Annotated in this window: 44 protein-coding genes (2 of these 44 only partly in view); 18 read left to right on the top strand and 26 right to left on the bottom strand. The window is 57.4% G+C overall.

Features of this window, described 5'->3' with window-relative positions:
* Window positions 1-1235 carry the 3' portion of an MFS transporter gene (locus Poly51_RS10595; RefSeq protein WP_146457013.1) on the top strand. The gene continues 130 nt to the left of window position 1, outside the view, so only the last 1235 of its 1365 coding nucleotides appear in the window; the start codon falls outside the window, past its left edge; the stop codon is at window positions 1233-1235.
* A 39-nt stretch (window positions 1236-1274) separates the two neighbouring features.
* Here the strand turns inward: Poly51_RS10595 and thiC are convergent, their stop codons facing one another.
* Complete coding sequence (gene thiC / locus Poly51_RS10590; protein WP_146457011.1) at window positions 1275-2633, bottom strand: phosphomethylpyrimidine synthase ThiC; 1359 nt, start codon at window positions 2631-2633, stop codon at window positions 1275-1277.
* A 145-nt stretch (window positions 2634-2778) separates the two neighbouring features.
* Between thiC and Poly51_RS10585 the strand changes: the two genes are divergently transcribed.
* A complete protein-coding gene (locus tag Poly51_RS10585; RefSeq protein ID WP_146457009.1) occupies window positions 2779-4191 on the top strand; it encodes a DUF4832 domain-containing protein in 1413 nt (470 codons plus the stop codon).
* A 70-nt stretch (window positions 4192-4261) separates the two neighbouring features.
* Here the strand turns inward: Poly51_RS10585 and Poly51_RS10580 are convergent, their stop codons facing one another.
* The 3 genes from Poly51_RS10580 to Poly51_RS10570 form a co-directional block, all read right to left on the bottom strand.
* On the bottom strand, window positions 4262-5590 hold the full coding sequence (locus Poly51_RS10580; protein ID WP_246114422.1) for a c-type cytochrome: 1329 nt from the start codon (window positions 5588-5590) through the stop codon (window positions 4262-4264).
* A 97-nt stretch (window positions 5591-5687) separates the two neighbouring features.
* Window positions 5688-7184: a hypothetical protein gene (locus Poly51_RS10575; protein WP_146457005.1), complete on the bottom strand. Its 1497-nt coding sequence runs from the start codon at window positions 7182-7184 to the stop codon at window positions 5688-5690.
* Entirely contained in the window at window positions 7184-8221 is a 1038-nt protein-coding gene (locus Poly51_RS10570; RefSeq protein ID WP_146457003.1) for a threonine aldolase family protein, read from the bottom strand. The genes Poly51_RS10575 and Poly51_RS10570 overlap by 1 nt, the downstream gene beginning before the upstream one ends.
* 126 nt (window positions 8222-8347) lie before the next feature.
* Between Poly51_RS10570 and hisD the strand changes: the two genes are divergently transcribed.
* The 3 genes from hisD (at window position 8348) to hisB (ending at window position 11417) form a co-directional block, all read left to right on the top strand.
* Window positions 8348-9694 carry a histidinol dehydrogenase gene (gene hisD, locus Poly51_RS10565; protein ID WP_146457001.1) on the top strand — a complete coding sequence of 449 codons (1347 nt, stop codon included), beginning with the start codon at window positions 8348-8350 and terminating at the stop codon, window positions 9692-9694.
* A gap of 71 nt (window positions 9695-9765) precedes the next feature.
* The gene (hisC, locus tag Poly51_RS10560; protein WP_146456999.1) at window positions 9766-10830 is read left to right on the top strand and encodes a histidinol-phosphate transaminase; all 1065 of its coding nucleotides are present in this window, start codon (window positions 9766-9768) and stop codon (window positions 10828-10830) included.
* Window positions 10827-11417, top strand: a complete 591-nt coding sequence (hisB, locus tag Poly51_RS10555) for an imidazoleglycerol-phosphate dehydratase HisB (protein ID WP_146456997.1) — start codon at window positions 10827-10829, stop codon at window positions 11415-11417. Before hisC ends, hisB begins: the two co-directional genes overlap by 4 nt.
* 186 nt (window positions 11418-11603) lie before the next feature.
* Here hisB and Poly51_RS10550 read toward each other — a convergent pair whose 3' ends face one another.
* From Poly51_RS10550 to Poly51_RS10530, 5 genes are all read right to left on the bottom strand, one after another.
* Window positions 11604-12419: a hypothetical protein gene (locus Poly51_RS10550; RefSeq protein WP_146456994.1), complete on the bottom strand. Its 816-nt coding sequence runs from the start codon at window positions 12417-12419 to the stop codon at window positions 11604-11606.
* On the bottom strand, window positions 12416-12919 hold the full coding sequence (locus tag Poly51_RS10545; protein WP_146456992.1) for a hypothetical protein: 504 nt from the start codon (window positions 12917-12919) through the stop codon (window positions 12416-12418). The genes Poly51_RS10550 and Poly51_RS10545 overlap by 4 nt, the downstream gene beginning before the upstream one ends.
* A gap of 1 nt (window position 12920) precedes the next feature.
* Window positions 12921-14399: an Asp-tRNA(Asn)/Glu-tRNA(Gln) amidotransferase subunit GatB gene (gene gatB / locus Poly51_RS10540; protein ID WP_146456990.1), complete on the bottom strand. Its 1479-nt coding sequence runs from the start codon at window positions 14397-14399 to the stop codon at window positions 12921-12923.
* 45 nt (window positions 14400-14444) lie between these two features.
* Entirely contained in the window at window positions 14445-15917 is a 1473-nt protein-coding gene (gene gatA, locus Poly51_RS10535) for an Asp-tRNA(Asn)/Glu-tRNA(Gln) amidotransferase subunit GatA (RefSeq protein ID WP_146456988.1), read from the bottom strand.
* A gap of 102 nt (window positions 15918-16019) precedes the next feature.
* Complete coding sequence (locus tag Poly51_RS10530) at window positions 16020-17822, bottom strand: hypothetical protein (RefSeq protein ID WP_146456986.1); 1803 nt, start codon at window positions 17820-17822, stop codon at window positions 16020-16022.
* A gap of 170 nt (window positions 17823-17992) precedes the next feature.
* Here Poly51_RS10530 and Poly51_RS10525 point away from each other — a divergent pair, with 170 nt between their 5' ends.
* On the top strand, window positions 17993-18814 hold the full coding sequence (locus Poly51_RS10525) for a dienelactone hydrolase family protein (protein WP_315853662.1): 822 nt from the start codon (window positions 17993-17995) through the stop codon (window positions 18812-18814).
* A gap of 25 nt (window positions 18815-18839) precedes the next feature.
* Window positions 18840-19403 carry a hypothetical protein gene (locus tag Poly51_RS10520; RefSeq protein WP_146456984.1) on the top strand — a complete coding sequence of 188 codons (564 nt, stop codon included), beginning with the start codon at window positions 18840-18842 and terminating at the stop codon, window positions 19401-19403.
* Window position 19404: 1 nt separating this feature from the next.
* Here Poly51_RS10520 and Poly51_RS10515 read toward each other — a convergent pair whose 3' ends face one another.
* The 4 genes from Poly51_RS10515 to mnmG form a co-directional block, all read right to left on the bottom strand.
* A complete protein-coding gene (locus Poly51_RS10515; protein WP_146456982.1) occupies window positions 19405-20094 on the bottom strand; it encodes a zinc metallopeptidase in 690 nt (229 codons plus the stop codon).
* A gap of 550 nt (window positions 20095-20644) precedes the next feature.
* A complete protein-coding gene (locus Poly51_RS10510) occupies window positions 20645-21826 on the bottom strand; it encodes a sensor histidine kinase (protein WP_146456980.1) in 1182 nt (393 codons plus the stop codon).
* 124 nt (window positions 21827-21950) lie between these two features.
* Window positions 21951-22538: a response regulator gene (locus tag Poly51_RS10505; protein WP_186775463.1), complete on the bottom strand. Its 588-nt coding sequence runs from the start codon at window positions 22536-22538 to the stop codon at window positions 21951-21953.
* Window positions 22539-23394: 856 nt separating this feature from the next.
* Window positions 23395-25212: a tRNA uridine-5-carboxymethylaminomethyl(34) synthesis enzyme MnmG gene (mnmG, locus tag Poly51_RS10500; RefSeq protein ID WP_146456976.1), complete on the bottom strand. Its 1818-nt coding sequence runs from the start codon at window positions 25210-25212 to the stop codon at window positions 23395-23397.
* A 164-nt stretch (window positions 25213-25376) separates the two neighbouring features.
* On the opposite strand from mnmG, the gene Poly51_RS10495 reads away from it, so the two are divergent.
* On the top strand, window positions 25377-27638 hold the full coding sequence (locus tag Poly51_RS10495) for a hypothetical protein (protein ID WP_146456974.1): 2262 nt from the start codon (window positions 25377-25379) through the stop codon (window positions 27636-27638).
* 12 nt (window positions 27639-27650) lie between these two features.
* On the opposite strand, the gene Poly51_RS10490 is transcribed toward Poly51_RS10495, so the two are convergent.
* Window positions 27651-28664 carry a peroxiredoxin family protein gene (locus Poly51_RS10490; RefSeq protein ID WP_146456972.1) on the bottom strand — a complete coding sequence of 338 codons (1014 nt, stop codon included), beginning with the start codon at window positions 28662-28664 and terminating at the stop codon, window positions 27651-27653.
* Window positions 28665-28790: 126 nt separating this feature from the next.
* Here Poly51_RS10490 and holA point away from each other — a divergent pair, with 126 nt between their 5' ends.
* Window positions 28791-29834, top strand: a complete 1044-nt coding sequence (gene holA, locus Poly51_RS10485; RefSeq protein ID WP_146456970.1) for a DNA polymerase III subunit delta — start codon at window positions 28791-28793, stop codon at window positions 29832-29834.
* 45 nt (window positions 29835-29879) lie between these two features.
* On the opposite strand, the gene Poly51_RS10480 is transcribed toward holA, so the two are convergent.
* The 5 genes from Poly51_RS10480 to Poly51_RS10460 all read right to left on the bottom strand — a co-directional run bounded on the left by Poly51_RS10480 (window position 29880) and on the right by Poly51_RS10460 (window position 35843).
* Complete coding sequence (locus tag Poly51_RS10480; RefSeq protein WP_146456968.1) at window positions 29880-31235, bottom strand: suppressor of fused domain protein; 1356 nt, start codon at window positions 31233-31235, stop codon at window positions 29880-29882.
* 66 nt (window positions 31236-31301) lie between these two features.
* On the bottom strand, window positions 31302-32045 hold the full coding sequence (locus tag Poly51_RS10475; protein ID WP_146456966.1) for a PEP-CTERM sorting domain-containing protein: 744 nt from the start codon (window positions 32043-32045) through the stop codon (window positions 31302-31304).
* 135 nt (window positions 32046-32180) lie between these two features.
* On the bottom strand, window positions 32181-33119 hold the full coding sequence (locus Poly51_RS10470) for an ABC transporter ATP-binding protein (RefSeq protein WP_146456964.1): 939 nt from the start codon (window positions 33117-33119) through the stop codon (window positions 32181-32183).
* Between the two features lie 40 nt (window positions 33120-33159).
* A complete protein-coding gene (locus Poly51_RS10465) occupies window positions 33160-35508 on the bottom strand; it encodes a hypothetical protein (RefSeq protein ID WP_146456962.1) in 2349 nt (782 codons plus the stop codon).
* Window positions 35509-35513: 5 nt separating this feature from the next.
* On the bottom strand, window positions 35514-35843 hold the full coding sequence (locus Poly51_RS10460; RefSeq protein WP_146456960.1) for a MazG nucleotide pyrophosphohydrolase domain-containing protein: 330 nt from the start codon (window positions 35841-35843) through the stop codon (window positions 35514-35516).
* A 172-nt stretch (window positions 35844-36015) separates the two neighbouring features.
* Here Poly51_RS10460 and Poly51_RS10455 point away from each other — a divergent pair, with 172 nt between their 5' ends.
* The 6 genes from Poly51_RS10455 (at window position 36016) to Poly51_RS10430 (ending at window position 42464) form a co-directional block, all read left to right on the top strand.
* Window positions 36016-37182: a sulfotransferase family protein gene (locus Poly51_RS10455; RefSeq protein WP_146456958.1), complete on the top strand. Its 1167-nt coding sequence runs from the start codon at window positions 36016-36018 to the stop codon at window positions 37180-37182.
* A 148-nt stretch (window positions 37183-37330) separates the two neighbouring features.
* Window positions 37331-38605: a 3-keto-disaccharide hydrolase gene (locus Poly51_RS10450; RefSeq protein ID WP_146456956.1), complete on the top strand. Its 1275-nt coding sequence runs from the start codon at window positions 37331-37333 to the stop codon at window positions 38603-38605.
* A 22-nt stretch (window positions 38606-38627) separates the two neighbouring features.
* Window positions 38628-39620, top strand: coding sequence for a DUF1559 family PulG-like putative transporter (locus Poly51_RS10445; RefSeq protein ID WP_146456954.1), 993 nt, complete (start codon window positions 38628-38630; stop codon window positions 39618-39620).
* A 251-nt stretch (window positions 39621-39871) separates the two neighbouring features.
* Window positions 39872-40309 (top strand): hypothetical protein, encoded by a 438-nt coding sequence (locus Poly51_RS10440; protein WP_146456952.1) that lies wholly within the window; start codon window positions 39872-39874, stop codon window positions 40307-40309.
* 157 nt (window positions 40310-40466) lie between these two features.
* Window positions 40467-41414 (top strand): riboflavin biosynthesis protein RibF, encoded by a 948-nt coding sequence (gene ribF / locus Poly51_RS10435; RefSeq protein ID WP_186775461.1) that lies wholly within the window; start codon window positions 40467-40469, stop codon window positions 41412-41414.
* Window positions 41415-41474: 60 nt separating this feature from the next.
* Window positions 41475-42464 (top strand): DHH family phosphoesterase, encoded by a 990-nt coding sequence (locus Poly51_RS10430; RefSeq protein WP_146456948.1) that lies wholly within the window; start codon window positions 41475-41477, stop codon window positions 42462-42464.
* A 49-nt stretch (window positions 42465-42513) separates the two neighbouring features.
* Here Poly51_RS10430 and Poly51_RS10425 read toward each other — a convergent pair whose 3' ends face one another.
* The 3 genes from Poly51_RS10425 to Poly51_RS10415 form a co-directional block, all read right to left on the bottom strand.
* Window positions 42514-43251, bottom strand: coding sequence for a choice-of-anchor M domain-containing protein (locus Poly51_RS10425; RefSeq protein WP_186775460.1), 738 nt, complete (start codon window positions 43249-43251; stop codon window positions 42514-42516).
* A 97-nt stretch (window positions 43252-43348) separates the two neighbouring features.
* Window positions 43349-44488, bottom strand: a complete 1140-nt coding sequence (locus Poly51_RS10420; protein WP_449314216.1) for a DUF1559 family PulG-like putative transporter — start codon at window positions 44486-44488, stop codon at window positions 43349-43351.
* 1018 nt (window positions 44489-45506) lie between these two features.
* Window positions 45507-47507, bottom strand: a complete 2001-nt coding sequence (locus Poly51_RS10415) for a membrane or secreted protein (protein WP_146456942.1) — start codon at window positions 47505-47507, stop codon at window positions 45507-45509.
* 364 nt (window positions 47508-47871) lie between these two features.
* On the opposite strand from Poly51_RS10415, the gene purB reads away from it, so the two are divergent.
* Window positions 47872-49299, top strand: coding sequence for an adenylosuccinate lyase (purB, locus tag Poly51_RS10410; protein ID WP_186775459.1), 1428 nt, complete (start codon window positions 47872-47874; stop codon window positions 49297-49299).
* Between the two features lie 116 nt (window positions 49300-49415).
* Here the strand turns inward: purB and ppk1 are convergent, their stop codons facing one another.
* The 4 genes from ppk1 to Poly51_RS10390 form a co-directional block, all read right to left on the bottom strand.
* Window positions 49416-51638: a polyphosphate kinase 1 gene (ppk1, locus tag Poly51_RS10405; protein WP_390621765.1), complete on the bottom strand. Its 2223-nt coding sequence runs from the start codon at window positions 51636-51638 to the stop codon at window positions 49416-49418.
* Between the two features lie 54 nt (window positions 51639-51692).
* Window positions 51693-52781, bottom strand: coding sequence for a c-type cytochrome domain-containing protein (locus Poly51_RS10400; RefSeq protein WP_146456936.1), 1089 nt, complete (start codon window positions 52779-52781; stop codon window positions 51693-51695).
* A 211-nt stretch (window positions 52782-52992) separates the two neighbouring features.
* On the bottom strand, window positions 52993-53685 hold the full coding sequence (locus Poly51_RS10395; protein ID WP_146456934.1) for a hypothetical protein: 693 nt from the start codon (window positions 53683-53685) through the stop codon (window positions 52993-52995).
* Window positions 53686-53746: 61 nt separating this feature from the next.
* A complete protein-coding gene (locus Poly51_RS10390) occupies window positions 53747-55885 on the bottom strand; it encodes a serine/threonine-protein kinase (RefSeq protein WP_146456932.1) in 2139 nt (712 codons plus the stop codon).
* 247 nt (window positions 55886-56132) lie between these two features.
* Here Poly51_RS10390 and Poly51_RS10385 point away from each other — a divergent pair, with 247 nt between their 5' ends.
* Both Poly51_RS10385 and queC read left to right on the top strand, forming a co-directional pair.
* Window positions 56133-57089 carry a 3'-5' exoribonuclease YhaM family protein gene (locus Poly51_RS10385; RefSeq protein ID WP_186775458.1) on the top strand — a complete coding sequence of 319 codons (957 nt, stop codon included), beginning with the start codon at window positions 56133-56135 and terminating at the stop codon, window positions 57087-57089.
* Window positions 57086-57671, top strand: the 5' portion of a protein-coding gene (gene queC, locus Poly51_RS10380) for a 7-cyano-7-deazaguanine synthase QueC (protein WP_146457371.1). Its footprint extends 116 nt past the window's final position; 586 of the gene's 702 nt are visible here — the first part of the coding sequence; it begins with the start codon at window positions 57086-57088; its stop codon lies off the right edge, out of view. The genes Poly51_RS10385 and queC overlap by 4 nt, the downstream gene beginning before the upstream one ends.

The following is a 57671-nucleotide window of genomic DNA, read 5'->3' as shown; positions in this document are numbered from 1 at the left end:
TTGGTGCCGGTGGTCAGGGCATCGTTGGGGTTTGTTTCACGGTCCCGTTCATCCTGCTTTCTGGATACGGCGGCCAGCTTGCCGATCGTTACTCTAAGCGCGACGTCACGTTGTGGGTGAAGATCGCCGAGATCCCGATCGCGATCATCGCGGCCGTGGGTTTCTTCACGGGCAACTTGTGGATCACTTTGTTGTCGTTGATCGCTCTGACATGCCAGAGTTCTTTTTTTGGGCCCGCCAAGTACGGCATGATTCCAGAATTGGTGAATGACGGCGACCTTAGCCGTGCCAACGGCACGATCAACATGATGACCAATGTTGCCGTCATTGTCGGCACGTTGGCCGCTGGTGCCGTTAGCGATCGATACTCGCCCCAAGCCGGTGCCCCGGGCATCGCTTGGTTGCCCGGCGCCGCGTTGACAGCGATCGCGATCGGCGGATGGATCGCGGCCGTGTTCATGCCTCGGTTGCCGGTCGGCGATCGGAAAATGTCGTGGAACTGGAATCCGATTTCAACCTACACGATGACGATTCGCGAAATGTCGCGGTCGCGTTTGTTAATGGTGATGATGGCGTGGGGATACTTTTACTTGCTTGCGGGTTTAGCGTTATTCATTGTGCCCGAGTACACGGTGGTGTTGGGTATCAATCGGGCGGAAGCCAGCGCGTTGATGGGCGTTTTGGGCATCGCGATCGGCGTCGGGTGCGCGGTAGCCGGTTTGATTTCCGGTCACAAGATCCAGCCGCGTTTGATTCCCATCGGCGCGGGCGGTTTGATCGTTTTCTTTACGCTTCTAGGCATCATTCCGACAGGCAAGATGCCCGGTGCGAGCATGATTCAGGTCGCCACAAGCTTGACTTCGTTTCTGATTTTCGGAGCCGGGTTTTTTGCCGGTTTCTACATCGTGCCGTTGCAAGCGCTCTTGCAATACTTGTCGCCAAGTGATGAGCGCGGTCGCTTCTTGGGAACGGCCAATGCGGTTTCATTCACGTTCATGACCGTGGCGGCGCTGATGTACTGGGCCATCCGCCCTGGCTTCGGCAATCGGCCGCAACACATCTTTTTGATTTGTGCCGCATTGATGGCCGTCGGGGCAGCCTACTTTTTGTGGAAGCTGCGCGGCACCGGGTTGGTCATCGGAGGTGACGGCCTTGATCCAAGTGCGATCGAAGAGGCAACTCACGGGACGACTGAGGAAACGGGCAATCCGTATCAGTCGCCACGAGTCGAATAGGCAAACCCGCGGCGTGCCGATCAATCGAAATCGACGAAGTTAATTGGCCTCGACAACTGGCATTCCTACCAGTTTCTTGTCTTTGGCCATTTGCCGAATTTCTTCGGTGATCTTCATCGAGCAGTACTTCGGTCCGCACATGCTGCAGAAGTGAGCGCTCTTGAAAGTATCTTGCGGAAGCGTTTCATCGTGATAACGACGGGCCGTTTCTGGGTCGAGCGACAAACGGAACTGTTCGTTCCAATCGAACGCGAAGCGTGCCTTCGATAGTGCATCATCGCGATCCTGGGCACCCTTTCGACCACGAGCAACGTCGGCGGCGTGGGCAGCGATCTTGTAAGCAATCACGCCCTGCTTGACGTCTTCTTCGTTCGGCAGACCCAGGTGTTCCTTCGGCGTGACGTAGCACAGCATCGCCGCGCCGTGCATGCCCGCGTTGGCGGCACCGATACAGCTTGTGATGTGGTCGTAACCCGGCGCGATGTCGGTGACCAAAGGGCCCAAGACATAAAACGGCGCACCGTCGCAAATTTCAATTTGCTTTTCAATGTTCATTTGGATCTGGTTCAGCGGGATGTGTCCCGGGCCTTCGACCATCACCTGTGTACCGTTGGCTTGGCCACGCTTGGTCAGTTCGCCAAGCACATCGAGTTCCGCGAATTGGGCCGCGTCGGACGCGTCGGCGATCGAACCGGGGCGCAGTCCGTCACCGAGCGACCAAGTCACATCGTATTGGCGGAAGATATCGCACAGATCATCGAAGGCTGTGTAAAGCGGGTTCTGTTTGTTGTGCGCCATCATCCATTTCGAGATCAGCGAACCACCGCGGCTGACGATGCCCGTGATGCGATTGATGCTCAGGTGCAAGTGTTCGAGTTTGACACCGGCGTGGACCGTCATGTAGTCGACGCCCTGCTTGGCTTGATGTTCGCACATGTCCAAGAAATGCTGGGCCGTCATGTCCTCGATGTTGCCACCGAGTTCTTCTAGCATTTGATAAATCGGCACGGTACCGATCGGGACGGGGCTCTTTTCAATGATCTGGCGACGGATGTTGTCGATGTCTTTGCCGGTCGACAAGTCCATGACGGTGTCGGCGCCGAAGTGGACGGCCGTGTGCAGCTTTTCCAATTCTTCGCCGGCATTGCTGGTCACGGCGCTGTTGCCAATGTTGGCGTTGATCTTGCACTTGGCCGCGATCCCGATTGCCATCGGTTCCAGCGATCCGGCCGCGTGAACCTTGTTGGCGGGAATGACCATGCGACCGGCCGCCACTTCATCACGGATCAGCTCGACAGAGAGGTCTTCACGCTTGGCCACGTACTCCATTTCGGGAGTGATGTTTCCAGCGCGGGCGGCGAGTAGTTGGGTCTCATTCATCTTATTGGAAAGCTCCATCGGCATTGAAATCGGTAGCTCAGTAACACTGAACACTCTTTTATACGTCGGTACGGCCACCTAGAGTAGGTGCAGAAACGCCGGCCGCATTGTCGCATGACGAGAGGCTGGATCCTTGCAATGCGTTCTTCACCGGAATTTAGCTTTGAATAGAAGAAGATGGGTCAGCCTGCTAGCCACACTGGGGTGCCTCTTGATGCTGGTTAGAACCGGCACGACGGTGGAGGCGCAACCGTCCACATCGGCTCGCTTCACGCCTGCGGAGTTCGTGTATGAAGCTGGGCCTGCCGACAATCCGCTGAAGGGGCTGGTGCCCTACCAGGGCCCCCATCCGGATCGATTCCCCTACAGCATGGAATTCAACTATTTGCCGCTTTCGGCGATCGTGAAAGGACCTGGCCAATACGAATGGAGGGCGTTTGAGCAGATTTTGAACGACGTCGCGTCGCGGGGGCACCAGACGGTGACGCGAATTTTTCTTGAGTATCCGGGCAAAGAAGGTGTCATCCCCACGTTCTTGGTCGAGGGCGGATTGAAGGTTCACCGCTACCTGAACACCAACACGGCACCGTTTCCGCCGGCCGCCATTGAGACTCCTGATTATGGAGATCCCAACTTGAGGAAGGTGATGACCGATTTCATCACAGCCTGGGGCAAGCGATACGATGGTGATCCGCGACTGGCCTACATCACGGCCGGGATGCTGGGCACATGGGGTGAGTGGCATACGTATCCCAAAACGGAATTGTGGGCCAGCAAAGAAGTTCAGAAAGAAGTTTTAGACGCCTTCGATCGTTCCTTTCGAAAGACGCCAGTATTGCTTCGGTACCCGGCTGGCAAAGACGATTATCTGTACACCGACAGCACACCGTACCGATTCGGCTATCACGACGATTCGTTCGCTCATTCGACGTTGGACACGGGACGCCCCGAGGACGAATGGTATTTCTGGCCCAAGATGAAGACGGCCAGACTTTCCGACCGCTGGCAAACCGCACCGATCGGCGGCGAGATTCGCCCGGAGGTATGGGGCTGCTGCTTCGACGAAAAACCCTGTACCGAAGCATCGCAAAGTTTTGACGAGTGCCGCGACGTCACGCACGCCACATGGTTGATGGACACTGGCATGAACCAAGAACAACCCAGTCCCGATCGCTACGCGAGAGCCGTTAAGGCGGTCCAGAAGATGGGCTACGATTTCGAAGTCACCAGGGCTGGCGGCGAAGCACAGGCGGACGGCAGCGCACGAGTCGACGTCACGCTTACCAATCGAGGCATTGCGCCATTCTATCATCACGGTTGGGCGGCCGAGCTACTGCTGATCCACGACGGCAAAGTCTTCAAGCGCATCGCAACCGATTGGTCGCCACGCGAGATCTTGCCAGGTGAATCAAAAACGTTTCAGGCGACGATCGACGCCGCATCGGTCGACCAAGGCGAGTTCGAATTGCAATTGGTGATTCCGAATCCGATGAAGGGCGGCCGCCCGCTTCGATTTGCAAATCGCGGCTCCGACGCAACCACCGGTGCGCTGACATTGGGTGCGTTCGCGAAGTAGGCGCTCGTTGAATCGACCCGACTGGACAGCGTTTCACGCTTCGGTGAAGGATGAAATGGGTGCTGTCCTGTTAAAGCGTTTTCAGGTACTCAAGAACTGCTCGCTTATCGCTCTCGGACAATACGTCCGGATAGTCATGGCCGGCGTTGCTCTTCCCGAAACGTCGAGTGTCGAAAAAACTGCGCCGGATCGCGACATCGGGTTCGGTTAGCGGGACCTTTTCGACAACGTCGATCTGGAACCCGACTCGTTCGGAATCCATCGCATCGGAATTGCGGCGCCAAACCGTGGGTCGCTCGGACGGGTGCAGGACGTGCCACAATGTTGGCACGCTGCCGTTGTGGAAATAAGGCGGACTCGCCCATACACCATCCAGCGGCGGAGCGACGTAGCCTTTCGGGTCGACGATCGTTTTACCGGCGTCGGGATCACCGCTTCGGGCAAACCAGCTTTTGGCATACTTCGTCCGGCCTTCGGCGGTTAACGCTGTCAATCGCACCGGGTCGGTTCCGATTTCGTCCAGCGGAATGTTTCGGTTCGGATATTGGCCGTTTTCACCATAGGTGCCATGACACTCCGCACACGTTTGTTGAAAGAGTGCCCTGCCCTGCTCTGCCAATGGTGAATTGATGGGCCCGTCGTACTTGGGCGGGCGTAGCGACGAAAGGTATGCATAGACATCGCGAAAGTGTTCTTCGTGTTCATGGAAGAACGAAGGACCGTTCTCGGGGATCAGCGTGAACTGCATCAATCCGCGGTGGCCTTTCGGCGCGAACCCGTCGATGTAGATGTACGGACGCTTATGAAAGTGCCACCACGGCGGCGCATCCATGTCATGGTGCGTGAATGATTCCATGGGTGACGCGATCAAGTTCAAATCCGCATCTCGGCTGCTCATCAACCCCATGCCGAAGACGACCGCGTTGGTTGTGCCGTGGGTCGTGCCAAGGGGGATCACCAACGATCCCAGGTCCATTCGCGACAGTGGTTTCCCAAGCTTGAACTTTGTCGCCCGAATTTCTTCCGTCATCGTTTGCAACGCAAAGCGATTGTTCGGCGCCCCCGGTGTGGAAGTCCCGTAGACGCTGCCGCCGTGACACGAAAAACAATTCATCGTCCAGTCGCCGCTGGTTTCATCGACGACGTATTGCAGTGGTTTTCCTGATGCGTGGTCTTGGCGATTCGTCAGACCGTATCGATCGAACGCCATCTGCCGGCGTTCTTCCGGTGATGCATTCTCGGCCTTGCGACGCAGCGGTTCGGGCCAGGACTGCCATGTATTGTCGAAAACTTCTTGATCAAAGTCGCTCGAAAGCAGCGGCATTTCCGTCAGCACTCCGTAGCCTCTCGCCGCGGCATCTTCACCCTGAGCCACTTGCGAGAATACGCAAACCGCCATCACGCTTGCGGTGATCAATCGTTTAAGACGGGAAGTTTTCATGAGAACGGATGCGTCAAGGGCCGAAGGCGTTACCTATCCTTATGATAGACCGGTATCAATACGTCACCGACAACCGAATCACCGACACACCACCGAACCGGTGGATTGTCGCGTTCGGAAAACTCGACAAGCTGATTTGCCGGGCCGGTCGCCTGGTCAACAAAACCACCGTTTTATCCCCATCCCAGGGCACCTCGTCCCATGCGGGGCCTGCCGGTTGAACGGGGAGGCCAACCGAATAGGGACCCAAGATGGGATAGTTGAGATAGCGTCTTTCCGAGTAGTTCGCATTCGCGATCGAACGCTCGCGAGCTTCGATCAGGCCAGCATCCAAATAAATGCGATCGTCCGGTGATGCGTTTTCCCTGATCCAGGCGGTCGCTGATCGCCAATCTTCGCCTCGAACGACCAGGGCGCCGCCAGGGCTTTGGGTAACCCGATCCAGTGTCCCTTGTTGCCAAAGCAGTCCAACCAGCAAAGCTGCCGCAGTGATCCACTTTGATCCGCGAAACGAAGCACGGACGGACCCAACGGCCCCGCCCACACCCACAGCCAACATCGGCAATACCGCGATGAAATAGCGACGATGCCAAACGGGTAAAAAACCGGACCACGATACGAGCCAGTAAACCGACGTAGCGATGATGGCGAGCCCGACCACCACAACGGTGACACGGTTGCGTGACACGGTGACGCGCCCAACGCGATCATTCGATCGCGAAGGAATCCAGGTTACTATGACGACGACTAGCAAAGGCAAGATCGCCAGCCAAAACCAACTCCACGCTCCCCAGATTTGCCAGGGATCGGTGGCCGATGCAAACGTGGCCCAAACGCCGCGGCGCTGCCATGATTGTCCCAGCGTGATTTGCCACATCGCCCACATCGAAGCCACGGTAACGATCGCCAGCACGACCGAGCGCCCATCAAAATCAACCATCGACGATCGGTCTCGCCAAGTCCAGGCCAAGCACAGCGTGATCGGCAACCACGCCAGCACGCCCAGGCTGGTCGGTTGAATCACCATCGCGATCAACACGGACGCCACCAGCGTGAACCACGTTGCCCAGCTTTCTTCGCGTGAACCCGTCGACGCCAATCGAACGAAACAGACCGTCGCAACCGAGGCAAGCAGGATGACCCACGCAAAGGGCCGCAGTTCTGTGCCGAAAAACAGCGAGTTCGACTCCAGTGCAAGTGTTAGTCCTGCGGCCGTGCCAGCCGCCACGCTTTTCGTCCAATCGCCAATGCCGACGCAAATCACGCTGCTGGCGATCGCTACGGCGATCACGCTGGAAAGCCGCAGCGCAAGCTCGGAATCGCCAACCACTTGTTTCCAAGCCCAAAGTCCGGCGAAGTAAACGGGTGATTGGTTGCCCGCCTGGGCGCGAGGCAGCACATCGGCAAACGATCCCCATACGCACCACGCCGAATGCAGTTCGTCGACCCAGAAACTTTCCGAAAGCGACGGGATGCGGATCGCGACAGCAATCGCCACGACGACCGATGCGGCGGCAAACAATCCGATCGATTCAAGGCGAGACGATGACATCACGCGGCCGACGTTGCGGCAATCGACTGGATGATTCGACAGGCGTCGTCGATCTGTGATTCGGTGACGTCCAAATGCGTGACGAAGCGAATCGCCTGAGGGCTGATTGCAAAGCAATCCACGCCCTGCTGATTCAGTCTTGAAAGCATCGCCTCGGCACTGCCCCAATCGGGATCGATCTCGACGACGACAATGTTCGTGTCGACGCGATCGCCGCGAATCGAAAGTGACGAGTATTGTCGGCAGGCGTCGCCCAGTTTCTTTGCCGCCTCGTGATCGTCGGCCAGTCGGTCGCGGTGATTTTCCAGAGCGTACACCGCACCGGCCGCGATCATACCGACTTGTCGCATCGCGCCGCCAAACAACTTACGAGCCCGACGTGCCTTCGCCGCGAACTCGGTGGACCCGGCAAGCACCGATCCGACCGGCGCGCCGAGTCCCTTGCTGAAACAGACGCTGACGCTATCGAAAGGCCTCGCCAGTTCTTTTTCGCTGATGCCCGATGCGACTGCCGCGTTCCACAGTCGGGCTCCGTCCAAATGGGTTCGCAAGCCGTTTTCGGACGCCCACTGGCAAATTTCGACGACGTTTTGCTGAGGCTGGATGCGTCCGCCCCACCGGTTGTGGGTGTTTTCCAAACAAACCAATTGCGTGCGAACGAAGTGGTCGTTGATCGGCCGGATCATCGATCGAAGCTGGTTGACGTGCAGCACGCCTCCCGGGCCGGCAACGGTTTGGGCGACCAGTCCCGATAGCTGGGCAAACGCAGCCTGTTCATAGTGATAAACGTGGCAATCCGCTTCGCACAGAAACTCGCTGCCCCGTTCGCAATGCACGCGAATCGCGACTTGGTTCGTCATCGAACCGCTGGGCATGAAGACGGCGGCTTCCTTGCCCAGGATTTCCGCCGTCAATTTTTCCAGGCGATCGACCGTCGGATCGACGTCAATCACGGCGTCACCGACAATCGCCTGGGCAATCGCCTGACGCATCGCCGGCGTCGGCTTGGTCACGGTGTCGCTGCGAAGATCGATCATGGTTGGGGTCCAAATGTTCCTGCGGTAACCAATTGTCATGGCTTCTACTATTCTATCCCAGGAAGCCCCGTAACACTTCGCCCCTGACACGTCCGCTCTCTACTTTCCCCTCATCAGCCTAGCCCAATGACTTTCAGTATCCAGCGCGTTGACGCTCGCACCGGATCTGCCGAGATTTTGCAGCAGCTTCGCGACAAGCTCAGCCCCCAAGGCAACGTGGTCAGCCCCCGAGGCCGTGCGTTGACCGAAGAAGTCTTCGGCAAGCCGCTGACGCCTGCTCAAGTCGTCGAAACGATCTGCGATGACGTCCGCCGCGAAGGTACCCCTGCCCTGCTCCGCTACAGCGCGGCGCTGGACAAGGCCGATCTGACGGCGGACGAATTGCGAGTTCCCGCGGCCGACTTGGTTGCCGCACACGCTGCGGCCGATCCGAAGCTGATCGAAACCATCGGCCGCATCCGCGACAACATCGTTGCGTTTCAGTCGGCGATTTTGCATAACGATGTCACGATCACACCTCGACCGGGCGTCACGCTGACCCAGCGCTATGTGCCACTTCGCCGCGTTGGCGTTTGCGTGCCCGGTGGCGCGGCGGCCTATCCGTCGACCGTGCTGATGACGGCCGTGCCGGCGCAAGTTGCGGGCGTCAAGGAAATCGCTGTGGTCGCGCCGCCGACACCGTTTGGTTCCTACAACACCGACATGCTGGCGACGTGTCATGAACTGGGTATCACCGAAGTCTATCGATGCGGTGGCGCCCAAGCCGTCGCGGCGATGGCTTACGGATGTGACGTGATCCCAGCAGTCGACAAGATCGTCGGCCCCGGCAACCTGTTCGTCGCCCTGGCCAAGAAGCACGTTTTCGGAACGGTCGATATCGATTCGTTCGCCGGACCCAGCGAAGTGATCGTGATCGCCGATGAAACTGCCCGCGCCGACTACGTTGCTGCCGACCTGCTGGCTCAAGCCGAGCACTCGCCCGGTTCGGCGATCCTGATCACTTGGCACAAACCGCTCATCGAAGCCGTCGCCGCGGAATTGGCAAAGCAGGTCGCTGTACTTGAGCGATGCGAGTTGACGGTGGATTCGCTTGAAGCCTTCGGTGCCTTGATCCTTGTCCGCGACGAAGATCACGCGTGTGAGTTGACGGATCAGTTCGCGCCCGAGCACTTGAACATTGAAACGGCCGATCCGAGTCGGTTGATGGCCAAGATTCGAAATTCCGGCGCCGCGTTCTTGGGCCACTACACCCCGGTGGCCTTGGGCGACTATGCGGCCGGGCCTAGCCACGTGCTGCCCACCGGCGGCACCTGCACCTGGGCCGCCGGATTATCGAGTAACAGCTTCCTGCGAAGCGGCAGTATCACCGAGTTCACGCCGGACGCCCTGAACCAAATCGCTCCCGACGTTGTCCGACTTGCTGAAAAAGAAGGTCTTACCGCCCACGCCCGCAGCGTGACGATTCGCGAGTAAGATTATCGTCTCGATCTGTTTGCGTTTCCCGTCCACGAGTGTTCAACGAATTTGAACGAGTATTTCCGACCGTGACCCAAGCCAACCCGTTTCGACCTGCCCTCGCAAAGATGCTGCCGTACGCGCCGGGCGAACAGCCACCGCCGGGTTCGTGCGTCAAACTGAACACGAACGAGAATCCCTATCCGCCGCCGCCTGCCGTCGTGGAAGCCATCCGCACGGCCGCCGGAGGCCCGATCAATCGTTACCCCGATCCGATGGCAACCTCGTTTCGCCGCGCCGCTGCCGAAGCGTTGGGGATGCCAGGTCCGGAATGGATTTTGGCGGGCAACGGCAGCGACGAGATTCTGACGATTTTGGTCCGAGGCTTCGTCGGCGAAGGACAGCGCTTGCGACTGCCCTACCCCAGCTACATCCTCTATCGAACGCTGGCCGATATCCAAGGTGCATCGTGGGAACAAACGCCGTTCGAAGACGGTTGGAAGCTTCCCGCCGAGTTTGCGAAAAGTGATGACGGACTGCGGTTGGTGTTATTGCCGAATCCGAACAGCCCCTCCGGCACCATCGTTTCGCCCAACGAAGTGGAAAAGGTCTCCGCTTCATTGACGTGTCCATTGGTTGTTGACGAAGCCTACGTCGATTTCGCTGAGACGAACTGTTTGGACTTGGTCAAGCGTAACGAGAATGTTTTCGTCACTCGAACGCTCAGCAAGTCCTACGGTTTGGCGGGATTGAGGTTCGGATTTCTGGTCGCCCAGCCACACATCGTCGCCGAGCTAACCAAGATCAAAGACAGTTACAACTGCGACGCGATTTCCATTGCCGCCGCGACCGCCGCGATGGGATGCCAAGAATGGTTGGCCGACATCAAGACCAAGATGAACACGACCCGCGCGGTGATGCAGTCTCGATTGTCGGCGATGGGATTTGAGGTCACGCCCTCGCACGCCAATTTTGTTTGGTGCCGACACCCCGACGGTAACCACAAGGCGATCTACGAATTTCTCAAGCAGAATAACATCCTGATTCGATACATGCAGTTTGCCGATTGGGGTGACGGTTTGCGTATTTCCGTCGGGACCGACGAGCAAATGGAATCCTGTCTCTCGACCATCGAAAGAGCTTTACAGTCATGACGCGCACCGCAACGATCAGCCGCAAGACCGGCGAAACCGATATCAAGCTAACCGTCAATCTGGATGGTAACGGCGGTGGTTCGCGAAGATCGGGCATTGGGTTCCTGGATCACATGCTGGACTTGTTGGCCAAGCACGCGATGATCGATTTGGACGTCGACGCGAAGGGTGACCTACACGTTGACGATCACCACACCGCCGAAGACATCGGTATCGCGCTGGGGCAAGCCGTCGATCAAGCACTTGGCAATCGAGCTGGCATCAAGCGTTACGGTCACTTCACGTTGCCGATGGACGAATGTTTGGTGACGGCCGCCGTCGATATGGGCGGACGTTATGCGTTTGAGTATCATGCACCGATCGCGGCGTCAAAAATTGGCACGTTCGACAGCGAATTGGTCGAGCATTTTTGGCAATCGTTCGCCGCCAACGCAAACTGCAACCTGCACGTCGTATTGCACCACGGACGCAACGGACACCACATCGCCGAATGCGTCTTCAAATCGGTTGCACGGGCAATCCGCATGGCGGCCGAAGACGATCCGCGAAGCGGAGGCGCCGTCCCCAGCACCAAGGGTGTGTTGTAACGCGGTTCGAACCTGAAACCTAGTGATTCCAGCGATGCCAATGTAGCCGGTATCGGCAGATTTCGGGGCCACGACAAGGATAAGCCGAGGGCGCTAAAGCGATGAGCCGACGGCGCTAAAGCGATGAGCCGACGGCGCTAAAGCAACGTACAGTGCGAATTTACCCGGCCGCTTACGTGTCGCGGCTCACGGAATAGACGTATGGCGCCGGACCAATAATCCCACCGATGCCAAACCGATCAGGCTCATCAGCACCGAGAATAACAAAAAGTTCGAAAGCAACGCGATCGACGCCAGGATCACCGCACCGATTCCCGCCGCCCAGCGGGCCGGCAACATCCACAACGTTAATCCGGCGACCGATTCGAGTATGACGACCTTTCGGCTGTACCACTTCGACATCTCACGCAGTGTGTCGGCATCGAAGTTGTCACGTAGCAAATTGAACAGCCAAAAGTCGCGGTCGCGGAAGTAGATGTCGTAGAAAACTTCGCCCGACCAATACTCGCTGGTCCATTTGCCGACGCCGCCACCGAGCAAGATCATCGAGATGATCAGCCGACCCAAAAACGCGCCGCGGCGAAGCAATCCATCAACATCGGGATCGTTCATGTGCCACACGAACCAGACCGACCACAACGCCGTCCACCACGTCGTCACAAACGTCATGTCGTTGTAACTGGCTTGGTGAAGACACAGGACCGTGCTGCCGGCTAGGGTCACCACGGAACAGAAAATTTGCAACGGACGGCTGGCCGTGATCAGGTTCAGGCCGATCGTGGCGGCCGCTGCCAAGTATGCCACCACCACCACGGAAGCAGCCCGCAAGAGACCGGGAAAAAAATCGTCGTTGATCGGGATGTCCGCGTACACGTCCGCCGCAGCGACGAAGTACGTCCACTTCCAAATCATTCCCAACAGCATGCCGAGCTGGACGATGCGATGTGCCACAACGACTCGATCGATTCGGATCGAATCAGTGTTCTGCGAATCCTCGGTCATCGCGTCACCTTCACCGACTGACGCACCAAAACAAAGCCGCCGGCGACGTCCGCGTCGGGTTTGGCATGAAGACGTGTCTCGATTCGTTGGCCACGGTACGTCGATTCGAGTTCGTACCAGCGGTCTTTGCCGTCATGCAGGTTGCGCCACCGAGTATCGGCAAACGTCAATACACGAATCGGAAAGTGGTTGATGTAACGACGCTCCGGTGCATCGCGTTGATCTGTGTTGGTCGAAAGCGGGTTTGCCAAAATGGGGTCGATCAACCCAGGCGGAAGCGCATCGACGCGGGTTCGATTGGCGAAGTTGTACATCGAGGGGATGGGGAACTGCACCGCCCAAACGCCGAAAGACGATGACGCCAAGTGAAACCGTCGAAGCGTTGACTCGGCGATCGCCGGCACCCATGGCATCAACAACAACCAGATCGCATTGACGATCACCAACGCCGCGATGGCGAGGAATCCATAGTCGCGGCGAAGGGTGGTTGTCTCATTCATGTCAACCTTGCAGCAACTTGATCAACGTTTCGCGGACTTGCTGTGGATTGGCGTTGGGGTTCTTCTTCTTCGCCTGTCCGATCAACGATCCGACGGCTTGCTGTTTACCCGCTTTGAAGTCTTCGGCGACCTGCGGATTGGCATCGAGTAATTCTTGGCAAAGCGTTTCAAGTTCGCTGTTGTCAACCGATTCGATCCCCAAAGCCGTGATAGCCGCTTCGACCGATTGGCCGGTTTCGATCATGTGTGCGAAAACGTCACGCGCTCGTGCGTTGTCCAGTTCACCCGAAGCGACCTTCTCCAGCAACTTCCCAAGAGAGTCGGCGTCGACCGGGAATTCGCCGATGCCAATGTCGCGATCCTTCAAGGTGCGCATCACGTCTTGCTGGATCCACGAACTCGTCCGCTTTCCGTCGCCCGAACCCGTTGCCGCCGATTCGAAATAGGCGATCAAATCGGGGCCTTGGTTGACGATCACATCGGCATCGTAGGGTTTGATTCCATATTGTTGGGCGAGTCGAATCCGGATCGCGCCGGGCAATTCACCCAAGTTCGCTCGAGCGGCTTCCACTCGCTCGATCGGCAATCGGATCGGCAATAAGTCGGGATCGGGAAAGTACCGATAGTCGGCGGACTCTTCCTTCTCTCGCTGCAAGAACGTGATGCCCGCGTTGTCGTCCCAGCCACGAGTCGTCTTGGATTCGTCGTCGATCGTCTTGCCGGTTTCTTCCCACAAATCATATTGGCGATCAACTTCATGCTCGATCGCACGCTCGACGGCGCGAAACGAGTTCATGTTTTTGACTTCAACGATCGGCGTGGCGATCTTCTTGCCGTCAACTTCGATGTGCAAGTTCACGTTCGCGTCGACTCGCAGAGAACCTTCCTGCATCTCGCAATCGGAGATGCCCAAGTGTGTCATTCGCAATTTCAATTCTTGCAAATACGCCTTGGCTTCGGCGCTGGAACGCATGTCGGGTTGGCTGACGATTTCTAGCAGCGGTGTGCCGCAGCGATTCAGGTCGATTCGCGTATCGCTGCGACCGGCTGCTTCGTCGTGCATGCTCTTGCCGGCGTCTTCTTCCAAGTGAGCACGCAGGATCCCGATGTGGCGCGTCGAATCCGGATCGGCGGGGTCAGGGATTTCGATGAATCCGTCGGCACAGATCGGTAGATCGAACTGGCTGATCTGATAGCCCTTGGGCAAATCCGGATAGAAGTATTGCTTGCGGTCCCACTTTGTCATCGGCGGGATCGAGCAATCAATCGCAAGCCCCGCGCGAATCGACAATTCGATTGCCGCGTCGTTCATGACGGGCAACGCGCCGGGCAAACCTAGGCACACGGGACAAACTTGAGTGTTGGGAGGCGCGCCGAAGGTGGTGCTGCAACCACAAAACAGTTTTGTCTCGGTCTTCAGTTGGACGTGAACTTCCAACCCGATAACGGTTTGGGCGGGATAGCCGTTGCTGAGTGTCATGTTATGAAATCTAGTGCTGGTATGGCGTATTCAAACGCGGCGAAATCACGAAGGGCGACGTTTGTGGTGATCGGTCACCGATTGGAAAGCGGCGCCGGCAAACAGCAACCGCGATTCTTCCAAAACCGGTGCTTGCAGTTGGACGGCGACTGGCAAACCCGAGGCATCCAATCCCGCGGGTAGCGAGATGGCCGGTACGCCGGCCAAGTTGGCGCCGACTGTGAACAAGTCGCAAAGGTACATCTGGATCGGATCGTCGACCTTTTGTCCAAGCGGGAATGCAGGCGTCGGAGTGACCGGGCCGAGCAACAAATCGACTTGGCTAAATGCCGCGTCGTAGTCGCCCTTGATCAATCGGCGTACCTTCAAGGCTTGGCTGTAGTACTGGTCTGCGTAACCTTCGCTCAGGGCGTAGGTGCCAACCATGATTCGACGTTTCACTTCGTCACCGAAACCTTCGGCGCGGCTGCGGCAATAGGTCGTCACCAGTGGTCCAAGTTTGTCGCTGTCCGACAAATCACTGGTTCGATGACCGTAATGGGCACCGTCGTATCGCGAAAGATTGCTGCTCGCTTCACACGGCGCGATCACGTAGTACGTCGGTACCCAATAATCGTTGTGTGGCAAATCGATTTCGACCATTTCGGCGCCGATCGATTGGAACACATCGGCAGCGTCCAGGGTTGCTTGACGCACCGAATCGTCGACGCCGTCGCGATCCATGGATTCTCGCAGAATGCCAATCTTCAGTCCGCGCAAATCGTGGGAACTGAGTACTTCGGTGTAATGCGAGATGTCCAGATTCAGTGACGTCGAATCGCGAGCATCATAGCCGGCGATTGTCTGCATCATCAGCGCGACATCGGGCACCGACCAACCGATCGGACCAACCTGATCGAGGCTGCTTGCGAATGCGATCAATCCATAACGACTGACTCGACCATACGTCGGCTTCAGTCCCGTCACGCCGCACATCGCCGCAGGTTGGCGAATCGACCCGCCGGTGTCGGTGCCGATCGAAAGCGGAACGGTGCCGGCTGCCACACACGCCGCGGCACCACCACTGCTGCCGCCGGGAATGCGAGTTGTGTCCCAGGGGTTTCGCGTCACACCGAAGGCGCTGTTTTCGGTGCTGGCGCCCATCGCGAATTCGTCCATGTTCGTCTTGCCGACGATCACGGCATCGGCGGCCCGCAATCGCTCGACCACGCCGGCGTCGTAGGGTGGCCGAAAGTTTTTCAGCATCCGCGACGAACATGTCGTCGGCATGTCGCGAGTACACAGGACATCCTTGACCGCAACGGGCACACCCGCCAAAGGCCCCAGTCTGCCGCCGGCCGCCCGTTTGGCATCGACCGCCGCCGCGGCCGACAACGCGGCTTCGCGATCGACGTGAGTGAAGGCGTTGATGGTCGGTTGCGAGGCTTCGATGGCGTCCAGGGCGGCGCCAGCGATCTCAACGGCCGTCGCTTCGCCAGCGGATTGGAGTCGAAGGATTTCCAGGGCCGAATCGAGCATAGGGGTGGATGCCAATGGAGTTGGTTCGAGGGGACGTTGTCCGAAATTATCGGTCATTGAAGCCGAATCGACCAGCGGGCCAATGTCACCCTTGCGAAACACTCACTTCGATCGTCGAATGCACTCGGCTTTGTACCGCGTGATCAGATCGTCTTTGACGCGCAGCGACCATTCTGAATCGAATCTGGGTTTCTTCAATCGGTGGCTGATCGCCGTAGCGGCTCGGTCACAGACCCGCATCGGCACCGAAAACCCGCTCATCAAGCGTTCGTCATCCAGCAGCGGTGCCAAAATCTTCAGAGCAAGCGGATGGTCGGACCAAAGCAACACGCACATCGTCTCGGCACGCTCGGTCGTCCCCTTGGCCAAGAATTCGCGATACACGTTTTCGGCGCGATCGGGGAAACGGTCTCCGATCAATTCCAGCAAATCTTGGCCCTGTTTCGTCGCATCAGGCAGACCATTGAGAATGTGGATTGCTCGCTTCCAAAGCCATTCAGGGTCTCGTTTGCCCGACCTTTCCAGCGCCGCCAACATCTTCGTGAAATACTGATCGTTGATGGTTGTCTCCGCGAAACCTTCGATCGCGGTCAGCACCGTCGGGTCGCTGGTCGTACAGATAGCATCGACGGCATCGAAGTCTTGCCCATCAGAATTCAAACGATCAAATCGAACCTGATTCAACCGATCGATCATCGTCGCGGCGTCACCGCGATGAGCCAGACTTTTCAAGCATGCGGTCGTCAAATACGAATCGTCGTCTTCGCGATTCCGTTGATAGATGCGACGGACGGCGCTCCCGATCGCGGGCACTCGATCGTGAGTCAGGCTCTCGATCAATCTCGCCAAACCAAATTTATCAATCACTGTCGACTCGGGCCGGTGGTTGCTGAGAACGTTTTCGGGTTGATCAAATAAGGTAACCAACAGTTCGCGGCAACGATGATCTTTGCTTTTCGGGTCCGGCGTGAAACCATGAAACTCGTCCGATTCAAGGCCCGCCAAATCACCGAACAACTGTTCCCTAGTGGCTTCCCGGTATACATCGCCATGCTTGTTGGTGAACTCGTCGAGCACCCGCTTGCATTCGGCTCTGTCTTCCGTCGCGTACAGGACCTTCTTGCAAAAGTCATAGACCAGACTTGAGTCGTACGTCGGCAACGACAGCAAGGGCATCACGACATTCTCGACCGTTTCCGGATAGTACAGCGACAATCGGTAATACGCGTTAACGCGGCGACTGTGCCAGTCCGGTTGCTTGAAGTCGAGAATCAATCCGTCGCGATGCGATTCTTCCGTCAAGTCCGACCAATCGGCCAAAACGATATCGCGAAGTCGCTTTGAATAAGTCGGTGAATTGACAATCAATCCGCCGGTCGGCTGATAGCGAGTCGCCACGTAGTTTCGATTGACGATCTGGCCGAGTGCCACGAAACAAAGGTCGCCAACGGTCAAGGCGTGTTCGTCGGGGTGGTCGTCATTTCTAGGTGATGATTCGCGGTTGACGCCTTTGGGCGGTTCGCGACGCGTTCTGTGATTGATGTCGTATTCGTCTGAAAACTCCATCCACATCATTCCCGACATCGGCTCGGTGTCGATCGTTCTCGAATCGTTGATGTGCTTTAAGAGAACGGGCACCGCGTCGATGCCACGTTCGACGATCTTTCGCATCGGTATCGAAGGACGACGATACGTTGCACCCAGCAGCGCGGTCCTGATTTGGCCAGTTCCTTCATAGGGCAAAAATTCGTCGCCCGAAAAATATCCCGAGTACCCGAAACCAGGATCCGAGACCGTCACCAGTTCGTTGATCAGTTGCTCGATCGCCTCGTCAGCGACCGCTGGCGCCGGGACCACTGATGACGAGGTGGCCACAAGCAGAGAAAGTATTAGCGTTCGGATCATCGGTATGCTACGGCTTGAGAAAAAGTGCTGTCGATCGCCCGTTCACTCCTAATAGCGACGTTTTCCCGAGGATCGAACAGGCGGTCGCCCGACAGCACCTTGCCGATCACAAAAGCGGCGCGGTCCAATGACCCGGTCCGAAGTTTTGTCCCCACTTTCCGAGGCTTATGATGATGCGGTCGATTCCCACTCTCTTCTTTTTCGCGTTCGGTTGGCTCGTTCTTGGAACGGTTGCGGCGAGGGCCGAAGTCCAAACCGAAACCATTGTCTACCACGATGGTGATGTGGCGCTGGAGGGGTTTGTGGCCTGGGATCCGGCAAAGGTGACCGGCACGGCACCGGGCGTGTTGGTTGTTCATCAATGGATGGGACTGACCGACTACGAAAAAGGACGCTGCCAGCAACTGGCCGAACTCGGTTGTGTCGCGTTTGCGCTCGACATCTACGGACAAGGTGTGCGTCCTGCCGACACGGCCGAGGCGGGAAAGACGGCCGGTAAGTACAAAGGCGACCGCGATCTCTATCGCCGCCGATTGAACTTGGGGCTGAATCAGTTGCAAGGTCGCAGCGACGTCGATGGCAAGCGAATCGCGGCCATCGGTTATTGCTTTGGCGGGACGGGCGTGTTGGAGCTTGCGCGCAGCGGTGCCGATGTTGCGGGCGTGGTCAGCTTCCACGGCGGTCTGGATTCGCCCAGCCCCAGCGACGGTAAAAACATAATCGCCAAAATTCTTGTCTGCCACGGAGCCGACGATCCGTTTGTGCCAAAGGACGACATTGAAGCCTTCGTCAAAGAACTCAACGACGCGAACATCAACTGGCAAATGGATGTTTACTCCGACGCCGTCCACTCGTTCACTCAACCGATGGCCGGCAACGACAATTCCAAAGGCGCTGCCTACAACCAACAAGCCGATCACCGTTCGTGGTTGGCGATGCAGTTATTCTTTCAAGAGTTGTTCGGCACGAAGATGCCGTTGGTTCAACCGTAGTCGCCATGGCGAAAGGTCGCTTCCCATGAACTCCGTCAATCCCTTTCAAACGCCCGGTGAAGCTCCGCAACCACCGACGCATTCCACCAATCCGAATACGCCGACTTCGCTGCTCGCGATTTTGCGAACCAGCCAACTGATTTGCGGTGCGTTGGTTGTCGGGTTGTCGGTCATTGTGGTGACGTTCGCGATCATGCGCCGGCCACCGGATGCAGCCAACGACCCAACCATCTTTCTTGTGGTCGGTGGCGGGATGGGATTGCTAACGATCGTGATGTCGATGCTGTTGCCCGTATTGATTCCCAAACCCCCAATCGAACGTTCGGCGGCGCTGGCCGAGGTTGTCGAGTCGGCGAAACCGGGAGATCGGTTGCCCGCTGAAATGCAGCCCGTCATCGCTAACTTCATGACGCGGCAACTGCTGGTGGCGGCTCCTTTGGAAGGCGGCGCTGTCACCAACGTCGTGCTTTGGTTCGTCGGCGGCTCACACTTACACGTGGTGTTTGTGGGTATCGCGATTGCCTTGATGGTCCTGCGCATGCCAACGATGGGGCGACTGCGCGATCACTTGGCGGATGCGGTGACTTGAATTATCGTCGACCGCGGCCTAGGAAAATTTTGGCGAAGTACAGTGCCTGGATGATTGCGCCCAAGGCGGCGACCACATAGGTCATCGCCGCCCAGAAAAGTGCTTTGCGGGCGCGGCTGTATTGTTCGTCTTTGGCGATGCCAACTTCCTCGAGCCAATTCAGGGCTCGTCGGCTAGCGTTGAATTCGACCGGCAAGGTGATCACGCTAAACAACGCCGGCAATCCGAGTGCGAAAAAACACAGCAGCGCCGTGCCGTGATTGCCTGCCATTTGAGAAATGGCCGCGCCGCCGAATGCCAAAACGGGCAATGCAATGTTGCTGACCTTCAACATTGGCACCATCTTGGACCGCAGCGACAACATCGCGTAGCCGGTCGCGTCCTGTACGGCGTGACCGCATTCATGAGTCGCAACCGCGACGGCGGCGACGTTGGATTGCGAGTACACGACTTGGCTCAGGTTCACCGTTTTGTTGCGTGGATCATAGTGGTCGGTCAATTGGCCCGGCGTCGAGATAACTTGTACATCGGTGATGCCGTTTTCGAACAGCATTCGTTCGGCCGCTTGCCGACCGGTCAACGGCATCGGATCGCTCGAAAACTGGACAAACCGTTTTCTCATTTGCCGAGAAACCAACCCGCTGATCGCCGGAATACCAAACAGCAGCAGCAAAAAAAACGGATCGTTCACGAAAGGCTCAATGGTTGGTGTAACGTGGAACCTCTGACGGCCCGCATCGAATCGAACAACAGTGTAGCTTTGACGCTTCGGGTGGACCACGTACCGGTGATCAAAGAATGGTCGTTCGCCTTTTCGATCTAGACGAGTCAGCCGCCGAGCGTTAGCAGCCCCCTTTTTCAATAAACTGTTAGCTCACGGCTCCAGTACGCCGCAGAACCTTTACGCGGAAACATCTGACTGAATCGCTCAAGCCGGCTGCTCGTGCCGCTGGATTCGAGCGACGTGTAACAAGTACAGGTGTTCGGTCGTTTCACCACCATCGGTTGTTACGTACAACCAGTGCTTGGTCAGCTAGGCAGTTTCGGGATGCTTGATCGTGATGTGTGTCCCGTCGCTCATGACTACCGTGAAGGGAACAAACGGACGCACACTCAGCCCTTTCCTGAGTTCAGCTTGCATGATTGAATCTCCAAAGACCGGGTGACGCATTGAGTTGACACGTCCAGCCGGCGACCTTCAAGTCCGCGATCGTCGCACGTTTAAGGTTACTGCCGCGATCCTAGTGGTCGTTCAGCGTGATCGTTGTCACGCATCCGATCGGACCGCCCGCCAATATGACGTCGCCCAAGTGCAAGCGGGCGATACGGTACGCGCGACACAGTCCCATCCCAAGGCCCCGTCCCGCTTCTCGTCCACTGAAGAACGGATCAAAAGCATGCAGACGCGCCGATTCCGACAAGCCGGGACCGCTATCGGCCACATGGATCATGATTCGGCCTGACTCGCGGACCAGCGACAGGACGATGGTGCCTTGGCAACCCACTGCATCGACCGCGTTTCGCACGAGTGCAGTGATTGCTTCGGTCATCATCTTTTCGTCGACAACCACTTCGGTCGCATCGTCGGGTGTCGCAACTTCTAATCGGATCGATTGCCGATTCGCTTCATCGCGAAACGATTCGGCGACTTGATGAAGGATCGGATTCAAATCACACCGGGACCGGATCGCCGCCGGCGGGTTGGCGAAAAACATCAGGTCGGAAATCATCTCATGAGCGCGATAGACCTGGTCCACAATTCGCTGAAGCGTGGCGACGCGAGACGGATTGGTCTCGCCCCGCTGTAGTTGTTGGGCCCGTGTGGATATGTTGGCCAACGGATTGTTGATCTCGTGGCTCAAACCGTAGGCAAGCTGTTTCATCGCGCCAAGTTTGCTTCGCAACAGCACACGATCGAAGGAACCGTCCAAAGTTCGGGCGTGCTCCATCGCTCTCGCCAACTGTCCCAACATGTCGTCGGAAACGGTGGCCTCGGTGGGCATCTTTCCGTTGGTGGTCGCGACGATCCGTGGCCATTGGTGTTGCCAGGTTTGTGACACTTTGGGGCCGCCAGCTTCTAGCCAGAGCGCGGCATCGTCCATCCATCGATCGAGTGGCAACACACGGAAGTGTGCGTAGAGTTTTTGCCAGGTCGATCGGGTGGCATCGCTGATCGTGGGCGGGCCAAGGAACGCGTCACCGTTGGCAAATCGGGACATCGCGTGATCGATCAACCAATCGGCCAAATCGGCTGGGTCGGCTTGTTCATCGGTCCAACCCAGCGCAGCAAAAATCAGCAACGGCGGGTCGGATTGGATTGCCCGAGCGACGCGAGACCGCAGCGAATCGTTGATCGCCGAACCTCGACCGAGATGAACCAATAGCGACCCGATGGCCTCGGTGGCTTCGGGACTTCGCGGCAACCACCAACGGTCCGAACCGCGCCGCAAACAGGGCAAAAACCCTGTTGGGCTCGTCCTATCTTGACTACGGTTCGCGGCGTCAGTTTCGTTGCGGTTTGCCAATTTCGCTATCGGTTCGAATCGATCAGTTGATCACACCGCGATCAATTTCGAGCAAGTCGCATGCGCGGCTGACCAAGTCGTCGATCGAAAACGGTTTCTGCATGAAATCGTTCGCGCCCGCCGCCTTCAGTGCGTCAACCTTGCTGTGTTCGACCATCCCCGAGATGCACAGGATTTTCACCATGTCCATCGTCGGATCGTTGCGAACGCGTTGGCAGACTTCTTTTCCGTTGATATCGGGAAGCATGACGTCCAACACGACCAAGTCGGGTCGAAACTCTTTGACGCCCATTCCGGCGTCGAAGCCGTTGTTGGCCGTTCGGATTTCGAATCGCGCATCGCGTTCGAAGCCGTCTTTCATCAAGTCGACCAAATCTTGGTCGTCGTCGACGATCAGCAGTTTTTTCTTTCCGCTTTCAAGTGCATCGGTGGGAATTCCGTTGTCGCGCATGAACAGATAAAGCTGTTCACGAGGGATCCGGCGGAACTTACTTCCGGGAACTCGAAAGCCTTTAAGCGACCCGTTGTCGAAACAACGAATGATCGTTTGCTGGCTGACTTTACAAATCTTGGCCGCTTCGCCTGTCGTGAAGACCGTTTTAGTGGTCATGGCAGAAACCATCCTCCCTGCATGACTAGCCGTTTTTCAGAGTGAAACTTGGCTTCGACATGTCTTTCCCGCACTGAGCTGTAGCAGCACCGCGTGGATCGTCGTACCGAAGCGGACATTGGGTGAAGGTAGGAATGCCCCTGTTGGCAATCCGCCCGACCGATCACACCTACGCATCCTCTGCGTACAAGCCAGACCGGCCATTCACCGTAAGCCCTCATCTAGCAAACTTGCCGTTCCTACCGCACTACCACTTTCCCGCTTACATCGTCGGGAGGTGGCAGACTGCGTGAAGAACGCAGGCGACAAGAAGCTCCGAGCCTCTCTGCCTTGCCAAGCTTGCCTCATCGCCGAATTCTATCGATTCGTCAGATCCGGTCAAGATCGATTTGAAAGCCGTAAGTCAATAGAAACATTCGACTTACCGCAAAACCCGTGAACCAGGGCAAAAGTTTTTTGATTGCCGGCCCTGATAGTGTTATTTGCTAGCGTTTGCTTCGATCAGTTTTTTTGGCGTTTCCCAAGGCGTACCCAGGAAAGCCGACGCAGGCTTGCCATGGGTGTCGAATTCACTATCGAAAAGCGGGGAAAACTTTAGCTTAAACTCGGGTGACTCGCTGTCAACGAAGTCTTCCGGAACATCTTTGCCAAGCTTCCATTGCTACAGCCAAGCCAAGCCAAGCCAAGCCAAGCCAAGGGACGGGACGGGCAGAGGCTATTTTTCGAGCAGTCTGAGGTGGTGACCAGATCCCCAGCGCGCCCAAGTCTTAACATTGGCCGGGTTGAGTGGATTCAAACTGTGCGGGCGTCTGATAGCCACGACTCGTTGTTGTCTCGCCCCGCAAACCGATCGCTGCTAATGATCCAGGTGCGCCATCACCAATGCGATATCGGCCGGTGTGATTCCGCTGATGCGTTTGGCTTGGTCCAAGGACAACGGTCGGACCTTCGATAGCTTTTCGCGTGCCTCGTTTCGCAGCGCTGAAATTTTCTGGTAATCGAACGATGTGGGGATTCGCTTATCGGCCAATCGGTGTTGCTTCTCGACTTCCAATTTTTGCCGACTGATGTACCCCTCGTACTTCACGTCGTGCACAACTTGTTCAGCGGCCGATTTATCAATCACGGACAATTCCGGCACCAACGCGCACATCGCCGACCAATCAATTTCGGGTCGGCGCAAGTAAACGTCGCCAGGCGCGCGATCGATGCGGGCCGCTTTCAAAATGGCGATCGCACGATCGATGTGTTCCAGTTTCGTCGCGAACCTTTCGCGTCGATCGGCCGTGATCAGCCCGAGGGCATCCGCATCGCCGGTCAATCGACGATCAGCGTTATCTTGCCGTAGCAACAATCGGTATTCGGCTCGGCTGGTAAACATTCGGTAGGGCTCGTCGGTTCCGGCCGTTACCAAATCGTCGACCAACACGCCGATATAGGCTTGATCGCGAGTCGGGATCCAAGTCGGTTTCCCGGCAACCGTTAATGCCGCATTCGCACCGGCGATCAGCCCTTGCCCGGCGGCTTCCTCGTATCCCGTCGTGCCGTTGATTTGACCGGCAAAGAACAAACCGCCGGTCGACTTGGCTTCCAAGTGAGGCCACAACTGGGTCGGTGGACAGAAGTCGTATTCGACGGCATACCCATATCGCATGATGGATGCGTTCTCGAGGCCCACAATTTTTTTGAACATCTGATCTTGAACGTCGCGCGGCAGGCTGGTCGAGATGCCGTTGACGTAAACTTCTTGCGTGTGATGGCCTTCGGGTTCCAAGAAAAGTTGGTGTTGCGACTTGTCAGCAAAACGCACGACTTTGTCTTCGATCGATGGGCAATACCGAGGCCCGGTTGAGCTGATTTGGCCGCTGTAGATCGGCGCGCGATCCAGGTTCGCTCGGACCAAATCGTGAACCGCTTCATTGGTGTAGGTGATGTGACAGGGAACTTGTTGAACGTTCAACTTGTCCGTCAGGAACGAGAACGCTTGCGGGTCGTCATCGCCGGGTTGTTCTTCCAGGTTCGAGTAATCGATCGTTCGCGCGTTCAAGCGCGCGGGCGTGCCGGTCTTGAACCTTTCGACTTCGAAGCCGAGTCGGTCCAGCGCGCCGCTGATGCCCGACGTTGTGCCCTCCCCTCCCCTGCCCCCGGCTGTTTGCGCCGTGCCGACGTGCATGATGGCTTGCAGGAACGTGCCGGTGGTTAGGACGACGGCCGAGGCTCGGTAGATCGCATCGCCGCGAACCTTGACGCCTACAATGCGTTCACGGTCGCCGACCGTTTCGGTCACTATGTCTTCGACCGTTTCTTGCCGAAGGTCAAGATTGTGCTGGGTTTCGATCTTGGCCTTGATGTACGACTGGTACGCCCGCTTGTCGGCTTGGGCGCGGGGGCTGTGCATGGCCGGGCCTTTGCGGCGGTTGAGCATCCGAAATTGGATGCCCGTTGCATCGATGGCTTCACCCATCAAACCGCCCATCGCGTCGACTTCGCGAACGATCTGACCCTTGGCGACTCCACCGATGGCCGGATTGCACGACATTTGACCGACAGTGTCTAAGTTCGTCGTCAGCAGCGCCGTCTTGGCGCCCAAACGGGCCGCCGCAGCAGCCGCTTCGGTCCCGGCATGTCCGGCTCCGATGACGACGACGTCGTAGTGATAAACGATAGCGGTCATGAATTTCGCAGTGATTTCGCGGAATCGAGTTAAGTGCGGTTTTCTTAAAGAAACTGTCGTGAAATGGTCGAATTCGAAACAGAGGGACTGCGTCGACACGCCAGCCCCCGGATCGATTTCGCACGTCGATCAATCGTTCTTACACAGTGTTTCCCGATTGAGGCTTGGCCGACAAGATGCAAATCGCAAAGAAAGCGAAGCTGCTTGCTGTCCTAGCCGCCATCTGGGGTGTCGGTGAGATCGGTTCGACGTTCGGGCTGATCGGCACAGGTATGTCTATCAACACCAGTATGCTGATCAACACTGCGTCGGCTGTCGAGGTGAGCGGCTCGGTGGCTTCGGCCTCGATCGAGCCCGTGTTGGCAGCCCCCAGCCCCGACAGCTTCGTGCTGGGATCGCGAACCTTCACGATTCCCTACACCATCGACGTGACCGGCAACGATGCCATCGAAGTCCAGTTGTTCGTCAGCCGCGGCCCCTCCGATGCTTGGAAACTGATCGAATCGAAACGGCCCGACCGTCAGGCTGATGGCAGCGACCAGGCCAAGCAGTTCGAGTTCACGGCTGGCGAGGACGGCGAGTACTGGTTCGCCACCCGGACCGCCAAACCCACTGGATTGGCGACGCTTTCCAGCACCGTGTCGCCGCAGTTGAAGGTGTTCGTCGATACTGCAAAACCGCGTGCCGAAGTCGTCGCCGAAGCGGATGCGGATGGTCACGTCGACGTCCAAATGCTGATCGAAGACGCGACCCCGCTGAAAACGATGCAGCTTCGGTACTTCACCGATACGGATCGAACGTGGCAGGAAGTCGACTTGACCCAATTGCCGGCGGACGGACGCATCGGATTCACGCCGAGTAAAGCCTGGCAACAGCTCTCGTTGCAGTTGGTCGTCACGGACACTGCGGGCAACCAGAACTTTGCCAACAAATTGGTACAATTGCCTCGCATTGCCGAAGCACCGCCCGAACATCGTTACGCGATGCTGCCCGGTGGCGTCGACGCGCGGGCAACCCCGTACCGGCTTCGTGAATCCGAAGCCGTCGATGCGATGGCAGTGTCTGGTCCCGTGATCGCGCTGGATCGTCGCCGTGCGCCACAAAAGCAGCAACACGCGACCGCACATGGATATGCCCAAGGATACTCGCCGGCAACCGCAGCACCGCAGCGCGGCCTGAACAACTTTCGCGGTGCCGCTTTCCCGGGACCACAAGGAAACGGCGGTGCCTTGCCATCGCCATCGATTCCGGAACTGATTCCGCCGCCGGAACCGGCAAGCATGACGGACCAGTTGTTCGCACCGCCCAGCCGTCCAACGCAAACGCCGCCCGCCAACACGCCGCCAATCGATGCGCCGTCGATCTACGCGACGCCGGCTCCCTTTCCGACGTCTCCGGAACAGGTTGCCCCCGGTCCGGCCGAAAGCATTTTGCCGCCACCGGCTTCGTTGGATCAGATCACCAGTGGTTTCGGATTGGCGGCGCCGTCCAACCCGGCCGCGCCCGAATCCATTCCCGCACCCGACGGCCAAGCGGATCCGAACGCGCGGAAGATTCCGGAGTCGATCCCTGCGCCGACAGCCGACGAGGCACCAACACTGGGGCCTTCGCGAACGCTTTCCGAGGCGATGCGGCCATTGTCCGAACAAAGTGCCGTGCCACCCAAGCGAGAAGACACCCCGGCACCGTCGCCTCGTTTGTCACCGAAGCCGCCCGTCGACTATCGCAGCGCACGTCCCAATGCACCGGAGCCTTCGTCGTTGTCGGCTCGCGTTCCCGTTCGCTACAGTGAGGGACTGCGATTCAGTTTGGCCTACGAATTGGAAGCCGTCGGCAGCCAAGGCGTTGACGCGATCGAACTGTACGGCAGCGTCGACGAGGGGCGATCGTGGAAACTGTGGGGTAGCGACCCGGACCGATCCAGCCCGTTTGACATCGAGACGCGTGAAGAAGGTGTGTTTGGCTACCGGATCGTGGTCGTTGGTAAAAACGGACTGGCCAGCCCTCGGCCGTTGTCCGGTGAGACGCCTGACATTGTCGTGGTCGTCGATACGCAAGTGCCAACCGTGCGAATCACGGGCGCCCGTTACGGCGAAGGTGATCGCGTTGGCGCGCTGGTGATTTTATACGAATGCGAAGATTCCAATTTGATGGCCCGCCCGATCGCGCTGTCGTTCGGTCCCAGCACGGACGGACCGTGGACGACGATCGCGGCCGGTTTGAGCAACGATGGCGACTACGTTTGGCCTGCTGATCCTCAACTGCCGCGACAATTCTATCTGCGAATCGACGCGACCGACCAAGCCGGCAACGTCGGAACCTACATTTTGGATAAGCCCATCGACGCCCAGGGCCTCGCGCCCCGGGCAAGAATCCGTGGTTTCCAATCGATCTCGGGTGCCGCGCCGGACGCCTCGTTCAAGTAAGTGGGCGGCTGATCAAAATCCCTCGGGAACCGCCGGCCCCAAGACCTCTTGCGCGGATGTCGCCGCTTCAGTGCCCGGGTACTTCTCGATGATTTTTTCCATCATCGCATTCACGCGGGCTGGCGTGGTTCGGCCGGACTGAATCGATTTCTGAGCGATCTGCCACAACTTCATCGCGTCCAATTGTGTCTGGACCGATTCGTCGTTTTTCAGCTTCGACCAGTTTTGCTCGACGGACTCGGGAAGCGAGTAGCCGGCGAATTGCCCTTTCAACGTTTCATAGACTTGGAAGGCATGCCAAGGGTCCTCGGACTGCTCGGCTTGTTTGGCATCAGCGGCCAGCGTGTCGATTTTTTGTTGAACATACGACATCAATTTCTCGCCGGCGGCCTTGGCGGCCGGGCGTCGATCACGCGTTAATCGCGTCACCATTTTCGACGCCGACGCGTAGTCGCCGAACTCGACTTGTCGCCACGTGTCCATGACTTCGGACGGTATGTCGGAGGGGTCGACATTCCAAGACGCTCCGGCAGACGCGGCTTGCAACGTGCCGGGAATGTCACCACCGTCGGCCCGTCGAACTTTGCCATCGGGGTCAATGACGCGTGCTTGCCAGATGTTTTGCAAACTGACTTCGTTGACGCCTGCCATGCGTTCCAGCGATCGATCGACGTCCATGATGACGGGCACATGGATCCGCTGTTGCTTGACGTACCGGGCTACTTGCTCGGGCGATGATCCCGAGTTCACGGCGATCAACATGACCGGTTCTTTCTGATTGGCTTGCGCGGCGGCCAAAATGTCTGGCCATTTTTCGCGACACCGCGGGCACCCTTCCTCGAAAAAGTACAGCACGATCGCTTTGCCTCGCATCGCGTCGACAGAGATCGGCGAACTATTGATCCAGGCTCGTGGATCGCTGGGCAACCGCAGGCCGGGTTTCTCGTCTTGTCCCAACGCGACTCGCTGTGGGATTCCCTGAATAGCGGAAATCAACACTGCGAGTGAAAATAGCGACCGTATCATCTGGCTTCCTTCGATTCTGCTTTGGGTGACCCGTTCGCTTCTTAGCCCAACCGGCCGTGCGCTCAAGCAAGGTGCGTTTTCGAACCATCATTCTACCGTCCCGACGGCTCTGGTATTCTATCAGGTATGACACTGATTCACGCCTTCGAAATGCTGCCTGCTCCGCCCGCCAACGTCCCCGATGTGGTCGCCGTTTTCGGTGCCGACGCGTCGCTGCGGACTTGGTCGATGCAGGCCCTTTCGGTGGACGGTGACGTGACCCAGTTTGATGGCGAGTCGACGAAGTGGTCGGACCTTCGTGACGATTTGGCCACCGCTTCGCTTTTCGACATGGGCGGCGGCAAACGCACGATCATGGTTCGCGGTGCCGACAAGTTTGTCAGTGACCACCGACCGGAGCTTGAAAAGTATTTAGCCAAACCGGGGTCGGCTTCACGATTGATCCTGGATCTCGAATCCTTGGCATCGAATACGCGGATCTACAAGGCGATCTTGAACGATCACATGCTGGTCGCCTGTGGCAGTGCGACGGATGCCAAATCGGGCGTGACCGCAGCGACGCGGCGAAAGTTCTTGACCGGTTACGTTGCCGCGAGACACAAAACGAAATTGGACAAGACGGCTGCCGATGCGTTGCACGAAATGCTGGGTGACGAAATCGGCATGCTCGATACCGAGATCGCGAAACTTGCCCTCTACATCGAGCCTGGTGGCAAGATCGAAGAAGCGTTGGTGCGTGATATCGTCGCGGGTTGGCAAGGTAAAACGGTTTGGCAAATCACGGACGCGATTGCGACCGGAAACGCTGCCGAAGCGATTCGGCAACTCGACAAACTGTTAAGTGGCGGTCAACGCGCGATCGCTCTGCTGCCGCAAATCGCGTGGTCACTTCGTCGGCTGGGGATGGCGACCGCGATTGTCGAGCAGCGTGAACGATCGGGACGAAAGATCCAGTTGGAAGATGCGTTGTCGTCCGCCGGTTGCCGACGACCGAGCGAGATTCAACAGGCTAAACAACAATTGATCGGTATCGGCCGCGGCCGGGCCCGACAACTGTTGCCGTGGCTATTGGATGCTGACTTGCGATTGAAGGGAACGCACAGCACCGAAGGCCGTGATCGATTTCTGTTAGAGCAACTTGTGATGAAGTTGGCGAAGTCGGCCGTATAGCGGCGGGTGCTATTTTGCTTTCGCTACGTCTAATGAATCGCACGGCTAGTGAATCGTCGCGCGGGCTCGCTCGACCATGCACGGTCGATCCGGATCAATCAGCAAACCGTGTCCGAACCGATCCATCCATTGACAGAAAACGGCAACGCCTTGGCGGGCGATCAAAGCACGTTCCAACGATGTCGTGGGAACCACCCACAACATATGCAGTGGGTTCTGTTCGATCGATACTGCGTTGCGGATCGCGAAGTCCGACGGAATATTTGGAATCATGAATAGGCATCCATTCAATTCGCCGCAGCCGAACAAAGGCGACCCGTGCTCGTAGGTCGAACCGTAGCCGATCGACGATCCGGCTTGAATCGTTGTTTCGGCGATGCAGTGGAGTAGTTCAATGTACGAGGGTGCCGGTCGGTCGGCGTAGAGGACCAGCTCGCATCGCGACGACGTGGATCCGCCTGTCGAAGGCATTGCACGATCACTCAGTCCACTGGTCACGATCGTTGTGGCAGGACGCACGGCACTGGCCGGGTGGACATGAACGGCAACCGACGAGTTGTCCGAGCGATCGACATGCCCGCGAGCACCGAAGCGACGAACAAACTCGGCTTCACGAAGAAAACCTGCCGCTGTGATCCGAGGACGCGGAGTTACCGGACGCGGAGTTACCGAAAGTGGACGTGGATCCTCCGCCAGCATCGCAGACGGATCAGGAATCACGTTTGGTTCTGCGATCGCAGTTGGCTCTGGTGATGGAAGGTCGGCTGGCGGCGTTGAAGCGACGACAGTGTCTGGCACCGGAGTGTCCGTCGCAGCATCGGGCTCGACGGCAGTCGGAGCTGGATCCGGCAATGAGACCGGAACATGGGCTTCAGCCGGTTCCGCGATTGCAATCGGCTCTGGTGATGGCAGTTCCGCAGGCAATGCCGGGGAAACGATATCTTCAAGTACGGGACTCGCGATGACAGCCTCTGACTGGTCGGCAGTCGGATCCGCAGTCTTCGGCCGTTCCGGTGGTGCTTGTTTCTTCACCTTGGGTGCAACAGCGACCGGAGACGCAGGGAACGTCAGCCCGCTGATCTGTTGAGCCTGTTTCCACCGTTTGCCATCGCTGCTGACCATGACGGCGGGTTTGATCCGACCTGCGGCCGCCAGCTTGGCTAGTTTCGGCAACGTGAACGGGCCCGCATCACCACCGCGAGTCCGGACCCAGTACCGTTTGGGCGGCGCCTTTGGGAACGGCAGCCCGCTGATACTCTCGGCTTTGAACCAATTTTCGCCGTCGGCACTGACGCCGCTGCCCGGTTTGATCTTGCCGGCCGTCACCAAGCGGATCAACGTCTTGGACGTGATCGGTTCGGACGGGCCATTCTTCGTCTTGAGAAACCAATGTCGGGGCACCGCAAAAGCCTGAGTGAGAAGGTCTGTCCCCCGTGACAAGGACGACGCTCAAGCAGCCATTGTAATTCAAAAAAGGTGGGTTCCCAGTTTCAATTTCCGTACTGATCTTCGACGGCAAAATCCGAGTCCAACTGCACCCATTGCCAACGCCATGATGGATGATGGCTCAGGCACGGCGCTGAACGTGACAGTTGCCGCCACTCTCGCATTGACGGCATCGCCTGGAAACGAAAACGTCTGCGTCGGTACATCGATCCCAACAAATCCATGATTGTTGACGACCAATCGCAAGCTGTTGAGGCCACCAATGTTGAAGCCGCTGGTCACCGATCCCGCCACGGTTTCGTCGAACGTATAGCTGATGTCTGGAGTGTTGTACTGAAACTGCATCAGCCCAGTTCCGGTTGTGCCAAAGAATGTCGAATTGCCAATATCGACACCATTGAGCTGAAGGACCACACGATCGTTGCCGAACAGGTCGTCGAAATCCAATCGCACATCCGTCGCACCGGCTGGAATGGCGAACGTGTTCTCGGCCGAATAGAAACCGTCAAACGCGGCCAATGAACCACCAGTTGTGAAGGTGCCCGTCGCCTGACCATTGGAAATCAGGCTGATGTCATTGGCGCTGTTCAAGTTGACTTGAAAGGTGGGAGCGTTGACCGCTCCTGCGCCCGTCGACGTCCAGCTTGAAGCATTGCCGCCCGTCCCAAGATTCAAAACTTCAGCGCCGGTTGCTCCTGTTTGGGCAACGATCGAAATCAATAGTGGGAACAGCAACGGTCGAAAAAAAGCAAATGGAAGTGTCATCGTCGGCGACCGAAAAAGGATGCTTGCTTGGGGAACAATGAACGGATCACCCTTGCAGAGTATTTGCTCGCCCCCTTACAGGTCAAACGGGACGTGATCGCACGACGGGTGCACCTGCCGCCGCATTCTTTTACGCTACATGCGGTTGCTGGTACCTTTGGTCAACGCCATGAAGGCGGATTCGAGGTCAAGTTCTTCTTCGCTAAAACGCCGCAGATCGATGTCGTTTTGAATCAACAGTTTCGGCAGATCGCTGTAGTCTTCCACGTCGCTGCCAAGAACGACTCGCATCACTCCGTCGCCCATCTCGCAGCCCTGGACCTTCGGGTGTCCGGTCAGCAAATCCGAAATCGCGGTCATCTTTTCGCGGTCGGCCGGTTGGATCACCAACACCGTGTGCTGGCGGACCATGCGAATGACTTCGGCCTTGGTCGCATTCTGTTTCAGTTCGCCTTTGTCGATGATGCCGACCTTGTTACAGACGTCTGCAAGTTCCGGCAAAATGTGACTGCTGACGATGATCGTCTTTCCCATCTCGCCGAGTTTGCGAAGCAGGTTCCGCATCTCGATCCGGGCCCGCGGGTCCAATCCCGAAAGCGGTTCGTCCAGCAACAACACTTGAGGGTCGTGCAACAATGTCCGCGCCAGCCCCAGTCGCTGCGTTTGGCCTCGCGACAGTGTGTTGGCGTAGGCGTCCCGTTTGAAATCCAAGTCGACGACGTCCAGCATTTCGTCAACGCGTTTTCGGCGTGCTTCGCCTGTGATGCGATAGCTGGCGGCGAAGAACTCCAGATACTCGACCACCGTCATGTCGTCGTACACGCCAAAGAAGTCGGGCATGTAACCGACCAAGCGACGAATCTCTTTGGGAGCGGTGTGAACGCTATGACCACACACATACGCTTCGCCCCAACTGGGTTCCAGTAGCGTCGCGATGATTCGCATCGTCGTCGTTTTCCCCGCGCCGTTAGGCCCGATGAAACCGAACAGGTCACCGGCCTGAAGATCCAGGTCGATACTCTTGATGGCGAACGCATCGCCATATTTTTTCGTCAGGTCGGCGGTCTTGATCACGATCGATATTTACCGATGAAGTAGTGGTGGTCTTTGAGCGTTAACGAGTCTTCGCGATGACGGGCATGATCACGCGAATCATCGTCAATTTGTCGCCTGCGGGCGTGAAGGCAGCGGTGTCATGGGATTCGTTCGCGTCGGTCAATCGGACTGTCGTCAACGGCTTATCCAACCGACCGTACAGAATGCACTGGTCGTCGTTGAGCGTATCGCTGAGGTCCAGTTCACCGAGCGGATGGTTCTGTAGGTTTGTGTATTGGCTGCCGCCGGTCGCGCCGTGGAACATCAACATTTCGGCGACTCGCGTCGGTGAGTTCTTCGCCGACGGATCCCAGGCCTGCGTCTCTGTCGAACTCTCGAGTGCCTTTTGGCGACTGAGTAACCAACGGAAGTTTTTTTGCCTTAGCTTTCCCACATCGGCAATGCGTTCGCCGGCACGAAATCGAGTCGGCAACAGATACGCCCAGTTCCGAAAAACCAGCTTTGCGTCTAGAAGGTCAAACGGCAGCGGGTTGACCAAGTCGCCCTGCAGCAATTCGCTGCCTGGCCTTCGTTCTAGCACGGTAACGTCGTTTAGTTTCGGCTGGAATGTCGTGTCGCTGAAAAAGCCTTTGCTGCTTCGCGGCGCCAACGGCAGCCCGCGAAGCCAACTGCTGACGCGGTCGTCCTGTTTGCGAAACGCGACGTCATAGACAGGCAGTCGCGCGTCTTCGATCGAAATTTGGATTCCGCCGAACGATTCACCCGGATAGCCGAAGGGTGCCGTTCGCGACTGCAAGGCTTCCGGCGCGAGCGATTGCAACGACGGCGATTTGGAAATGTCGACGTCGAATCGGGACGCATCGTGTGTGTAAACGTAGTTGATCGAGTATCCGCGACCAACGCCGGCTATCGAATCCACGTCCACAATCTCGATTCGATTACATCGCACCGTTTCATGACCCGTGCTGGTTCCTGCGTTGCCGTCAGACGTTGAAGCCGTTTGGGCGGTTGCAGCCAAACCGGCTTGGGCCGGCGGCGCGATCGTCGACTGGGATGCCATCAGCAGCGACAATCCGATGGCCACAATCGGGAACGTTAACCATCCCAGCAAAGGCTTGCCGAAGACTCGGTTGATCAGCAGGTAATCCAACGGACCGATCAATGCGACCAACGCCATCATCGCCAAAGCGAGTACCGAGAAGTTGAACCGACGCTGGATCGAAAACTGGTCCAATACCGCTCGCGTTTGACCGGCCAAGTCGTTGTAGGCGGTTGATTGTCCCGACCGTTCCTTCCCGCGTTCCTCGATACCGATCGCGGACCCCGCCAAACGCGTGATCAGGTCCATGCGTTCCGGCCACGTCGCGAACTGTTCCGATTCTAAATCTGCGGCAACGACGACGACGGTTCCGAATCCGACGATGTACCGTGACGCGATCGGAGTACTGACCCGCCGCGTGGAGCGTCCCATGATCATGACGTCGCCGCGATCTTTGGGCAGTCGGACGCCGACAAAAGGTTGCAGCGGAGATTGGCTTGACGTGTACGTTTCCACGCCCGCGGGATCAATGGTGGTCGTGGAGATCGAATCGATCGGCAAGAGTTCCCCAAGCCACGGCGCGGCAGTCAGCAATTCGTCGGACTGCTTGCCCAGCGTCAAAAACGCCTTGCCGCCGTCTCGAATCCACTGGGCGATGGCTTGTCGTTGTCGATCATCCAATTGAGACAGCAGTTCGCTGCCGCTGCTGTTGATGACGATCAAATCGATCCCGTCCAACCCCAAAACCGAGTTGGGCATCGCTTCGGCGGACGTCGGCCGCGTGACGGCGATCGCGCCGTCGCGATCCAGGATCCGGTTGACGCCAATTTCGTCGATCCCCAAGGGATCACCCAGTACCAACACCCACGGCATCGAAAGGGGGATCATCGCCGGTCCGTCCGATGGCGAACCCTGCGTTGGCAAACGGGCGGATAACAGGGTTTTGTACGACGGTGCGGCGTCACCTGCCGAATCCTCGCCGGCCAACATCACCAACGGTGCCGCTTCGCTGCCCGGGATCACGTACGTCCATGCGTAGGACGACGTCTCGCCGGGTGCAACTTCACTTCGCTCGTATCGAACTTGGACACCATCGCCGTCGCGAGTTTCGATGGCGGTGACGGCGGCATCGACGGGTGTGCGAATGCCGATCCAGCGGCCGACTCGGTAATGACCGTTGATGCCGACGGAATACTCAAGCTGTTCTGCAGAAGCGTTGACGCCTGCGATCATCATCAATGCCGCCCACACAATCGTCCACGGGCCGCGTCGAAGGCAGGCACACCATCGCCGGGGCCGTGATCGGGTGGGTTGGAAAGCACGCATCGGGTTACCGTCGTCGATCGGGTGTTCGGAAAGAGTAGCCAAGGGTATCACGGCTTTTCGGAGTTGGGGCACTCGCAAACCAATCGCTTGCATCCGGGGCACCCGTGTCCATACTTGGCCACCAACGCCGCGTTCAGATCGACACCGGCGACGTTCGCGATCGTGGCCAGCCATGCGATCACGTCGGCAAACTCTTCCGCTAGATTCTGTTTGTCGTTGCCTCGCAGGGCCGACGCCAATTCGCCGACTTCTTCCATCAACCACATGAACGTGCCGTCGACTCCGCGAGCAACGTCTTTTTCAAAGTACATTTGATGAATGTGCCGCTGTAAGTCGGCGATCGACAGTTCTTCGGTCGGCTGGGATGGCGAAGTCATCTTGGTCGGGGGTCAGAGCAACGGATCAGCATAAATTCGTTTGGATGGCCGCAGTGGATGCGGTAAAACGCCAACAACCTATCCCGCTGCCCGATATCACGGTAGTCAACTACAGTGATTGCGGTCGTTTGGTTCCACCCCATCTCTTCGCAAGCGAAAAATCTTTCTGCCAATGACTCGTCCGCAGGCCTCGCAAAGCACAAAAACCGCAGCTTCGAAGCCGCCCCGCAGCGGAGGCGATTTCCATCGATATCCGTTCTATTCGCCGCGTTTTTGGCACGGAATGCGTCCCGGAACGTGGTGGAATCTGCTCCGAAGCCGCCATTTTCGCATTCATCCGTCGCGCTACGGAATTCTGATCGGCGTCACTTTGGCGACGCCGGTGAACACGATTTTGGCGGGGCTGCAGTGGCTCTTGTTCCGAAATCAGCTGGCCCAGGCCGAATTGCACGGTCCGCCCGTGTTCATTGTCGGACATTGGCGCAGCGGCACGACGCTGCTGCACGAGTTGATGGTGCGCGACGAACGACTCAGCAGCCCCTCTACCTACCAGTGTTTTGCCCCCCAGCACTTTCTGGTGTCCCAGTGGTTCTTCCGCCGATTCGCGGGCTGGCTGCTGCCGGGTAAACGGCCGATGGACAACATGGAGGCGGGCTGGGATCGACCCCAGGAAGACGAGTTTGCGATCCTGACGCTTGGCGTGCCGTCGCCCTATCGCCGAATCGCATTTCCGAACGAAGCACCCACCGATCTGGACTATCTGGATTTCGATGGCGTCTCAGATGCCGACGTGAAGTCTTGGATGACGGCACTTCATCGGTTTCTGGTTTGTGTCAGCGAATCGACGGGGCGTCCGTTGATCATCAAGAGCCCCACCCACACTGGGCGCATCGCTGCGTTGGCACGTGAGTTCCCGGACGCCAAGTTCATTCACATCACACGCGACCCGCGCGAGTTGTTCCCATCGACGGTGCGATTGTGGCAGGGGCTCGATGAAGTCCAAGCCCTGCAAAAACCTCATGGTGAAAACGACGAAGCCTACGTTATCGAGTGCTTCGAGCGGATGTACAAATCGTTTCACCGTGATCGAGATCAATTGCCCGCCGGTCGTTTGATCGATGTTCGCTACGAAGATCTAGTCGCGGATCCCGTGGCGACACTCGCAACCATTTACGGGACCTTGCACCTGAGCGACTTTGGCGCCGTTCAATCGGTGATCGAATCTTGGGTTGAAGCCGAACATCGCGACTATCAACCCAACAAACACAACTTGGCGCCCGAGACCGAATCCATGATTCGCGATGCCTGGGGCGAGTACTTCGATCGATACAACTACTAGAGCAAAAGCAGTCCGACCACACACCAAACGTTAGCCGTCAGCGGCGGATATCAACGCATGGTTGTCGTGCCGGAAACCCGTTTCACTGATGATATTCAAAACCATTTTCTCGCTTGTTTTTAACGAAATGTATCCATTGATTTTTAGAATGAAGAGCAAGGATTTTCTGATCGTCATGATGGTCGTTACCGTGACGATTGTCGGTTGTTCGAAAAAGTCGGAAACCGAGCCAGTAGCGAAGACAGCAGACGTCGAAGCGGCGAGCGTGCCAAAGGCTCCGATCGCGCCACAGACCTACGAAGCCAGCGCCGAAGAATTGTTGGCGGCGCGGCTGCCGGAATCGGAAGCGTCCGAAGGGTGGATCCGTTTGTTCGACGGCCACACGCTCTACGGTTGGGAAATCACGGGTGCGGCGAACTGGCGAGTCGAGGACGGCAGCATTGTGGTGGACGACGGCGCGAAATGCCTGCTCTGCACAGCGGTGCCATGGAAAGACTTTGAGCTGACTTTGGAATTCGATGCCGATGCAACGACCAACAGCGGCGTGTTTTTGCGCACGCCACTTGAACCCGAAGACCCGAAATTGGATTGTTACGAAGTCAATATCGCGCCGAACGACAATCCCTTTCCCACCGCCGGAATCGTAGGCCGCCAGAAAGCCGACGGCGATACCAACGACGCGGTCAAGGGCGATTGGCGGACGATGACGATGGTGATGGACGGCAATGATTTGAAGGTCAGCATCGACGGGAAATTGGTGAACGAATACACCGATTCGATCGGGCTTGGTATCGGACGAATCGGACTGCAACACAATTCGGGTCGCGTCGCATTTCGCAATATTCGATTGAAACCGTTGGGGATGAGTTCGCTGATCGATGAAGAACTTTCCAAGTGGACCAAGTACCCCAAGATGCCCGGGGAATTCACTGTGAACGGCGACGGTGAACTGCTTGTCAAAGGCGGGCGGACGCAATTGGAATCCAAAGATACTTGCGCCGACTTTGTATTGTTGGCCGAGTATCGGTTGGCGGCTGTCGAAATGAATTCCGGTATCTTTTTTCGCTGCATCCCGGGCGCCGAAATGATGGGTTATGAATGCCAATTGTCCAACGAAATCAAAGACGGCAATCCGTTGGCACCGGCCGATACGGGGACCGGCGGAATCTTTAAACGACAAGATGCTCGCGTCGTCGCTGGCGAAGCCGATCAATGGACATCGCTGCTGTTGGTGGCGCATGGAGAAAAGATTGCGGCATGGGTTGCCGGGATTCAAGTCAGCAATTGGTTTGATGACCGCAAGCCTGACGAGAACCCACGAAAAGGTTTGCGAGTCGAGCCCGGCACGCTGATGATCCAGGGGCACGACCCAACCACCGACGCCAAATTCAAACAGATCTTGATCGTTGAAATTGGCTCGTAGGAAGCCATCGTTCCGTTAAGCGATTCCCCATCAAGGGTGCCTCAGCCGTTTTTTTCGCCACTGCCCCGGATTTACTCTCGTTGAACTGTTGGTGGTCATCGCGATCATCGGCCTGTTATTCGGGTTATTGTTGCCCGCCGTTCAGGCTTCGCGGGAGGCGGCACGGCGGGTTCAATGCGCCAACAATCTCAAGCAAATCGGCTTGGCGCTTCACAATTATGAAGCGACTTATTCCAAGTTCCCGGCGGGATTCATTTCTCAAGTGACGGGGCCCTGGCCTGGGGGCGGAAACGATCCGGTTCCCGAGATCGGACCCGGTTGGAACGTTTTCGCCATGATGTTGGCGCAAATGGAACAGGCGCCGCTTCTCGAGCAGATCAATTTCAGTTTGCCGATCACGGATCCTGCGAACGCTGGCGCACGCAGCACGGACGTCCCGGGCTATAGGTGTCCCAGCGACACGTGGAGCGGGCCGATAACCGTTTGGCCCCATTCCATCGGGATCACCGACGTGGCGGCGAACAGCTACGTCGGCTGTCTCGGCGGCGCCGATCCATCGGGCATGGGACCGACCGGCAATTACTTGGCACGATACGAAGAGCAGCCGTTCAACGGGATGTTCCATCGCAATAAAGCGATTCGTCACGCTGACATCCTTGATGGGACTTCCAACACCATCGGAATCGGCGAGCGCGCGTCGATATTTTCGCCGAACGGATGGGCGGGCGTGATTCCCGGTGGCCAGTCCGTTTTCTCGGCGGATATCGCAGGCCAGCGAGGTCAAATCGTCGGCCAAACCGTTCGCCCCGCGATCACCATGGTGACGGTTCACGTCCGCTCGGGAGGCCCCAACGCACCCACCGGCAGCCCCGGCGGATTTTGGGGGCCGCATGCCTCAGGAGCTCACTTTCAGCTGATGGACGGATCGGTTCGCGTAATCTCGAGCAACGTGGACATCGAGGTCTTCCGCGCCTTGGCCGGACGGAATGACCGCGTGCCGATCGGTGAACTGTAGGTCAATGACCTGCCCCCTGACGTGGCTACTATCCTTGTAGCCCTTGTGAGGGTCATTGGCCGCCGCGCCGCTTTACTTCTCCCTTGTTCGGGATGAATTCGTGGTAGGAGAAAGGGGCAATTCGCGATTCTCAAGAATCGGACTTGTTTACGGGGGTGACATTCACCACCATGCGGCACGGTGATCCGCAGCACCGTGGTTGCGATCGATCGCCGGTAGCTTTGAACTTCGGATGTAAGGAATACGACTAGATGATCACCAGCAACCATGCCGTCATTTTGGGTGACCAGCCTCGCAAGATTGAATTCGGTGCCGACGGAAAGGAAATCGCCGCGTACGAACAAGAATTCACGATCGACGGGAAAGACTCGGGTGCGAGCGCCATGTTTTTCGTTTGCGTTCGTGGGCTGGTTGGAAAAGACGCAAAGCCCGTCGAAGTAGCGATCAACGGCAAGTCGATTGGTCGCTTGATGACCAACCAAAATGCGGACGCGGATTCTTGGTTCACGCAAACGCTGCACTTTTCGGCCAGCGAAGGTTCGATGAACCCGAACGCCAAAGAGGCTTCGGAAAAGAACACGATTCGAATTCCTGCCGAAGGTACCGTCGGCGGTCCCGGCAAAATTTACGTGCAAAACATCTTTGTTCTGTACAAGGCTGTGTTCGACGGACCATCGGCGACGGCTTAGCCTACGATTCGGTGTTGAGGGTTCCCCCGGTTCGCGAGTTTCTTCGCTTTTGCGGTGATGAATCCCCACGCTAGATGAGATTGCGATAGCGGTGCATAATTTGGGCGGGTGGCGACATTCGCCCCTGCCCTGCCCTTTTGCTTGCCACCGCCTACTTGTGACCAAAATCGTTCCGCTTGCCAATGTCACCGACTGCCCCGATTTGGTTCGGTTGGCAGGACTTCGTGGTGGAGCGATTTCGATCGGCAACTTCGACGGTGTTCATCTCGGCCATGCCGCACTGCTAAAACAACTGCGTCAGGTTGCCGATTCGGTGGGCGGCCCCGCGGTCGTTGTGGCACTGGATCCCCATCCGGCCGTGATTCTGCGACCCGAGCAAGCGCCGACTCGATTGACGTGGATCGAGCGTCGGGCCGAATTGATGCAACCGCACGGCATCGATGCTTTGGTCGTCTGCGAGACTCGCGGCGGACTGCTGGGATTGACAGCGAACGAGTTTTTCGAGGCTCTGATCCGTCAACAATTGGACGCACGAGCGATCGTGGAAGGCCCGAACTTCTTTTTCGGCAAAGGCCGCGAAGGTGACATCGCGACGCTGGGCCGATTGTGTGTGGCGGACTCGATCGAGCTGCAGATCGCGTTACCATCGAACTTGCGCGGCGAAATGATCAGCAGCACGCGGATTCGCCGTTGCTTGACGTCGGGCGATTTGGACGGTGCGACGGCGATGCTGGGCACTTTCTATCGCATGCGGGGCGACGTCGTCCAAGGTGCGGGTCGGGGAAGAACGATCGGTTTTCCGACCGCCAACCTGCAATCGATCGACACCGTTGTCCCGGCCGCTGGTGTTTACGGTGGTCGCGTCGAAGTGAATAAACGGCGTCAGTTGGCGGCAATTCACATCGGTCCCAATCCGACGTTCGATCAAGACACGTCGATGAAGGTCGAAGTCCACATAATCGACTACGATGGCGACCTTTACGATCAAAGTTTGAATGTCGATTTCGCACTCCGCGTTCGCGACGTCATTAAGTTTGATTCAGCTACTGAGCTTGTCGAACAACTCGAATCCGATATCCGAACCATTCGCAACCAGTTGGCTTGAGCCCAGATCGAACCACGAACCGATCAGCTTGTTTCGCCAACATCACCAGGATCTGACTTCATGAGCGTCAATTGGAAAGCGTTCACACAACAAATCAGCCACTACCAATCGTTCGTCTTGGTCAGTCACATTCGCCCCGATTGTGACGCCCTGGGTAGCGAGCTTGGGATGGCGGAGGTGTTGCGAACGATCGGCAAGACGGTCCGAATCATCAACGCACACCGAACACCGCCGGCGCTGCAGTTCTTGGATCCTGCCGAAGGGATCGAAGTCCTTGGCGACCATGTCGAAGCCGAGGACATCACGTGCGACTGCATCATGATTTTGGATACCAGCGCTTGGGCGCAGCTGGGCGACATGGGTGACTTCATTCGCGCCGCGAAGTGTGACAAGATTGTGGTCGACCACCACGTCGGCGAAGACGAATTGGGGGCGACGATGTACAAAGATTACCAATCCGAAGCGACGGGGCACTTGGTTGTTCAAGCGGCGGATGCCTTGGGTGTTCCGATCACACGTTCGATGGGAATGCCTTTGTTCGCCGCCATCGCGACGGACACGGGTTGGTTTCGGTTTCCATCGGTTACGGCCGAAACGTATCGAGTGATCGGTCGGTTGATCGATGCGGGAGTTGTGCCGAGCGAAGTCTATGGCGACCTGTACGAACGCGACACGATCGGTCGATTGAGGCTTCGAGGGACGATCCTATCGCGGACGCAAGTCGAGCTGGACGGTCGATTGATGCACACCTATGTCAAGAAAGAAGACTTCGCGGCATGTGGTGCTTTGCCCAGCGATACCGAAGACGCGATCAACTTGACGTTGGCCGTCGAAGGAGCGCAAGCGGCGGTGATCTTCGTCGAACAGCTCAAGGGAGGCTTCAAGTTGAGCTTCCGCAGTCGGTGCGCGATGGACAGCAACAAAGTCGCCCAAATGTTCGGCGGCGGCGGTCACAAAGCCGCCTCCGGTGCCTTCGTCGAAGGCACACTCGACGAAGTCCAAAACCGCGTCCTGCCGGAAGTCCGAAAAGCTGTCCAAGGGGAGGAGTAGGTAACAGGTAACAGGTTGTTTTCCTGTCACCTATTTCCTATCTCGCGGTTTAGCGACGCTTTCGTCGGCGGTAGATTGCTCCGCCGACTACCATTGCCGTCGCCAGCATGGCGAAGCTGCTTGGTTCGGGGACGGCGGTGGCTGATCCGACGAGGAAACGGAACGTGCCGACGTCGGTGACCGAGCCGCCGCCGACGAGGTTGGCGACCGCAGTCAGTTCCAGGTCATAGATGCCTTCCGTGGTGAAGCCATAGTTAAAGTGGTCGTGGCCGCCGATGGCCATGTTCAGCAAGTCGGTGCTGTCGAGTCCGCCGAGGGTTTGCCAGAATACATTGGCCCCACCAAAACTGCCGGCCTGCCATAGCGCGAATTGGCCGGGGCCACTAAAGGCAGTCAGGCTGAGGGTGGCGCTGCTGAAATCGGCCGCACTGAGTTCCTCCGATGCGATCCCTAGAAACGGTCGGCCAGAGATGCTGGTTGATGGCAATGTCCAAACTGGATCGCCCGAGGTTAGGCCAAGAAAGGGGACGTTGCCGGTAACGTTGGTTTGTGCATTGTCGCCGACGCGAACGTAGGCTTCATCGGGCGCGAATTCGATTTCACCAGCCAACGGCGCGCCGTCAAGGACCGCACCGTCGCCAAAGTGATAGTGCAGTTCTAATTCTCCGTCTTCAAAGGCCAAGCCGATATCGCCATGGCCCGACGAGTATTCAACGAGGGCTGCGGACGCATGCGTTGAAAGAAAAGCGATCATGAGCAGGGTGGAAAACAGGGTGGAGATTTTCATTGTTGAGGTTCCTTGGAGGGATAGAGATGTTGACAAACTAAGTGAACGGTTGGGGAAGACTTCCGACGCTTGACGTCCAAACGTCGGTTGATTTGCACTACGGCAGTTCCACGGTTTCGCTTCCATTGCTGCTTCCGAGTGCCCAGTACAGTTCGCGGTCAATCGACTCGGTGATGAACTGGACGCTGCCGTCGGCCATCGCGATATTCAAGCCGCCGATGTGGTGGCTGCTGGGTGTGACCAGATTCATCCCGTCGTCTTCGCCGCCGTAGACGTGACAACTGCGGCGATTGATCGGGATCACTGGCATGATGTGATTGGCCATAAAGGTCCAACCACTGATCCAAGCGTGGCCGTGGCTGATGCTGTATTGGGCGTCGGCAACGGAAACCGATTCGCAGTAACCGACCCAGCGTGACAGCGAACGCCCGGTCGATCCGCCGCCGCAAAACGACTGCATCGACAGCGGAGTCGCGTGGGAAATCGCGGATCCGCCAAACATGTCGGTTGACTCGAATACTTGCGCGATCACGCGTTCGCCAATTGCGATCGTGTTGGACAGACCATCGCGAATGTCGGCAAAGCGAATTCGTGGTTGCTGCCACTGATCCACCGACACGGGGTTGTAGAGTCCGATCACGCCGTTCTGTTTGGCCAGCGGCGTGGTCACGCCGGGGCCGGTTGATAATCGTGGCCAACCGATGTTGCCGGCGTAGCTTCCCGGCGCGGTTGGGATGCCGAGTGAAAACTGCACGATGCTGCCCGGATCGCTGGGACAAAGGTAGGTGGGGACCATCGAACCGGCGGCTTTTTCGTCCGGGTGTCCGGGTGAGAGTGTGTAGTCGATGTAGTCGCCGTCGGCCGCATAGTCGGTTCGGTCGGCGAGCGGTTGGTCGAAGTGAATTTGTTCGTGAAGAGCCGCCTGTTCGATGTTTGGCAGGATTCTGGCCAGCCAACTGTGGAACCCGCTGCCGGCTCCACCGGCGTGCTGGTCCGATCCGGTCATGCTGGTCGGCATGCTCTGGTGTGTGTCGTGGTACGTGTGAAGCGCCAACGCAATTTGTTTGACGTTGTTGCTGCACTGCATCCGGCGGGCCGCCTCTCGCGCCGCCTGAACCGCGGGCAACAACAGCCCGACCAAAATGCCGATGACCGCAATGACAACGAGCAATTCAATCAACGTGAACGCTCGAGGTGGCTTCGCGTGCGCCGTGTATTTGCAACGAGTATGCGACATTCGTCGGGGAATAGTCATGTACGACTCCTTCAAATCAGGCAGTGAACGAAAACGTCAAAGACGATGGAACACCCCGCCGCGCGGACACAGCCGATCAGGTTTGGTCGGACCGTTACCGGTTGCATCGCGCACGACGGAGCAAAGCACAGCGCAGGCCGTGCAATAGCAAGGCTCAGGCGGAGCAAAGTCGGAGCGTCAGTCCAAACAACATCGAGCAATCGCTTCCTTGCCAAAAAACGCAAGGCCGCGAAAAAGGAGCGACGTGACAGGACCAGCACAAAGCAGAGAGTCGAAGCGGGAGCTTCAACTGCGGTTAGACCGCGGCCGGTGGACCGCGCGGGCACGCGATCGAACGAGATACCGACGCAAAGACAGCATCAGTCGAAATGGCCAAAGGTTCGGCGACAAGCTCGGCCGATAACACAATGATCCATTGCCAAGTCACACCACTAGGACTGGCAAGCGATTGACACACCACGCAGCGTTGACTGTCGTGATGTTGATTGTCGTGATCGGAATGAGGCACCGACTGGGACTGTGAATCCGACGATCGGTTCGGATTTAAGTCGCCTGGTTCCGTGTGGCCATGTTCGTGGTGGCCATGCGAGCAAGTCGTATGTGAACGTCTCGCTAGGGCTGCTTGGTCGGTTTCACCTTCAGCGTGAACACAGCTCGTGCCGTCACAGCTTGAAACATGCCACCATGCTGGGGCGTGCCCGATCAGCGAGATGCTGCAAAGCAACGCGGCAAGAAGGGGTCGGACGTGCGATGTCAACAAGGACATGGATCGCAGAACATTTTCGTAGGTGAAGGCAAAGTGGTCCGACCAAAGACGATTGCTACTACTACGATCGCTATCGCCCCATGGTTCGTCAAGCCCGACCAACAAAAACGCGTCAAAATTTATCGCTGGTCTGGTACCTTCATCGAAGGCTGAGAAGTAGGTATTCGGTTTTAGCGATTAGGTACTAGGTTTTTGGTCTCTTTTCGCTAAAACCCAAAACCCAAAACCTATCCCCTATTTCAGGAAGAAGCTGGTCATTTCCCAGCCGTCCGCGGTGGTGTTCAGGTAGCTGCCGGCTTCGGGTAGCAAGTGTTCGATCTCGCTTAGTGGCGGCAGCTTGCTGGCGTCCATCAAGTCGGGCTCGTCGCCCTCCGCTTCCTCTACGGCGCGTCGGATCAGCGACGCGATCAACGTGTCGCTGTCCTTCAATCGGTTTTGACGCAGCAATTGATACTTCACACGCAATGACAGCTTCGTTCGGGCATAGCGATCGAACGCGACACTTTCGGCGCCTAACGACTTCATGGCTTCGGTGATCGCGATGACTCGCGGTTTGGCACCGAATCCGCCCGGGGTCCCCTCCTGGATTCGTTTGGCCGTCTGGACCAAGAAATCCGGATGACTTGAAAACATCAAATACGGCGCGTCGGAACCGGCACCCTTTTCGACCAGTGCGATCGCCCAGTGATCCAACAACGGCGGCGGCTCGTCGGTTTCTTCCTCTTCGATCGCCAGGTCACCGAACAGTTCGGTATCAAAATCGTCGGTTCCTTCGCCTCGTTGGACACGCCAGATTTCGACACCCGGCAACACGTCCATCTTGCTGGCGTCGGGTTCGACTTCCATCGCTTTGCGAATCGCCAACTTGATTGCCGCCGCATCGGAAACTCGAATCGCAACCAGCATCCGATCCGAATTGACTTCGGCCGGCAACGTGTTGTCGGTCATCAACAGCACGTGGTCATCGAGATTCGGCAACACGTTCTTTTCGAGATCGATTTGCGGACCATCTTCGTCTTCGCGAATGCCGTCGATGATGTCACGGAAAATTTCGTCGCCGAACGCTTCGTTGACAAGCGACTCGGCTGCCCAGAAGGCTTCTTCGATCTTGACGTTCAATCGATTCACCGCGGCGACATCGTCATGGATCCAAGTCGGCAACGGTTGAACGGGTTCGTTTGGGAACTGCAGCATTCGAGCCGCCATCGTGTACTTGTCTTTGGCGCCTTCGACGGGCGGAGCGTAGATGAAGCCCTTGTGCAAGATGTCGAAGGGATCGCCAGCCATGATCGCGATGCCGCCGGCTGCTTTGATCGCATCGAAGCCTTGGTTTTGCAACAGTTTCAGCATGTCAACTTGATTGCCGCGATCAATGTCCAGCGATTCACGGACGATCCGTCCCATTTGAAACGGACGAGCGAACCATTCCAGTGCGACCGTGCCGCCACTCTTCTGCGCAGGTTCGCGGATCGCTCGAGCCGAGCGAGTTAGAACTGTGCGGAAATCTTCCGATTCCGAAATCGATTTGCCTTTGGGCTCGCCAGCGATCGCGTCAAGCAAGTCGGTGACCACCGAATCACGATCGGCCGCGATGACTCGCGAGTCGCCGATGGTGATCGCGATTTGTTCGACCTTCAATTGGCCCGGTTTGGGCTTGGTGTTGTAAACCCGGACAACTTCGCCACGATGCTTCGCGTCGGTCCGAATCCACCCGCCGGCCTTCAAGTCGGCATCCAGAGTCGCCATTACTGTTTCGGCTTTGGCTTTGCGACCGCGAATGTCCGTAAGTACGCACAGCGCATAGGGACGTCGCTTGTCGTTTTCAAACGGCAACCAAGCAAAGACAGCCTCGCCCGAACCGATTTCGTACAGATCTTCTAGCTTCAAACCCACTTTGTTGTCGAGCGATTGCAAATACTGCTTGGCTCGGTCTCGCTGGGAATCGATGAACGGCTGCATCGCGGGGTGTTCGAGCAGTTGACCGGCGTTGGTGGCTTTCCAGGCAGTGCAGAACTTGGGCAGGTCGGGGACACGCACCAAGCCGGCGACCGACTCGGGTAGCAACTTGATCGCCGGTTCGTAGGCGACGCCGGCTTCGGCGCCCGCAGCGGCTTCTTGTGCCATGCCGCACAGCGGCGACAAAACGCCGATTGCCAGGACGACAACCATGCAAATCAAGAGAGAACTCGCCGAGCGACAAAGTTGGCGAGGTGACGAACCAATCAGGGTGAACATTCAATTTCCGGTGCTTTTGATACAAATAGCCGACCCAACTCACTCAAAGTGTCAGTCCGATCGACCCGTATGTTATCGAACTCGTTTTCCGGCCGAAACGGCGGCTTGGAGATCCTGGTCGGATTGTCGCGCGGGTCGGGAAAGTTGGAAGTCCAATGGCGGGGGGTGGGAAGTCGATTTCGACGTGAATTTGGGGGCGGCTTGAGGCGTTGGGCGTCTGGCGGCGTGGCCCGAGTCCAGTACATTTCAGTCTGGATCGACTCGCCGGTCCGATTCGGTCCGCTGTGGAGGCCGAAAACCATCTCGCTTCGTCGCTGTCACGATGCGATTCAACTAGCTTTTATGACTTTTTAGGATGAATGACGTGTCGGCTGATCTCCCCAACGTGCTCGCTTCTCGCTACGCCAGCGAAGCGATGGTCGACATTTGGTCACCCACCGGCAAGGTTGTCTTAGAACGCGAATTTTGGATTTCCGTGATGGAGGCCCAGTCGGATCTGGGCATTCCGCTGGCCGCTGGAGTCATCGAAGACTACCGCCGAGTCGTTGCCCAAGTGGATTTGGCGTCGATCGACGCTCGCGAGCGAGTCACCAAGCACGACGTCAAGGCGAGGATCGAAGAGTTCAACGCGTTGGCCGGCCACGAACACATTCACAAAGGGATGACGTCGCGAGATTTGACCGAGAACGTCGAACAGCTTCAGATTCGTACTTCCTTGGTTCTCGTTCGCGATCGAACCGTCGCCGCACTCGACCTGATCGGCCAACGGGCGAAAGAGTTCGCTGAGTTAGCGATCGCCGGACGCAGCCACAACGTGCCGGCCCAGGTCACCACGGTCGGCAAGCGTCTGGCATCCATCGCCGAAGAGCTGTTGGTCGGACTCGGACGCATCGAAGACCTACTGGCCCGCTATCCGCTGCGAGGAATCAAGGGTCCCGTCGGAACTCAGCAAGATATGCTGGATCTGTTCGAAGGCGACGCGTCCAAGCTGGCCTCGCTGGACGATCGAATCGCCAAACGACTCGGCTTCGGCGGCTGTTTCGATTCCGTCGGACAGGTGTATCCGCGTTCGCTCGATTTCGATGTGGTTTCGGCGCTGGTGCAGTTGTCGTCCGGTCCCGCCAACTTCGCTCGTACGTTGCGATTGATGGCGGGTGCCGAATTGGCGACCGAAGGGTTCAAGCCCGGCCAGGTCGGGTCATCAGCCATGCCACACAAGATGAACGCGCGGTCGGCGGAACGCATCGACGGATTCGGTGTCATCCTTCGCGGCTACTTGTCGATGGTCGGCGGATTGCTTGGTGATCAATGGAACGAGGGCGATGTCAGTTGCAGTGTCGTTCGCCGCGTCGCCATTCCAGATGCGTTCTTGGCCATTGACGGCCAAATGGAGACGTTCTTGACCGTGTTGGTCGACTTCGGTGCTTACCCGGCGGTGATCGGCCGCGAGATGAAACGTTACCTTCCGTTCTTGGCGACGACGAAAATCTTGGTCGCCGCTGTGAAAGCGGGTGTCGGTCGCGAAACGGCACACGAAGCGATTAAAGAGCACGCTGTTGCCGCAGCGCTTGCGATGCGAGAACAAGGTGGCGATGAAAACGATCTGATCGACCGTTTGGCAAACGACCCACGCATCCCGATGGATCACGCAACGCTGACCGCCGCGATCGGCAAAGCCAACGAATTCGTCGGCAACGCACCGGCACAAGTCGCGGCAGTAATTGCCAGAATTGCATCGGTGGTCGAGCAGCACCCCGACGCGGCTAAGTATCGCGCCGGTGCGATTCTATAAAAATGGGCAACCCGATGTGGACCCGCGACTCCGCTCGCGTGATATGAACCGCAAAGCAGTTCACGGAGACCACACCACATGTTCTGCGACAGCGTCGAACGGATACCTAGGATGGTTCAGTCCGCGCTGCGTGGTTCGTGCGTTTGGAAACGCGTCATTCGATTCTGTTTGATCGTTTTCATGATCTTGCAGGTTCGATCGTACAGCACTTTTTGCGATCGAACCTTATCTTCACCGGACACCAATCGCTGGTACGCTCCGTTGGGTTGCATGACCCAAGTGTTGGTTGTGTCCTTGAAGTATGTGCGAAGCGTTTCGAGTAACTTTTTGCGGCACGAGTCGTCGTCGACCGGGATTAGCAACTCGACACGGCGATCCAGGTTGCGCGGCATCCAGTCGGCACTGCTGATGTAGAGTTCGACTTCACCGCCGTGACGAAACGAGATCACTCGAGCATGCTCGAGGTATCGGTCGACGATCGACACCACTTTGATCGATTCACTCAGTCCTTCGACGCCCGGCTTGAGGCAGCATACGCCGCGGATGTTCAACAAAATTTTGACACCTGCCTGGCTTGCGCGGTACAGCGCATCGATCACTTGGGTATCCACCAACGCGTTGAGCTTGGCAATGATCTCAGCTCGCTGGCCAGCCTGGGCACGAAGCGTTTCAATTTCGATCAAGTCGAGAATGCGTTTGCGAAGCGTGATCGGCGCCGAAGCCAAGTGTTGCAATTGCTGGGGTTCGCTCGCACCGGTCACGCAATTGAAGAACGACGTCGCATCGATGCCCAGTTCTTCGTTGCACGTTAACAGTGACACGTCGCTGTAGATGTTGGCGGTGACTTCGTTGTAGTTGCCCGTTCCAAAATGCAGATAGCGGACAATGCCGTGAGATTCGCGGCGGACGATGATGCAAACCTTCGCATGCGTTTTCAATCCTCGTATGCCATAGATCACCTGGACGCCGGCTTGTTCCATTTCCCGCGCCCATTCGATGTTGCGGGCTTCGTCGAAACGAGCCTTCAATTCGACGATCACGGAAACATATTTGCCATGTTCGGCCGCCCGCATCAGCGCCGCGACGATGGGGCTGTTGCGGCTGGTGCGATAAAGCACCTGTTTGATCGCCAAAACATCGGGATCGGCGGAGGCTTCTTCGATCAGACGTACGACGGGATCAAATCGTTCGTAGGGGTGAACCATCAACAAGTCGCCTGCGGCAATTGTTGTAAACATCGATTCCGCAGGATCGACGTCCGGTGATCCTTGCGCAGGCCAAGGTTCGTCGCGCAGCGAATCAAACCCTTCGATGCCGTGCAGCGTGAACAGATAGGTCAGGTCCAGCGGTCCATCGATCGCGAACAAGTCCTCGCTTCGCAATTCCAACTTCTCGGACAAGAACGACATCATCGGGTTGCTGGCCCCGGCAGAGTATTCCAGCCGAACGGCTCGTGACTGACGCCGACTTTCCAGCACGTCCTCCATCCCGACCATCAAGTCGGCCGCCGAGTCCTCTCGCAATTCAACGTCGGCATTCCGCGTGATCCGAAACGCGATGCACTCGGCAACTTCGCGGCCGGGGAAGAAGTCATCGATATAGTGCGCGACCAATTCTTCCAAAAGCACATAAGCGTGGCCGCGATCGCTGGGCATCGGCAACAATCTTGGCACCGTACGACCGAGTGGGATGACAACGAAGTCCCATTCCTCGTCCTGGTCGGCCGGGTTGGCTGAATTCGGCTCGTCGTCGTTCGTTTCGCCACCGTACGGTTTCGGACCGACGTGACTGGAATTCAGTCGAACGCAAAGATGAACGCCCAAGCCTTGCAACAAAGGAAACGGACGTTCGTCGAAAATTGCCTGAGGTGATAGGACGGCGAAAACGTCCTCGTGGAACCGAGCATCGGCCGCCTCGCTGCATCGGTCGCTGCAGGCGTTGAGATCGATGTGTTGAATATCGACTTCGGCCAACTGTGGCTCCAGCGATTCGTTGAGCACTTGGTATTGGCGTGCCACGATCGCATGGCATCGGCTGGCGATGGCTTGCAGTTGCTCGGCGACCGTCATTCCCGAAGGATCGCGGACCATTCCATTGCGTTGGTATTGTAATTTCAATGACCCGATCCGGACCATTGCGAACTCGTCCAAGTTCGAACTCGTGATGGCGAGAAACTTTGCTCGTTCCAGCAACGGCAACGACGGATCTGCGGCTTGATCAAGCACCCGTTGGTTGAATTCCAACCAACTCAGTTCGCGGTTGATGAACCGATCCACCGGCAACTCGCCAGGAACCAATTTTTGTTTGCGTTTCTTTTTAGGGGTTGGCTTGATCGGCACGATGCGAACGGGTGTTAGCGAGGTGGAGGGTAGGATACGAAGAGTCTTCCGTGGTCAATTCGACTTTTCAATCGGGTGATCCAGAGGCTCGATTTTAGGTGTTTCAACGGGGTCGGCCATGGTATCCGCTTCGCTGGTTCCCAGGAGCGTACGCAACGCTTTGGGGTAAAAGTCTTTTCCGTAACTCATTTCACCCCCTTGATGGCCGACCGCACCGGCGATGCCCGCACAAACCAACAGGCCGACTTTCCACACGATGGTCAGCTTCGGTCGATCGCCGCGTAACGTCAACAAGGCAATGGCTGCGAACGCAATCGATAGGACGGACAAAATGACGCCGCTCCATCGATGCCAAAACACTTCGCGGTCCATCATTTCGGCATCGAATCGATCCCACGAACCGTAACCCTGTTCAACCGCGAACGACCAACCCATCAGCGTTGCCACAACGGCGGTTAGGGACCCGATCAACAAACAAGCCAGTGGAATCTGCGTCCCCAACGCGGGCCACTTCCAACCCAAAACCACAAAAGCGGCTCCGAACAACAGCAAGGCGATCGGAAAGTGCACGGTCGCGGGGTGCAAGAATCCTTGTGCGGCCCAGACTCGCTCGGCCAAACCTTTGGGGGCTGCGGTCGTGACGGGGGCTAGGACTTCGCCGTCGGTACTTGCAAATTTGACATCGTCGGGCCAAGTCGCGCCCTCTTCGATCCAAGTACGGATCAAAGACAGTTCGCCGGGTGACAGCGGCCCTCCGTGCGAGCGAGGTGGCATCAGCATGTCTTCGTCATCAATGGTTAGGTAGTCGACGTAGAGGCTGCTCGATTCAAGGTCTTCCGGTTCGACATAGTCCATCATCAAACTGCGGTCATCGACTCGGAAGTCGTTCTTCGCATCGTCGGGGCCGTGACAGTCCAGGCAATTCTTGCGAAGGATCGGCACGATGTCGCGGGCAAACACGACCAAGCGACCTTCGTCGTCCAACACCGTCGCAATCGCTTCGTCGGAAGTCGTCCGGTCCGCAACTTCGGCGACGGCTTCTTGCGCATGAACGATCGTGATCGGCCAAGCCGATCCGATCCATACGAAGGCGAGGATCGTCGCTAGTTGGGCGATGCGTGGCACGTGAAGAGAGGTCCGCATTGGAAAGTGCCTCCGTTGGCAATAGCAGGGGTGCCAGCGAGTTGAGTGAGCTGGGCGGGATCGACGTTGCACCACACTTCTACGTGATGGCGGTCGATGAAAGAAGTCGAGTCGATAGGACTTCCAACCCTTGGATTGTCGTCGAAGGGGCCATGATTTGCCAGTCCGTTCGACGCTAAGGGGCGACGTCGCCGTCCCGTTCCTGCGATTATTAGACGTTGATACCGGAAAAAGCTTTTCCCAGTCCCAGCAAAGCGATTTCACGTTTGACGTCCTCACCGGTCGGCGCTTCCAGCGTTTCGGCAACTTCGTCGGCGATCAATTGTGCGAAAAGTGTCCGCGCTTCGACCAGAGTTTTCTGGATGGTCGCTTCGTCGACTTTCAAGCCAGATTCAGAAGCGATTTGTGCGGCTAACATGGCCGGCGTCGCGGGCGTGCTTTTGGTTGCACCATGCAGCACCGTGTAGACCGGGTAATCGGGTGTCGAGTGCTCCTGTCGCTCGAGTGATCGCCAAGCACGTTCGAGCAGGCCATCTCGCCAAAGCGTCAGCCACTGTTTCGATTCCAACGTGACGCTTTCCAGATCCAAAGTCGGCCGTTGGGCTTCGGGAATCTCTGCGGCGGCACTCTTGGCGGCCGATCGAATTCCACGTAGCAAGAAATCTCGCAAACGGCCCCGCTTGTGTTCACCGAATCCAACGGAAACCAAGTGACCGAGCAACAGCTTGAGCGCATCATCGGCCAATTCGCTGGTACCCAAAATCGTCGTCAATTGGCGACGCATCGGCGATAAATAGCGAAGCACGAAGCCCGCGGCGCTATCCGCTTCGGTCCACGGGTGCGACGAACGCACCAAGTTGACGGAACTGGTGCGGCCTGATTCGGTAGAGGTCAAGTCAGCCATGATGGTCAGTTTAGCTCGTTGAATCGGTCATGTGTGAACCCATGTTGGTCGCGGAAAACAACTATGGGTTTTTCACGCGAATTGCAATCGCCGGTGCTTTGCCGAGCGAACCTTCTTTGCTGCGGAAATAGGTTCGCTTTTCGGACCAATTTTGTCGCACCAAAGCGATCGTCACCAAATCGGACTCGGATGTTCGCAAGAACGTATCCAACGCCTCGCCCGCCATTTTGATGTGATCGGGCATGTCGTTCAATTGGTCGACCGGGTTGATGAACTGCAATGTGCCCAAAAAAGTTTGCCCCATCGTGCCCGAACGAAGCGGTGATTGTTGGAAGACCAAGTGGCCGACGCCCGTTTCCTTCCACAAAGGGCCCAATCCTTCGACGATCCCGTAGACTCCGAACTCATTCTTGCCCGTATTGCTTTCGCCGCCCAGGGTCAGCATCAGCACGGCGCGGTCGATGCTTTTTCGATCGATTTTAGTGGCTGCTAAATCGAAGCGGAAATAGATGTGCTCTTTGACCTCGCCTTTGTCACCAGCAAAACGAACCGCCTGTAACGCGTGTCGGCCGCCGAATGCCTCGTCGGACGTGCTGCTGACATAGGTGTCGGCACCGCGACCGGAATGAGTACGAACGATCTCAAAGCCCAGCAAATCGCTGTCCAGCAAATTTTCGTCGACGGAAAACCGCGAATTGCTTTTGCCAACCACCGTGCCACCGGGCGTTTGCAATTCGAACTCGACGTCATAGTCGCCGGCGGGTAACCCCTTGGTCATGACTTGAATTTCGAACTCTTGCGATTCGCCCGGACGAGGCAACTGCGTCGGTGAGAACTTTCGGGGAAACGTGGGCGCTCGACGTTTCTTTTGTCCTGCGGGCGTCAAAAAGGTCACCACATTGGCCACCAGCGAAGCTTTGGCATTGATCGCTCGAGGGTCGTCGCTATCGTCTAGCGCCTGATTGCTTAACCGCATCTTGAACCGCGAAACCTCACCCGCGGTGACTTCGTCGGATCCTGCGACCACCGGCGATAGTTCCAACTTTGCAAGCGAAGCCGCGGTGATCACGACGGGGCGCGATACGGGTTTGGATTCACGCTCGCGGGTTGGTTGAACCGGTTTGCTTGCTGTGCGTTTGGGCCGCATGGTCCATCCGGCAATCAATAACAACAACAGGCCGGCGATCGAAAGGACCCACCATGGCACCGGCGACTTTCGATTCGACACCGCGTGGGTTTCTTCCGCACGACGCGTTGGTTTCGAACCGGACGGCGCCGCAGGCTCGACCACGATCTGTGTCGCAGCTTGCATCTCGCCATGAAAGTTTCGCTCGATGTCGTCGACTAAGTCGACCAGCGCTAGCGCAGACTTGGGTCGGTCGCGAGCTTCTTTGGATAGCAGTCGGTCCACCAATTCGCAGAACGGTTCTGGGATCTCGGGAGCTACCGTTCGAAGTGGCGCGGGGGCGTGACAAAGGATCGCAATCAACTGGCCCGACATGGAAGCGGACCGCAACGGCAACCGGCCGCCACACAACTGGTAGAGGACGACGCCGAGGGCATAGAGATCCGTTCGATCGTCGACCGGTTCGTTGCGTGCTTGTTCGGGCGACAAATAACCGGGGCTGCCAACGACGCTGCCGCGACCAGTCAGGTGATCGGAACCAGCGACCGCCAGCCCAAAGTCCAGGATCTTAGCGCGGCCACTGGGCTCTTCCATCCAAATGTTGGCCGGTTTAATGTCGCGGTGGATTATTGCGCACGCATGGGCGGCCGCTAAACCGCACGAGACTTCGCGGGCAATGCGAATGACTTCGGGATACGAAAACTTACGATGGTCCTTGGGCTTTGACTTGATCCGATCGAACAGCGATTCGCCCTTGAGCAACTCCATCGCCAGATATGGCATGCCGCGTTGCAGGCCGACTTCGAAAATCGTCGCGACGTTGTCGTGGTGGACGGCGGCCATCGAACGGGCTTCTTCGACGAATCGTTTGCGGCTGTTGCTCGTCCCAGCCAGCTTTTTGTTCATCATCTTTAGGGCGACAGTCCGCTTCAGTCGCCCGTCTTCCGCCCGAAAGACCTCGCCCATGCCGCCCTGGCCCAAAAGACCGACGATGCGATATGGCCCCAATCGGCCAATTTCGTCATCCCGGGTCGGCGGGTCCAGAAAATCGTATTTGGGTTTAGCGGTGTTCATGAATCATGCAAACGTAGACGCTCGCGGACCCTTATTCAACGCTATCGGGGCCAAGTCTGACGCAATAATGGCAGCGGCGGGTGCGATCATGCCAGCCCTTTAGGCGGGGTGCGTTATGCCAGGCCTTGCCAATTCCATGGTTTTGCCGCCATCCTTTGCGGATCGGCGTTGCCGCCGCCGGACGACGATGCAGGCCGTTCGCGTTTTCATCCGCCGCTGTTTCCAACTTTCGACGAGTCGAACTCCTGTGAACCGTATCTCCGTATCTGAATTGTCCGACGGTCAGTCGGTTGAACAAGTGTTCCGTGCTGCGGACAAGCAATTGCGAGTCAATCGCCAAGGCGGAAAGTACATTTTGTTGAAGTTGTCCGACAAAACCGGCGTGATTGCCGGAATGTTGTGGAATGCAGACGAACGCATCTTCGAGTCGTTCGACCGTGGTGACTACGTGTTTTGCCGAGGACGTACCCAGATCCACAATGGGACGCTTCAGTTGATCGTCACTGAAGTCGAGCGAATGGACGAATCGGAAGTCACCGTCGCCGATTTCGAGCGATTTGACGCCAACGAATCCGAGCGATTGATGACGCGGCTTGCCGACTTGATCGGTGGGCTTGAAAACCAGTCCCTTCGCCGCTTGGGGGAAATCTACCTTGCCGATACCACGTTCGCGGAACGGTTCAAGAAAGCCGCCGCCGCTGTATCGAACCACCATGCGTTCCCGGGCGGTTTGCTGCGTCACACCGTTGACATGATGGAGATCTGCAAGCTGGTCGCGCCGCGCTATCCCCAATTGGATGCCGACTTGTTGTTGTTCGGTGCGTTTCTGCACGATTTGGGGAAGATCGAAGAACTCTCTTGCGATGGCGAGATCTCGTACACGGACCGCGGCCAATTGGTCGGACACATCGTGATCGGCGTGCAGATGCTTGGCGAAAAAATTGCAGCGTTTGAAAACGCGGGCGACGACTTCCCCGCAGAGTTGCGGTTGCACCTGGAACACATGATCGTCAGCCATCACGGTCTGATCGAATTTGGAAGCCCGAAGTTGCCAGTCATGTTGGAATCGGTAACGCTGCACCACATCGACAATCTGGATGCGAAACTTTGGGCGTACACCGCCGCGATCCAAACGGACGTGGGCGGTGACGAAAAATGGACAAACTACAACCCGTCGATTGGTCGCAAGCTGTGGAAGAAATGAAACCGTCTCAACCCGCCGTCGTCTTGTTGTCGGGCGGTCTCGATAGTGCGACGTGTCTGGCGATCGCTCGAAACGAAGGCTTCACGCCGCACGCGATCAGTTTTCGGTATGGGCAACGTCACCAATACGAACTCGACCGTGCGACGCGGGTGGCAGATGCGATCGGCGCCGCTTCGCACCGAATCGTTGACATCGACTTGGCCCAATTCGGTGGCTCGGCGCTGACGGATGCCAATATCGCTGTTCCGAAAACAGACAGCGTTGAAACGATGGGGGCTGAGATTCCGGTGACCTACGTGCCGGCTCGCAACACCGTCTTTTTATCGCTCGCGATTGCGTTCGCGGAAACCATCGGGGCACGCGATATCTTTATCGGTGTCAACGCGCTGGACTACAGCGGATACCCGGATTGCCGTCCCGAATTCGTTGCTGCGTTTGAAGCGATGGCGAACCTTGCCACCAAAGCGTCGGTGGAGAGTGACCGGCGGCTGATCATCCACACGCCGCTGATTGACCTGAGCAAGGCAGAGATCATCCGAACCGGGTTGTCACTCGGCGTCGACTACGCGAATACGCTTTCAT

The organism is Rubripirellula tenax, from assembly GCF_007860125.1.
GTDB lineage: Bacteria > Planctomycetota > Planctomycetia > Pirellulales > Pirellulaceae > Rubripirellula > Rubripirellula tenax.
The sequence above is the reverse complement of the archived record's forward strand: the minus strand, read 5'-3'. Positions and strand labels throughout refer to the sequence as shown.

Bases quoted from the DNA above. Each gene is read 5' to 3' on its own strand.
- Poly51_RS10570 (WP_146457003.1), bottom strand. From the start codon at position 8,221: ATGATCGATCTTCGCAGCGACACCGTGACCAAGCCGACGCCGGCGATG.
- gatB (WP_146456990.1), bottom strand. From the start codon at position 14,399: ATGACACTCAGCAACGGCTATCCCGCCCAAACCGTTATCGGGTTGGAA.
- Poly51_RS10400 (WP_146456936.1), bottom strand. From the start codon at position 52,781: ATGCGGACCTCTCTTCACGTGCCACGCATCGCCCAACTAGCGACGATC.
- Poly51_RS10460 (WP_146456960.1), bottom strand. From the start codon at position 35,843: ATGACTTCGCCATCCCAGCCGACCGAAGAACTGTCGATCGCCGACTTA.
- Poly51_RS10395 (WP_146456934.1), bottom strand. From the start codon at position 53,685: ATGGCTGACTTGACCTCTACCGAATCAGGCCGCACCAGTTCCGTCAAC.
- Poly51_RS10425 (WP_186775460.1), bottom strand. From the start codon at position 43,251: ATGAAAATCTCCACCCTGTTTTCCACCCTGCTCATGATCGCTTTTCTT.
- mnmG (WP_146456976.1), bottom strand. From the start codon at position 25,212: ATGACCGCTATCGTTTATCACTACGACGTCGTCGTCATCGGAGCCGGA.
- hisD (WP_146457001.1), top strand. From the start codon at position 8,348: ATGACTTTCAGTATCCAGCGCGTTGACGCTCGCACCGGATCTGCCGAG.
- Poly51_RS10455 (WP_146456958.1), top strand. From the start codon at position 36,016: ATGACTCGTCCGCAGGCCTCGCAAAGCACAAAAACCGCAGCTTCGAAG.
- thiC (WP_146457011.1), bottom strand. From the start codon at position 2,633: ATGGAGCTTTCCAATAAGATGAATGAGACCCAACTACTCGCCGCCCGC.
- hisB (WP_146456997.1), top strand. From the start codon at position 10,827: ATGACGCGCACCGCAACGATCAGCCGCAAGACCGGCGAAACCGATATC.
- Poly51_RS10520 (WP_146456984.1), top strand. From the start codon at position 18,840: ATGAACTCCGTCAATCCCTTTCAAACGCCCGGTGAAGCTCCGCAACCA.
- Poly51_RS10550 (WP_146456994.1), bottom strand. From the start codon at position 12,419: ATGACCGAGGATTCGCAGAACACTGATTCGATCCGAATCGATCGAGTC.
- holA (WP_146456970.1), top strand. From the start codon at position 28,791: ATGACACTGATTCACGCCTTCGAAATGCTGCCTGCTCCGCCCGCCAAC.
- Poly51_RS10475 (WP_146456966.1), bottom strand. From the start codon at position 32,045: ATGACACTTCCATTTGCTTTTTTTCGACCGTTGCTGTTCCCACTATTG.
- Poly51_RS10415 (WP_146456942.1), bottom strand. From the start codon at position 47,507: ATGTTCACCCTGATTGGTTCGTCACCTCGCCAACTTTGTCGCTCGGCG.
- Poly51_RS10490 (WP_146456972.1), bottom strand. From the start codon at position 28,664: ATGATACGGTCGCTATTTTCACTCGCAGTGTTGATTTCCGCTATTCAG.
- Poly51_RS10545 (WP_146456992.1), bottom strand. From the start codon at position 12,919: ATGAATGAGACAACCACCCTTCGCCGCGACTATGGATTCCTCGCCATC.
- Poly51_RS10525 (WP_315853662.1), top strand. From the start codon at position 17,993: ATGATGCGGTCGATTCCCACTCTCTTCTTTTTCGCGTTCGGTTGGCTC.
- Poly51_RS10580 (WP_246114422.1), bottom strand. From the start codon at position 5,590: ATGGCGGTTTGCGTATTCTCGCAAGTGGCTCAGGGTGAAGATGCCGCG.
- Poly51_RS10440 (WP_146456952.1), top strand. From the start codon at position 39,872: ATGATCACCAGCAACCATGCCGTCATTTTGGGTGACCAGCCTCGCAAG.
- Poly51_RS10420 (WP_449314216.1), bottom strand. From the start codon at position 44,488: ATGTCGCATACTCGTTGCAAATACACGGCGCACGCGAAGCCACCTCGA.
- Poly51_RS10390 (WP_146456932.1), bottom strand. From the start codon at position 55,885: ATGAACACCGCTAAACCCAAATACGATTTTCTGGACCCGCCGACCCGG.
- Poly51_RS10430 (WP_146456948.1), top strand. From the start codon at position 41,475: ATGAGCGTCAATTGGAAAGCGTTCACACAACAAATCAGCCACTACCAA.
- Poly51_RS10450 (WP_146456956.1), top strand. From the start codon at position 37,331: ATGAAGAGCAAGGATTTTCTGATCGTCATGATGGTCGTTACCGTGACG.
- Poly51_RS10575 (WP_146457005.1), bottom strand. From the start codon at position 7,184: ATGTCATCGTCTCGCCTTGAATCGATCGGATTGTTTGCCGCCGCATCG.
- Poly51_RS10530 (WP_146456986.1), bottom strand. From the start codon at position 17,822: ATGATCCGAACGCTAATACTTTCTCTGCTTGTGGCCACCTCGTCATCA.
- gatA (WP_146456988.1), bottom strand. From the start codon at position 15,917: ATGCTCGATTCGGCCCTGGAAATCCTTCGACTCCAATCCGCTGGCGAA.
- Poly51_RS10505 (WP_186775463.1), bottom strand. From the start codon at position 22,538: ATGACCACTAAAACGGTCTTCACGACAGGCGAAGCGGCCAAGATTTGT.